General features: G+C 64.6%; 60 protein-coding genes, 1 tRNA gene and 2 other RNA genes (1 of these 63 cut by a window edge). 21 read left to right on the top strand and 42 right to left on the bottom strand.

What is annotated here, in order from left to right:
• The 7 genes from pspC to ACP7BY_RS15820 form a co-directional block, all read left to right on the top strand.
• Nucleotides 1–166, top strand: the 3' portion of a protein-coding gene (gene pspC, locus ACP7BY_RS15850) for an envelope stress response membrane protein PspC (protein WP_010402906.1). Its footprint begins 212 nt before the window's first position; 166 of the gene's 378 nt are visible here — the last part of the coding sequence; the start codon falls outside the window, past its left edge; it ends in the stop codon at nt 164–166.
• A 35-nt stretch (nt 167–201) separates the two neighbouring features.
• Complete coding sequence (locus ACP7BY_RS15845) at nt 202–498, top strand: hypothetical protein (protein WP_033963796.1); 297 nt, start codon at nt 202–204, stop codon at nt 496–498.
• A gap of 17 nt (nt 499–515) precedes the next feature.
• Nucleotides 516–791 carry a hypothetical protein gene (locus ACP7BY_RS15840; RefSeq protein WP_126846282.1) on the top strand — a complete coding sequence of 92 codons (276 nt, stop codon included), beginning with the start codon at nt 516–518 and terminating at the stop codon, nt 789–791.
• 28 nt (nt 792–819) lie between these two features.
• The gene (locus tag ACP7BY_RS15835; protein ID WP_137902282.1) at nt 820–1,092 is read left to right on the top strand and encodes a hypothetical protein; all 273 of its coding nucleotides are present in this window, start codon (nt 820–822) and stop codon (nt 1,090–1,092) included.
• A 193-nt stretch (nt 1,093–1,285) separates the two neighbouring features.
• Nucleotides 1,286–1,555: a hypothetical protein gene (locus ACP7BY_RS15830; protein WP_033963793.1), complete on the top strand. Its 270-nt coding sequence runs from the start codon at nt 1,286–1,288 to the stop codon at nt 1,553–1,555.
• Nucleotides 1,556–1,581: 26 nt separating this feature from the next.
• Nucleotides 1,582–1,824, top strand: a complete 243-nt coding sequence (locus ACP7BY_RS15825) for a hypothetical protein (RefSeq protein WP_033963863.1) — start codon at nt 1,582–1,584, stop codon at nt 1,822–1,824.
• 74 nt (nt 1,825–1,898) lie between these two features.
• A complete protein-coding gene (locus tag ACP7BY_RS15820) occupies nt 1,899–2,321 on the top strand; it encodes a SufE family protein (protein WP_081988609.1) in 423 nt (140 codons plus the stop codon).
• Between the two features lies 1 nt (nt 2,322).
• On the opposite strand, the gene ACP7BY_RS15815 is transcribed toward ACP7BY_RS15820, so the two are convergent.
• The 12 genes from ACP7BY_RS15815 to ACP7BY_RS15760 form a co-directional block, all read right to left on the bottom strand.
• Nucleotides 2,323–2,952 (bottom strand): LysE family translocator, encoded by a 630-nt coding sequence (locus tag ACP7BY_RS15815; protein WP_137902281.1) that lies wholly within the window; start codon nt 2,950–2,952, stop codon nt 2,323–2,325.
• Between the two features lies 1 nt (nt 2,953).
• Nucleotides 2,954–3,262: a hypothetical protein gene (locus tag ACP7BY_RS15810; RefSeq protein ID WP_033963859.1), complete on the bottom strand. Its 309-nt coding sequence runs from the start codon at nt 3,260–3,262 to the stop codon at nt 2,954–2,956.
• Nucleotides 3,259–3,804: a J domain-containing protein gene (locus tag ACP7BY_RS15805; protein ID WP_033963792.1), complete on the bottom strand. Its 546-nt coding sequence runs from the start codon at nt 3,802–3,804 to the stop codon at nt 3,259–3,261. Before ACP7BY_RS15805 ends, ACP7BY_RS15810 begins: the two co-directional genes overlap by 4 nt.
• 82 nt (nt 3,805–3,886) lie before the next feature.
• Nucleotides 3,887–4,262: RNase P RNA component class A (rnpB, locus tag ACP7BY_RS15800), an RNA gene on the bottom strand.
• Between the two features lie 41 nt (nt 4,263–4,303).
• Complete coding sequence (locus ACP7BY_RS15795; protein WP_033963791.1) at nt 4,304–4,993, bottom strand: N-acetylmuramoyl-L-alanine amidase; 690 nt, start codon at nt 4,991–4,993, stop codon at nt 4,304–4,306.
• Between the two features lie 68 nt (nt 4,994–5,061).
• Entirely contained in the window at nt 5,062–5,856 is a 795-nt protein-coding gene (locus tag ACP7BY_RS15790) for a CheR family methyltransferase (protein WP_033963857.1), read from the bottom strand.
• 65 nt (nt 5,857–5,921) lie between these two features.
• Nucleotides 5,922–6,962 (bottom strand): chemotaxis protein CheB, encoded by a 1,041-nt coding sequence (locus tag ACP7BY_RS15785; RefSeq protein WP_033963790.1) that lies wholly within the window; start codon nt 6,960–6,962, stop codon nt 5,922–5,924.
• A 52-nt stretch (nt 6,963–7,014) separates the two neighbouring features.
• Nucleotides 7,015–7,380: a response regulator gene (locus ACP7BY_RS15780; RefSeq protein WP_010402926.1), complete on the bottom strand. Its 366-nt coding sequence runs from the start codon at nt 7,378–7,380 to the stop codon at nt 7,015–7,017.
• 74 nt (nt 7,381–7,454) lie between these two features.
• A complete protein-coding gene (locus tag ACP7BY_RS15775) occupies nt 7,455–7,883 on the bottom strand; it encodes a chemotaxis protein CheW (protein ID WP_033963788.1) in 429 nt (142 codons plus the stop codon).
• Nucleotides 7,883–10,180, bottom strand: coding sequence for a chemotaxis protein CheA (locus tag ACP7BY_RS15770; protein WP_426288179.1), 2,298 nt, complete (start codon nt 10,178–10,180; stop codon nt 7,883–7,885). Before ACP7BY_RS15770 ends, ACP7BY_RS15775 begins: the two co-directional genes overlap by 1 nt.
• Nucleotides 10,181–10,233: 53 nt before the next feature.
• A complete protein-coding gene (locus ACP7BY_RS15765) occupies nt 10,234–10,878 on the bottom strand; it encodes a histidine phosphotransferase family protein (RefSeq protein WP_126846265.1) in 645 nt (214 codons plus the stop codon).
• Between the two features lie 86 nt (nt 10,879–10,964).
• Nucleotides 10,965–11,375, bottom strand: coding sequence for a M67 family metallopeptidase (locus ACP7BY_RS15760; protein WP_033963784.1), 411 nt, complete (start codon nt 11,373–11,375; stop codon nt 10,965–10,967).
• 16 nt (nt 11,376–11,391) lie between these two features.
• Between ACP7BY_RS15760 and ACP7BY_RS15755 the strand changes: the two genes are divergently transcribed.
• The 3 genes from ACP7BY_RS15755 (at nt 11,392) to mtgA (ending at nt 14,128) form a co-directional block, all read left to right on the top strand.
• Nucleotides 11,392–12,342 (top strand): RluA family pseudouridine synthase, encoded by a 951-nt coding sequence (locus ACP7BY_RS15755; protein WP_033963782.1) that lies wholly within the window; start codon nt 11,392–11,394, stop codon nt 12,340–12,342.
• Nucleotides 12,343–12,399: 57 nt separating this feature from the next.
• Nucleotides 12,400–13,305 carry an RNA polymerase sigma factor RpoH gene (gene rpoH, locus ACP7BY_RS15750; protein WP_033963781.1) on the top strand — a complete coding sequence of 302 codons (906 nt, stop codon included), beginning with the start codon at nt 12,400–12,402 and terminating at the stop codon, nt 13,303–13,305.
• A 61-nt stretch (nt 13,306–13,366) separates the two neighbouring features.
• Nucleotides 13,367–14,128 (top strand): monofunctional biosynthetic peptidoglycan transglycosylase, encoded by a 762-nt coding sequence (mtgA, locus tag ACP7BY_RS15745; protein ID WP_231564923.1) that lies wholly within the window; start codon nt 13,367–13,369, stop codon nt 14,126–14,128.
• A 3-nt stretch (nt 14,129–14,131) separates the two neighbouring features.
• Here the strand turns inward: mtgA and ACP7BY_RS15740 are convergent, their stop codons facing one another.
• From ACP7BY_RS15740 to ACP7BY_RS15730, 3 genes are all read right to left on the bottom strand, one after another.
• Nucleotides 14,132–14,380: a hypothetical protein gene (locus ACP7BY_RS15740; RefSeq protein WP_033963780.1), complete on the bottom strand. Its 249-nt coding sequence runs from the start codon at nt 14,378–14,380 to the stop codon at nt 14,132–14,134.
• 70 nt (nt 14,381–14,450) lie between these two features.
• Nucleotides 14,451–14,774: a YbaB/EbfC family nucleoid-associated protein gene (locus tag ACP7BY_RS15735; RefSeq protein ID WP_033963779.1), complete on the bottom strand. Its 324-nt coding sequence runs from the start codon at nt 14,772–14,774 to the stop codon at nt 14,451–14,453.
• Nucleotides 14,771–16,471, bottom strand: coding sequence for a DNA polymerase III subunit gamma/tau (locus ACP7BY_RS15730; protein ID WP_137902280.1), 1,701 nt, complete (start codon nt 16,469–16,471; stop codon nt 14,771–14,773). Before ACP7BY_RS15730 ends, ACP7BY_RS15735 begins: the two co-directional genes overlap by 4 nt.
• A 903-nt stretch (nt 16,472–17,374) precedes the next feature.
• Between ACP7BY_RS15730 and ACP7BY_RS15725 the strand changes: the two genes are divergently transcribed.
• Nucleotides 17,375–18,265, top strand: coding sequence for a hypothetical protein (locus tag ACP7BY_RS15725; RefSeq protein ID WP_033963778.1), 891 nt, complete (start codon nt 17,375–17,377; stop codon nt 18,263–18,265).
• Nucleotides 18,266–18,297: 32 nt separating this feature from the next.
• On the opposite strand, the gene ACP7BY_RS15720 is transcribed toward ACP7BY_RS15725, so the two are convergent.
• The 6 genes from ACP7BY_RS15720 to ACP7BY_RS15695 form a co-directional block, all read right to left on the bottom strand.
• Entirely contained in the window at nt 18,298–19,815 is a 1,518-nt protein-coding gene (locus ACP7BY_RS15720) for an ABC1 kinase family protein (protein ID WP_033963852.1), read from the bottom strand.
• Nucleotides 19,816–20,092: 277 nt separating this feature from the next.
• Nucleotides 20,093–20,190, bottom strand: an RNA gene (gene ffs, locus ACP7BY_RS15715) — signal recognition particle sRNA small type.
• 62 nt (nt 20,191–20,252) lie between these two features.
• Complete coding sequence (locus ACP7BY_RS15710) at nt 20,253–20,474, bottom strand: hypothetical protein (RefSeq protein WP_033963777.1); 222 nt, start codon at nt 20,472–20,474, stop codon at nt 20,253–20,255.
• Nucleotides 20,475–20,520: 46 nt separating this feature from the next.
• The gene (locus ACP7BY_RS15705; RefSeq protein WP_033963775.1) at nt 20,521–20,853 is read right to left on the bottom strand and encodes a 2Fe-2S iron-sulfur cluster-binding protein; all 333 of its coding nucleotides are present in this window, start codon (nt 20,851–20,853) and stop codon (nt 20,521–20,523) included.
• Nucleotides 20,850–21,941, bottom strand: a complete 1,092-nt coding sequence (locus tag ACP7BY_RS15700; RefSeq protein ID WP_137902279.1) for a cysteine desulfurase family protein — start codon at nt 21,939–21,941, stop codon at nt 20,850–20,852. Before ACP7BY_RS15700 ends, ACP7BY_RS15705 begins: the two co-directional genes overlap by 4 nt.
• A complete protein-coding gene (locus ACP7BY_RS15695; RefSeq protein ID WP_052192137.1) occupies nt 21,938–22,969 on the bottom strand; it encodes a cysteine desulfurase family protein in 1,032 nt (343 codons plus the stop codon). Before ACP7BY_RS15695 ends, ACP7BY_RS15700 begins: the two co-directional genes overlap by 4 nt.
• 174 nt (nt 22,970–23,143) lie before the next feature.
• Here ACP7BY_RS15695 and ACP7BY_RS15690 point away from each other — a divergent pair, with 174 nt between their 5' ends.
• A complete protein-coding gene (locus ACP7BY_RS15690) occupies nt 23,144–23,800 on the top strand; it encodes an alpha/beta hydrolase (protein ID WP_010402947.1) in 657 nt (218 codons plus the stop codon).
• A 43-nt stretch (nt 23,801–23,843) separates the two neighbouring features.
• On the opposite strand, the gene ACP7BY_RS15685 is transcribed toward ACP7BY_RS15690, so the two are convergent.
• The gene (locus ACP7BY_RS15685) at nt 23,844–24,011 is read right to left on the bottom strand and encodes a hypothetical protein (protein WP_033963774.1); all 168 of its coding nucleotides are present in this window, start codon (nt 24,009–24,011) and stop codon (nt 23,844–23,846) included.
• 105 nt (nt 24,012–24,116) lie between these two features.
• Nucleotides 24,117–25,085 (bottom strand): threonine ammonia-lyase, encoded by a 969-nt coding sequence (locus tag ACP7BY_RS15680; protein WP_249340781.1) that lies wholly within the window; start codon nt 25,083–25,085, stop codon nt 24,117–24,119.
• 138 nt (nt 25,086–25,223) lie between these two features.
• Here ACP7BY_RS15680 and ACP7BY_RS15675 point away from each other — a divergent pair, with 138 nt between their 5' ends.
• The 4 genes from ACP7BY_RS15675 to ACP7BY_RS15660 all read left to right on the top strand — a co-directional run bounded on the left by ACP7BY_RS15675 (nt 25,224) and on the right by ACP7BY_RS15660 (nt 29,158).
• Nucleotides 25,224–26,444, top strand: a complete 1,221-nt coding sequence (locus tag ACP7BY_RS15675) for a type III PLP-dependent enzyme (protein WP_137902278.1) — start codon at nt 25,224–25,226, stop codon at nt 26,442–26,444.
• Between the two features lie 140 nt (nt 26,445–26,584).
• The gene (locus ACP7BY_RS15670) at nt 26,585–27,634 is read left to right on the top strand and encodes a 1,9-bis(guanidino)-5-aza-nonane synthase (protein WP_033962969.1); all 1,050 of its coding nucleotides are present in this window, start codon (nt 26,585–26,587) and stop codon (nt 27,632–27,634) included.
• A 39-nt stretch (nt 27,635–27,673) separates the two neighbouring features.
• Nucleotides 27,674–28,657: an alpha/beta hydrolase gene (locus ACP7BY_RS15665; RefSeq protein ID WP_033962903.1), complete on the top strand. Its 984-nt coding sequence runs from the start codon at nt 27,674–27,676 to the stop codon at nt 28,655–28,657.
• Between the two features lie 75 nt (nt 28,658–28,732).
• Nucleotides 28,733–29,158, top strand: a complete 426-nt coding sequence (locus tag ACP7BY_RS15660; RefSeq protein WP_033962906.1) for an MAPEG family protein — start codon at nt 28,733–28,735, stop codon at nt 29,156–29,158.
• Between the two features lie 123 nt (nt 29,159–29,281).
• Here ACP7BY_RS15660 and ACP7BY_RS15655 read toward each other — a convergent pair whose 3' ends face one another.
• The 12 genes from ACP7BY_RS15655 to ACP7BY_RS15600 form a co-directional block, all read right to left on the bottom strand.
• Nucleotides 29,282–31,171: an XrtA/PEP-CTERM system amidotransferase gene (locus ACP7BY_RS15655; protein WP_033962907.1), complete on the bottom strand. Its 1,890-nt coding sequence runs from the start codon at nt 31,169–31,171 to the stop codon at nt 29,282–29,284.
• The gene (gene xrtA / locus ACP7BY_RS15650; RefSeq protein ID WP_249340780.1) at nt 31,171–32,733 is read right to left on the bottom strand and encodes an exosortase A; all 1,563 of its coding nucleotides are present in this window, start codon (nt 32,731–32,733) and stop codon (nt 31,171–31,173) included. Before xrtA ends, ACP7BY_RS15655 begins: the two co-directional genes overlap by 1 nt.
• A 4-nt stretch (nt 32,734–32,737) precedes the next feature.
• Nucleotides 32,738–33,949, bottom strand: coding sequence for a TIGR03087 family PEP-CTERM/XrtA system glycosyltransferase (locus ACP7BY_RS15645; RefSeq protein WP_033962911.1), 1,212 nt, complete (start codon nt 33,947–33,949; stop codon nt 32,738–32,740).
• Nucleotides 33,949–35,022 (bottom strand): FemAB family XrtA/PEP-CTERM system-associated protein, encoded by a 1,074-nt coding sequence (locus ACP7BY_RS15640; protein ID WP_033962913.1) that lies wholly within the window; start codon nt 35,020–35,022, stop codon nt 33,949–33,951. Before ACP7BY_RS15640 ends, ACP7BY_RS15645 begins: the two co-directional genes overlap by 1 nt.
• Nucleotides 35,019–35,873: an XrtA system polysaccharide deacetylase gene (locus ACP7BY_RS15635; protein ID WP_033962915.1), complete on the bottom strand. Its 855-nt coding sequence runs from the start codon at nt 35,871–35,873 to the stop codon at nt 35,019–35,021. Before ACP7BY_RS15635 ends, ACP7BY_RS15640 begins: the two co-directional genes overlap by 4 nt.
• Before the next feature lie 4 nt (nt 35,874–35,877).
• Nucleotides 35,878–37,164, bottom strand: a complete 1,287-nt coding sequence (locus ACP7BY_RS15630; protein WP_137902277.1) for an ExeA family protein — start codon at nt 37,162–37,164, stop codon at nt 35,878–35,880.
• 38 nt (nt 37,165–37,202) lie between these two features.
• Nucleotides 37,203–38,819 carry a hypothetical protein gene (locus tag ACP7BY_RS15625; RefSeq protein ID WP_033962917.1) on the bottom strand — a complete coding sequence of 539 codons (1,617 nt, stop codon included), beginning with the start codon at nt 38,817–38,819 and terminating at the stop codon, nt 37,203–37,205.
• Complete coding sequence (locus tag ACP7BY_RS15620; protein ID WP_137902276.1) at nt 38,816–39,769, bottom strand: AAA family ATPase; 954 nt, start codon at nt 39,767–39,769, stop codon at nt 38,816–38,818. Before ACP7BY_RS15620 ends, ACP7BY_RS15625 begins: the two co-directional genes overlap by 4 nt.
• Nucleotides 39,766–41,280 (bottom strand): XrtA system polysaccharide chain length determinant, encoded by a 1,515-nt coding sequence (locus ACP7BY_RS15615; RefSeq protein ID WP_033962920.1) that lies wholly within the window; start codon nt 41,278–41,280, stop codon nt 39,766–39,768. The genes ACP7BY_RS15620 and ACP7BY_RS15615 overlap by 4 nt, the downstream gene beginning before the upstream one ends.
• A 10-nt stretch (nt 41,281–41,290) precedes the next feature.
• Nucleotides 41,291–41,935, bottom strand: coding sequence for an XrtA/PEP-CTERM system exopolysaccharide export protein (locus ACP7BY_RS15610; protein ID WP_126846222.1), 645 nt, complete (start codon nt 41,933–41,935; stop codon nt 41,291–41,293).
• Between the two features lie 105 nt (nt 41,936–42,040).
• On the bottom strand, nt 42,041–43,273 hold the full coding sequence (locus ACP7BY_RS15605) for a pyridoxal-dependent decarboxylase, exosortase A system-associated (protein WP_033962923.1): 1,233 nt from the start codon (nt 43,271–43,273) through the stop codon (nt 42,041–42,043).
• Nucleotides 43,270–44,769: an acyl-CoA ligase (AMP-forming), exosortase A system-associated gene (locus tag ACP7BY_RS15600; RefSeq protein ID WP_171010430.1), complete on the bottom strand. Its 1,500-nt coding sequence runs from the start codon at nt 44,767–44,769 to the stop codon at nt 43,270–43,272. Before ACP7BY_RS15600 ends, ACP7BY_RS15605 begins: the two co-directional genes overlap by 4 nt.
• Nucleotides 44,770–44,884: 115 nt before the next feature.
• Here ACP7BY_RS15600 and ACP7BY_RS15595 point away from each other — a divergent pair, with 115 nt between their 5' ends.
• From ACP7BY_RS15595 to ACP7BY_RS15585, 3 genes are read left to right on the top strand one after another with little or no spacing between them, the layout of a single operon-like run.
• Nucleotides 44,885–45,157 (top strand): acyl carrier protein, encoded by a 273-nt coding sequence (locus tag ACP7BY_RS15595; RefSeq protein ID WP_033962926.1) that lies wholly within the window; start codon nt 44,885–44,887, stop codon nt 45,155–45,157.
• A 57-nt stretch (nt 45,158–45,214) separates the two neighbouring features.
• The gene (locus ACP7BY_RS15590) at nt 45,215–45,910 is read left to right on the top strand and encodes a hypothetical protein (RefSeq protein ID WP_171010449.1); all 696 of its coding nucleotides are present in this window, start codon (nt 45,215–45,217) and stop codon (nt 45,908–45,910) included.
• Complete coding sequence (locus ACP7BY_RS15585) at nt 45,898–46,692, top strand: hydrolase 1, exosortase A system-associated (protein ID WP_033962929.1); 795 nt, start codon at nt 45,898–45,900, stop codon at nt 46,690–46,692. Before ACP7BY_RS15590 ends, ACP7BY_RS15585 begins: the two co-directional genes overlap by 13 nt.
• Nucleotides 46,693–46,702: 10 nt before the next feature.
• Here ACP7BY_RS15585 and trxB read toward each other — a convergent pair whose 3' ends face one another.
• The 6 genes from trxB to ACP7BY_RS15555 all read right to left on the bottom strand — a co-directional run bounded on the left by trxB (nt 46,703) and on the right by ACP7BY_RS15555 (nt 51,415).
• Nucleotides 46,703–47,671: a thioredoxin-disulfide reductase gene (trxB, locus tag ACP7BY_RS15580; protein WP_126846216.1), complete on the bottom strand. Its 969-nt coding sequence runs from the start codon at nt 47,669–47,671 to the stop codon at nt 46,703–46,705.
• Between the two features lie 103 nt (nt 47,672–47,774).
• Nucleotides 47,775–48,155, bottom strand: a complete 381-nt coding sequence (locus ACP7BY_RS15575) for a VOC family protein (RefSeq protein WP_126846214.1) — start codon at nt 48,153–48,155, stop codon at nt 47,775–47,777.
• A 110-nt stretch (nt 48,156–48,265) separates the two neighbouring features.
• Nucleotides 48,266–48,342 (bottom strand) — tRNA-Met (locus ACP7BY_RS15570).
• 57 nt (nt 48,343–48,399) lie between these two features.
• The gene (locus tag ACP7BY_RS15565; RefSeq protein ID WP_033962932.1) at nt 48,400–48,909 is read right to left on the bottom strand and encodes a 2'-5' RNA ligase family protein; all 510 of its coding nucleotides are present in this window, start codon (nt 48,907–48,909) and stop codon (nt 48,400–48,402) included.
• The gene (locus ACP7BY_RS15560) at nt 48,906–50,840 is read right to left on the bottom strand and encodes a potassium transporter Kup (RefSeq protein ID WP_033962934.1); all 1,935 of its coding nucleotides are present in this window, start codon (nt 50,838–50,840) and stop codon (nt 48,906–48,908) included. The genes ACP7BY_RS15565 and ACP7BY_RS15560 overlap by 4 nt, the downstream gene beginning before the upstream one ends.
• 134 nt (nt 50,841–50,974) lie before the next feature.
• Nucleotides 50,975–51,415: an Lrp/AsnC family transcriptional regulator gene (locus tag ACP7BY_RS15555; RefSeq protein WP_033962939.1), complete on the bottom strand. Its 441-nt coding sequence runs from the start codon at nt 51,413–51,415 to the stop codon at nt 50,975–50,977.
• Between the two features lie 127 nt (nt 51,416–51,542).
• Here ACP7BY_RS15555 and ald point away from each other — a divergent pair, with 127 nt between their 5' ends.
• Together ald and ACP7BY_RS15545 are read left to right on the top strand one after the other, a co-directional pair.
• Nucleotides 51,543–52,649, top strand: a complete 1,107-nt coding sequence (gene ald / locus ACP7BY_RS15550) for an alanine dehydrogenase (protein WP_033962942.1) — start codon at nt 51,543–51,545, stop codon at nt 52,647–52,649.
• A 41-nt stretch (nt 52,650–52,690) separates the two neighbouring features.
• A complete protein-coding gene (locus tag ACP7BY_RS15545) occupies nt 52,691–54,064 on the top strand; it encodes a S1 family peptidase (protein ID WP_052191949.1) in 1,374 nt (457 codons plus the stop codon).
• Between the two features lie 35 nt (nt 54,065–54,099).
• On the opposite strand, the gene ACP7BY_RS15540 is transcribed toward ACP7BY_RS15545, so the two are convergent.
• The gene (locus ACP7BY_RS15540; protein WP_426288174.1) at nt 54,100–54,315 is read right to left on the bottom strand and encodes a hypothetical protein; all 216 of its coding nucleotides are present in this window, start codon (nt 54,313–54,315) and stop codon (nt 54,100–54,102) included.
• Nucleotides 54,316–54,466: the final 151 nt, after the last annotated feature.

Here is a 54,466-nt window from a genome sequence, read left to right as displayed (position 1 = left end):
CGCCGAAGATGCGAAGTTCTGGCAGGGCGTGCGCACCAACCCGACCCGCTCGACCGCCGAAGTCCGCAGCAAATTCCGCGACATCGACCGTCGCCTGGCCGACATCGAAATGATGTACACCAGCCGCAACAGCCGCCTCGCCGACGAGATCGACAGCCTGCGCTGATCTGATCCGGGCGTCGTCAAACAGGGGTAATGACAATGAGCAATTCTCTAGGAATTCTGGTTCCGATCGCGGCGATCACCATCGGCCCGATCGCCTGGGCCTTCAACAACTGGGTCCGCGCCAAGCACGGCTATCCGATCGAAACCAAGAAGGGCCGACTCATCGGTCGTGAAGGCGAACTCAGCACCACCCGGCAGACCGAGTTGCTGGTCGCGGAAAACGAGAAGCTGCACGGCCAGATCAGCCGCCTGGAGGAACGCCTTGCCGTCCTCGAACGCATCGCCACCGATCCCGCCGAGCGCGTCTCGCGCGAAATCGACGCGCTGCGCTGAACCGAGGAGAACAGGCCATGCCATCCGTACCCGCTTTCTTCTTCGGCCTGATCCTAGGCGTGACCGGCATCCTCGCCATCCAGGCCTTCGCCCGCAGCAAGGTCCGGCAAGCCCTCTCGGCAGCCGATCCGGATATCGCGCGGAACAAGACGCTCCAGCGCGAAGAGGACGACCGCCGCATGCTAGAACTCGACGCCCTACGGCAGCGTCTCGCGGTGCTCGAACGGATCACGATTGATCCCGCCGTCCGCACCGCACGCGAAATCGAACAATTGCGGATCGAAACCAACTGATCCCGCTGCTCCAACGGAGGATACCGCTATGGGCTTCCAGTTTGTCTTTCTTATCCCGATCCTGGGGATCTGCGTTGCCCTCGTCGCTGTGATCGGTGGCACCATCGTCCGCCCCTTGCTCGCCCACAAAGAACGCCGGATGCAGCTCGAAGCGACGATGGTCGCAGAAAAAGCCGCGCAATATGCCGCGCAGAGCGAACGGCTCGAACAGCGCGTCCGCGTGCTGGAACGCATCATCACCGATCGCGGTGTCGATCTCTCGCACGAGATCGAACAACTCCGCGACACACCGCTCAACTGAACAGCAACCCTTTCCTCCCCGATCTGACCAGAGGCTATCATGATCATCTTTTTCACCGTGCTCGCCGTCATCACGGCGGGATGTTGCTGGGCGACCGAAAGCATCGACCGCCCGCGCCGCCGCCGCCTTCGTGAAACCGCCGCAGACGCGGGCTGAGGCTTCCGCCCACCACGAGAAACAGGGAGTTTCCACCATGAACCCGTTTGAAATGGTCGTCGCGATCATTGTCGTCATTACCATCGGCCGCGTGCTTCAGGCACGCTACGGCGTGGTCCGCACCAAGCATGGCGAGGATGTCCACTTCCGCGACGATGCCGCAAGCCAGGCCGAGAACCAGCGCCTGCGCGATGAACTGAGGGCGATGAAGGACCGCCTTGCCGTCCTCGAACGCCTCGCCACCGACAACAATGACAGCGGTGCCCGCCTCGATCGCGAGATCGAGAAGCTCCGCGACCGCCCATAATGTCCGTCTTTCCAGGAGTAGGGATGATGACCGACCCGACCTTCTACATCACCATGGCCACCGCCGGGCTCGTCGGCATCGCCATCCTGAGCGGCACGGCGCTGACCGGCTGGCGCGGGTGGCTCGCCTTCAAGCACCAGCAGCTCCACGCCTTTGCCGAGCCCAATGCCGGACCGACGCTCCCCAACGCCAGCGCGCGGATCGAGATCGCCGATCTGAAGGAGCGCATCCGCAAGCTGGAAGCAATTGCTGCGGGCGTGGATCTTTGACCTCAGCCCCCCGGGCCCGTCCCGGGGGGAAGGAAGAGGTGACGAACCCGATTGCGCGAGACTATAGCCCAATTATGCAAAGCCTCGCCGATCTCGAATCCGAATACAGCTTCCTCGAAGCGGATGACCGTTACCGTCTGCTGATCGACCTTGGCCGGGAGTTGGAAGCGATGCCGGATCCGCTCAAGACCGACGCCACCCTGGTGCGTGGCTGTTCGGCTTCGGTTTGGGTCTATCCGACGGTGCAGGGCGACGGCACGCTGCATTTCCTGGCGGATTCGAACGCGGCAATCACCAAGGGCATCATCGCGCTCGTCCTGCTGACGGTGCAGGACCAGCCGCCCGCCAGAATCCTGGCAACGAACATTGCGCAAGCGCTCGCCCCATTCGACCTGAGCAAGCAACTCAGCTCCAACCGCACCCAGGGTATTCCCAACATGATCGCCCTGATCCAGGAGACAGCGGCGCGTTATGCAACCGAGCAGCAAGCCGAGTAGATCAGGACGGCTTCGTTTTCAGCAACGCCAGCCCAAAACCGACGAAGATCACGCCGGTCAGGCGATTGAAGGCGCGCTTGATCGCCGGGCGACCAAGATAGCGCGACAGGGACCGCCCGCCGAGCGCGTAAACGCCATACCAGAACGACTCCACGACCGCGAAAGTCGCCACCAGAATCGCGAATTGCGGAACCTGTGGCTGCGTCGGGGTTACGAACTGCGGCAGAAAGGCCGCCGCAAACAGGATCAGCTTGGGATTGCTGATGCCGATGGCAAAGCCGCCGCGAAATAGCCCTGCGAGCGAGACTATGGGCGGGAGCGTCCCATCCCCGACGTCCAGCGGAGCAACCTCGGTCCGCCACGCCTTGATGCCGAGATAGATGAGATAGGCGACGCCTGCATAACGCAGCACCTCGAACGCACCCGGCAGCGCGAGCAGCAGCGTGGTGAGGCCTGCCGCCGATGCCGAAAGCACCGCCACAACCGCCGTGAGGCATCCCGTCATCGCCGCTACGCTGCGCGCCATCCCCATTTCGACGCTGCGCGAAAGGATGTGGAGCATGTTCGGACCCGGTGTCCCCGACAGCAGAAACACCGCGCCTGCGAACAACCACCAAGTGTGCCAGGTCATATCATCCCCCGTCCGGCCTCAGCCCAAGTTCCTCCACCACGGTCGCGACCGGCACACCTGCGCGCACCAGCGCCCATTCGCCAGGGGCAGCGCCGTTGATTACCGTGACGCTGTCACGCGGGCATATGCCGAGGCACTTCACCTCGACGATGCCAAGCGTACCCTTGCGCCCTTTCCGCACGCCAAGTTCCGAACGCAAAGCCTTGGCCAGCGGCGTCTTCCCCTTGGGGCCGAACCCGCCGCCCAGCTTCTTCGAACATTTCTTGCACACCAGAAGGGTGTTGGCCCAGTCCGAACGGACCGTCTTCAAACGCCCGGCTTCCACGTCCGCGCATCCTCGGCGGCCTTCAGCACGTCATAGGCGGCCTGGATCGCGAGGAAGCGCGCGGCGGCTTCCTTGTCGCCGGGGCGGACATCGGGGTGGTTCGATTTCGCCAATCGCCGCCAAGCCACGCGCACCGTCTCGAAATCGGCATCGACATCGAGTTCCAGCACTTCCAGCGCGCGAATCTCGTCGCGCGAACGGCTGCCGTCGCCGGGCCCGGCCCATTGATGGTGGCGCGACGCGGTATAGCCCTCGGCGGTCTGCGTCTCGGCGCGCTCGCGCTCGGCCGCCTCCTCGGCGCTCAGCCCTTCGAAATAGTTCCAGCCACGATTATATTCGCCGGCATGTTCCTGGCAGAAATACCAGCGTTCGGGGCTGTTGGGGGATTTGGGAGCCGGGCAATCGCCCTTTTCGGTGCAGCCATGCCGGTCGCACAGCCGCACGGTCGCCGCTTCCATGCTGGCTTCGCCATAAGCGCGCCAGCGCGGAAAGCCCCAGTCGGCTGATCGGGAGGAGGAACGCGCCATAGCGGGCCATCTAAGCATCGAAGCGCGATAGCGCCATGACGCTTTTGTGAAACCACCATGAAAAAACGGCGACCCGTAAAAAAACGCCAGAGGGTCTGTAAGCCGGGTTCTGTCCCCCTCTTGCGAGGTTAGGCGACCATTCCTCTAGGACGACGTTTGCACGCCGCCTCAAGCAATCAACCCGGATGACGAGCCGGAACGAGGCCCATATGCCATCCCTATTCGATCTTGCTCCCGGTGGGGTTTGCCATGCCGCCCCTGTTACCAGGCGCGCGGTGCGCTCTTGCCGCACCCTTTCACCCTTGCCTGTTCCTTCTCGCGAAGGACATCGGCGGTCTGCTCTCTGTGGCACTGTCCCTGGGGTCGCCCCCGCCGGGCGTTACCCGGCACCGTCGTTCCGCGGAGCCCGGACTTTCCTCGCGGTGCTTAACGCACCCCGCGGCCGCCCGACCCTCTGGCTGGAGCTGCCCCTAGCGCGAATCTCGCGCGAAAGACAAACTCATTCGTCCCCGGTCGGCTTTGGCAACAGCAGCGCGAGGAGGATGCTGCGGCATTCGCCATCGATCACCCCGTCAAGCAATTCCGGGCGAAAACGGCGCTGAAAGGCAACCACCGCCGCCAATTTGTCGCTGACATCATAGCCGAAGCGTTCGAGTGCGATCAGGAAACCGGCATCGCTCCACAGAGGATCCATCAAATTCTTGGTCGGGCGTGGCAGCGCGAGGCGCAATTTGGCGAGCCGGTTCCAGGGGAACAGTTCGCCCGGATCCTGCTTGCGTGTCGGCGCAATGTCGGAATGGCCCACCACATTGCCGCGCGTGATGCCGTGGCGCTCGGTGATATCGGCCACCAACGGGAACAGAGCATCGATCTGCTCCTCCAGGAACGGACGATAGCCGAATTCATGGCCGGGATTGACGATCTCGATCCCGATGCTGGCCGAATTGACGTCCTCGATCCCGCGCCAGCGCGACTTGCCGGCGTGCCAAGCGCGCTTGCCCTCCGCCACCATCCGCAGGATCGTGCCGTCCTCGGCGATCAGATAGTGCGCCGATACCTTGGCCTCGGGGTCGCGCAACCGGTCAATCGCCGCCTGCGCCGTCTGCATGCCCGTGTAGTGCAACACAATCATCGAGACGGGCAACGTGCGCTCGTCGAAATTGGGCGACGGCGTATCGATGATGGTCATGGTCCCTCCCCGCGAGCCGAAATACCGCTTAAGCACGGACGCAGCGCGTAAGGAACCCCGACCGTCGATTAGCCTTCGCTCACCGCTGGTTCGTACAGGCCGCGATAGCGCGCGCTAGGCCGGAACGCTTCTGTCTGGCCGATCACAGTTTCGCCAGCTCCGAGCACCAGCAACCCGCCTGGTCGCATAACCGTTGCCAGCCGATCGAGAATTTTCCGCCGCAATTCGATCGTGAGATAGAGCAGAACATTGCGACATAGGATTACGTCAAAGCGGCCCACCGGCGGAGGATCACTGACCAGATTGAGGCGTCTGTAGTTGATTCGCCGAACCAGTTCGGTCTTGGCAACCCAGTCGACCCCATCGCCGTCGAACCAGCGCACCATGCGCCGGACTGGCAAGCCACGCTGGATTTCGAATTGCGAATAGCGACCGCAGCGCGCCCGCGACAATGCCGCCTCCGACACGTCGGATGCGATGATTTCCGGCAGCAAATGGTCTACGTCAAGTTCGCGTTCGGCAAACAACATCGCGAGCGATAGCGGCTCCTGCCCAAAGGAGCAGCCCGCCGACCATATCCGCGGGCGTCTGCTCGGCTTGGTCGCGCGGATACTATCGACCGCATCGGCAACCATATCGAACACGGCGGCATCGCGAAAAAAGGAGCTTTCCTGATTGAGCAGCGCATCGGCGACGCGGTCACCGATCGCGGGTGATTGTTGCGCCGCACTGGCGAGCGCGTCGAGCGTCTCCAGGCCGAGATCGCGCAGAACGGGCTTCAACACCGTCTCCACTCGCCATTCGCGATTGGCGGCGAGTTGCTGACCGGTGCGCGCTTCGAGAATCGCGGTCAGCACGCCCATCGCGCCTTTCGAGGAGGCGCGCGGCAGCAGCCCGCGCGGGGTGCCAAGATCGAGGTTGGGCAAGCTCATGCCGGACGCCGCCGCGCGGCAATCAGGCGACCGATTTCCACGGGCGGCAACACCGCGCTGGCACCCCCGGCATTGGCAATCGCCCCCGGCATCCCCCAGACCACCGAACTCTCGCGATCCTGCACCACGATGGTTCCGCCGCGGGTCCGAATGGTCCGTGCGCCATCGCTCCCATCGCGCCCCATACCGCTCAACACGACGCCCAGTACACGCGGACCATAGACCTCCCCCAGGCTTTCAAACATCGGATCGACCGAAGGCATACACCCGCTTTTGGCGGGATCGCTGGTCAAGCGGATTGCACCGCCGTCGCCAGTGCTGACCACCCTGATATGGGCGTTTCCAGGAGCGACGATGATCCGCCCGGGTCGAATCCGCATACAATCGGTCGCGACGTCACACGGGCGATTGGCCAGCACCGCGATCTGGGCTGCGAAATACGGCATGAACGATTCAGGCAAATGCTGCGTAATCAAAATTGGCAGGGTAAGGTCCTTCGGAACCTCGCGCAGCAACAGGCTGAGCGCATGAATGCCGCCGGTCGATGCCCCGATCGCGACAATGTCAAAACCCGGAGCAAGGCCCGCTTCTGCGGCTCCAGCGCCCGACCGAGCGGGCATAGCCTGCGCATCGTCGCTCGCTAACAAGCGGGTCAATTTCTCGTTGATCGCGACCGAGAAACGACCAGCGAACTCACCGATATCGGGCTTGACCAACGTGTCCGCCGCCCCAAGCGCCAGCGCCTCGATCGTCGCCGCAGCTCCTTCGCTGGCCGCAGACGAGACGATCAGCACCTTGGCCCCCTGACCGGCGGCGATCAGCCCCGGCAAGGCTGCCAAGCCGGAGACACCCGGCATTTCAAGATCGAGCACGATGCCGTCGACACGGGTCCGCTTGAGAAACTCCAACGCAACCGCGGCACTCGAAACCGCTCCCGCAACCAGAAAATGCCCGTCAGTCTCGACCGCGCGCGCAATCACCGCGCGGGCCACCGCCGAATCATCGACGATCAGGACCAGCGGGCGTGCGTCGCCCATCCTTGGAGGTTTCGGCTTTAGTTCGGGGCGGGTGCGCATGGGGACAGACCTGTCAGGCCATACCCACGATCTGAAGTTTGCTTTCCAGTGTCTCGCGGTCGAACGGTTTCATGACATACTCGTCCGCTCCGGCTTCGATCGCCGCGCGGATGTGGGCCATGCCGTTCTCGGTGGTGCAGAACACCACCTTGGGCCGCGTCGGGATGGCGCTGTCACGCAATGCGCGCAGGAAGTCCATGCCGCTCATGACGGGCATGTTCCAATCGAGCAGGACCACATCGGGTGCCGACACCAGGCACGCGTCCAGCGCTTCGCGTCCGTCGCCCGCTTCGCTGACGCGAAAGTTGAGCGTTTCCAGGATATGGCGCGCGACCTTGCGGATCACTTTCGAATCGTCGACGACGAGGCACGTCTTCATGAATTCACCCTGTTAAAGTCCGCTTGGGACGCCCCTGCCCGAAATGCGTAAGCGTCGCGTTAATCTGAAGGTTTTCACGCTGCCAGCGCCAGCGCCCCCGGAATTAGCCCATCGAGCGCGATCGCCAGGATCGGCTCGCCCTCGCGTTCGACAATCCCGCGCCCGACCTTCAGCCATCCTTTGTCGAGCAGGATTCCGGCCGATAGCGGGGCGAGTTCGAACGGGGCGACATCATCGAGCGCATCGACGAGAATTGCGTAATAATGGCCTTCGACGATGGTGATGATCGCGCGGCCCGCATCGACCTCCGCAGCGTCCAACCCCAGCGCGGCGCGCGTGTCGATGACCGTCACGACGCGGCTGCGCAATGCGGCGAGGCCACGCACCTGACGCTCTGCGCGGGGGACCGGAATGACGGTGCCGATGTCGACGACCGACTCCACCTGGCTGGATTCGATCGCCACCGGCCGCCCCGCGATTTGTGCTATCAGGAACAACGCCATTATCGACCTCCCGTCGAGCGCGCGACCGCCGCCAGCAACGCCGGCCGATCATAGCGGAAAATGCTGTCGTCATCGCCGTCGGCGTCGCGGCGCAGACGGACCACGGGAACCGTCGCGGCACTGCCGGTCGGGTCGTCGCTCATGCGCACCACAACGCGCGGCGTCTCGCCCGGTCGCAATGCGGTCGCGACGCGATATCCCGCCCCTTCCAGCACGGGTTTCAGGAACGTCGTCATCCAGGCGGTTTCGGGGCCATCGAACAGGCACAGCGGCGCGTCGCTGACGGTGCCAGCATCGGCGTGGCTCGCAAACAGCCAGTGCAGATCGATCACTTCGATTTGATCGCCATCGATGGCCACGACGCCAGCGATTGGTCCGGCATTATGCGCCGGTACAACGGTTTCGGGCAGTTCGACGATGTCGAGCGCCTCGCCAATGGCATAGCCGATCTCGGCCGATCCATCCCGCAGCCGCACCACCGACACCGTGGGGCGTGCCGCCCATTCGCCCAGTGCAACGAGCGGGATGATTGCCCCCTCCACCGACAACCGCAAACGCCCCGCCGAAAAACGGATCGCCGCCGCCGGAACGGGTTCGACCCGGTCGATCACCGACAGCGGCAGCGCCCGGCGCACCCCGTCAAGGTCGTCGAACAACAGCGCCTGCACGCCGGGCACTACGGCTTCGGCCTCGACCTCCTCGACCATCGCCTCACGCCCGAAGACCAGGCCCGCAACATGCGCGATACCAGCGCAATCCAGCATCAGCATCGGCAGGCCGCTGTCGGGCAGAGTCTGCCCCGCATAGACGCCCGTCGCCATGATCGCCGGTGCTGCGGGCTTGATGACGAGTTCCTCATGATCGAGCACCGAGTCAACGGCGAGGGCGTAGCTGCCGCCCGATGCGCTGACGATCACCAACATCAGCGGGGGCCGCGGCCCGAACCCGAGCAGATCGCCAAGATCGATCAGGGGCATGCGCCGGTCGCGAACGGTCGCGCTCAACGTGTCGCCGATGCGGTCGATGCGGATCATATCGCCGCCCACCCGCACGATTTCCTCGATCACCTGGCGCGAAATGGCGAAGCGCTGGTCGCGCACGCCCACACCGATGGTGGACATGATCGACAGCGTGAGCGGCACGTGGATGGCGATTCGCAAGCCCCTGCCGGGGGTGTTGCGCAGTTCGATACGACCACCAATCTGTTCGACATTGGCGCGCACCACGTCCATCCCGACGCCGCGCCCGGATATGGCGGTCGCCATATCCTTGGTCGAAAGACCGGGTTCGAAAATCAAATCGAGCTTTGCCTGCTCGCTCATCGCCCGCAATTGCGCGTCGCTTCGCAACCCCGCGCTCGCGACCTTCGCGACGAGCCGATCGGTGTCGACGCCCTGGCCATCGTCGGCGATCTCGATGACAATCTGATTGCCCGACTGCCGCGCGGCCACGTTCAGCCAGCCATTTTCGCGCTTGCCCAGGGCGCGGCGCAGCGCCGGCGCTTCGATGCCGTGGTCGATCGAATTGCGGACGATGTGGACGAGCGGATCGCGCATCATCTCGATCATCTCGCGGTCGAGTTCGACGTCACTGCCTTCGATATGCAGCGCCACCGATTTACCAAGTTCGGTCGCGGTGTCGCGCACCATCCGCGGCAACGCAGAGAACAACGCGTCGATCTTCTGCATCCGCGTACGCGTCACCGTGTCGCGCATTTCGGCGACAGTCAGCGAAAGCCGCTCGAGCGCAGCCTCGACGACAGGATTGGCACCTCCGTCGCGCACGCGCCGGGCCAGCTCATTGCGCGCCAGCACCATGTCGGACATGCCGCTCATCATCCGGTCGAGCAAATCGACGTTGAGGCGGACGCTGCGGCTGGGGGACCGGGGTGTCACGGCCGACTGCGGCACTGCCATTTCGGCACCCGTATCGAGCGCAGCGATCAGCAGGTCTTCGCCCGAATCGTCCAGCGCATGCCCGGCGTCGATCGCCTCCACGATCTCGCCAATCCGGTCGACGATCGCGAGCACAGCGTTGACGAGGCGGGTGTCCGGCGTGCGCTCGCCCGAACGCACCGCCGCCAGCACATCCTCGGCCGCGTGGCTAAGCCGCGCGAGCCGGGGCAAATCGAGAAAACCGCAACTGCCCTTGACCGTGTGGACGAACCGAAAAATCGCATCCAGCCGGTCGCGATCGTCCGGCGCGGATTCCCATGCGACGATCTCGCCCGAGAGCGCTTCAAGCGTCTCGCGCGTCTCGCGCGTCTCGGCGATGAATTCCTGTAAGAGATCGTCCATGGGCCCCCGCGTAGCGCTACAGCGGTCATGGCCGAACAGTGGTTAAGGCAGAGTTATCCTGCCTTGAAGACCGCGCCGAACAGCAGCACCGAATCCTCAGGATCGGAAACCTGCACGATCCCGCCGCCCTCGGCGACCAAAGCCTGGACAAGATACGCGGCCGCCGCACGCGGGGTGATGACGGCTTCGCCCTGCGTCCCGGTCAAGGCTGCGCGCATTTCGGCGTCGAGCACGATGCGCGGGCCATCGGCTCGCACCACGATCTCGACCTGGCCGTCATTGCTCTCCGCGCCCACATCGAGCTGCCCGCCGCGCACCAGCGCATCGCCGGCGATGAGCGCCAGGTTGAGCAACACCTTGATCGCCGGCTTGGGGAGCGTCGCATCCTCGACCATCCAGCCGAGCTTGACCTTGTGGCCCTCGCCAAACAGCCCCTCAATCGCCGCGCGCGCTTCGCGCGAATCGACCGACTCGCCGAAACCACCCGCTGCGCCGAAGGCGAGACGAAAAAATTTCAGCTTGTTGGCCGACGCCTTGGCGCTGTCGCTCAACAACTCCAGACAGCGTGCCCGCATTTCCGGATCATGCTCATCGGCGAGCAGTTCCAGTCCGTTATTGAGAGCACCCACCGGGCTCAGCAAATCGTGGCAGAGGCGCGAGCACAGCAAGCTTGCGAAATCGGCGGCGCTGATCGTCATTGGTTATTTGGCTTTCGGATCATGACTTGATCGCTCTTCTGGCGATGCACGGCGGAGGAAGCAAGCCACTGTGTCCTTAGTTGGCGTCAGGCTGTCTCGATCCGATAGGGCACGGGGTCGAACCGTCCGACATACGCACCATCGCAAACCGCACGGTAACACGCCACCTGCGGATCCGCGATGATGATCCACAGCGCACCATCGGGCGCGGCGGCCGCCGCGTCGCGGGCGGAGGGAGTTGCGGCCCCATTGGGGTGCGAATGGTAGCATCCGATAATCGCCGGCCCACCGTCGCGCGTGGCCCGATGCGCCGCGATCAACGCCGCAGGATCGATCTCGAAAGCCCGGTCCGGCTCCGCTGCAACATTGCGGCACGGTCGCACCGCATCAAGCCGTTCCGCCGTGCCGAAGAGCAGGCCGCACACCTCCTGTTCGGGCGCATTTGCGGCCTCGTTTAGCAATCGGGCCAGCAGAGTGCTTGAAATCTCCAACGTCATGCCCAGATTCTAGTCCATGAACCGGGGGGTTGCCACTCTTGAAGCACGGGTTTCCGCGACTGCGCAGGGTTTGCGCCTCGACCGCGCGCTGGCCGACGCGCTGCCCGATGTTTCGCGCGAGCGGCTGAAGGCATTGATCGCAAGCGGTGCCGTCACCGACCCGCGCGGTCATGTCGCCAACGATCCATCGGGCAAGGCGATTGCCGGTGGCCTGTATCTGGTCGCAGTCCCCGCCCCCACGCCATCGCATAACGAAGCGCAGGACATCGCGCTTAACGTCGTCTTTGAAGACGACGAGCTGATCGTGATCGACAAACAGGCCGGGCTGGTCGTCCATCCGGCGGCGGGGAATGCCGACGGCACCTTGGTCAACGCGCTGCTCCACCATTGCGCGGGCAATCTCTCCGGGATTGGCGGCGTCGCCCGGCCGGGCATCGTCCACCGCATCGACAAGGACACGTCGGGCCTGATGGTCGCCGCCAAGACCGATCGCGCGCATGAGGGCTTGGCGAAGCAATTTCACGACCATAGCATCGACCGGCGTTACAAGGCGATCGTGTCGGGGCAGCCTGCTCCGCCCGCGGGCACGGTCGACGCCCCGCTCGCGCGATCGCCCTCCAACCGCAAGAAAATCGCGATCGTCCCCGGCGGCAAGCGCGCGGTGACGCATTTCACCACGATCGAACGCTTAAGGGACGCCGCACTGGTCGAATGCCGACTGGAGACGGGTCGCACGCACCAGGTCCGGGTGCATATGGCCTCGCTCGGGCACCCCTTGCTCGGCGACCCGGTTTACGGTAGAACAAAGCAGGCCCACAAAGCCACTTTGGAAACCTTGGGTTTCCGCCGCCAGGCGTTGCACGCCGCCCGTTTGGGGTTCATTCATCCGGTGACAAGTAACGCTTTGGCGTTCGATAGCGAAATGCCTGCCGACATGCAGGAACTGTTCTATAGAATGTTTGTATAGCTTTCGGCTGGCGTGTGCCTTGGGCATGTTCCAGCTTCGATAAAGGGAGACACGATCATGGCAGCCCGCAGCAACGTCCCCGCGACGATCCCCGCCCTTGGCGGCGAGGCGAGCCTCAATCGCTACCTGTCGGAGATCAAGAAATTTCCGATCCTCGCGCCCGAGCAGGAATATATGCTCGCCAAGCGCTTTGAGGAACATGGCGACACCGACGCCGCCGCGCAGTTGGTCACCTCGCACCTTCGCCTCGTGGCGAAGATCGCGATGGGCTATCGCGGCTATGGCCTGCCCGTGTCCGAGTTGATCTCGGAGGGCAATATCGGCCTGATGCAAGGCGTTAAGAAGTTCGAGGCCGATCGCGGCTTCCGCCTTGCCACGTATGCGATGTGGTGGATCCGCGCCTCGATCCAGGAATTCATCCTGCGCTCGTGGAGCCTGGTAAAAATGGGCACCACCGCCGCGCAGAAGAAGCTGTTCTTCAACCTGCGCCGGATGAAGTCCAAGCTCGACGCGTTCGAGGATGGCGACCTTTCCCCCGAACATCTCGCCAAGATCGCCAAGGATCTCGGCGTGACCGAGGAGGAAGTCACCAGCATGAACCGCCGCATGGCAATGGGCGGCGACACCTCGCTCAACGTGCCGATGCGCGAGGATGGCGAAGGCCAGTGGCAGGATTGGCTTGCCGACGACTCGCCCTTGCAGGACTCCGTGGTCGCCGAGGCGCAGGAAGCCGACGTTCGCCACGAAATGCTGACCGCAGCGATGGACGATCTCAATGAGCGCGAGAAGTTCATCCTGACCGAGCGTCGCCTGACCGACGAGCCCAAGACGCTCGAGGAACTGAGCCAGGTCTATGGCGTCTCGCGCGAGCGGGTTCGCCAGATCGAGGTACGCGCCTTTGAAAAGCTGCAAAAGGCGATGATGCGCATCGCCGGCGACAATCGGATGCTGGTCGCCGCCTGAGCGCAGCGCGTTCCTTTCCTCGACAATGCTCCCGCGCTACGGAATGCTGCGGGAGCATGTCATGGAGCCGGGGAACGTCAATGTCGGAACGCATGTGCCGCAACCTCAGCTGAACCAGCGTGAGCGCCCTCGCCGGAAACGTGGTCTGGTCGGACGGGTGCTGGGCTGGGCCGTACGCGCCGTTGTCGCGTTCGTGATCCTGTCGATCTTCATGGTCGTATTGTATCGCTTCGTGCCGCCACCGATTACGCTGACGATGGTTGGCGATGCGCTGGGTGGCCACGGCATCGACAAATCCTGGCGTCCGCTGTCGCAGATCGATCCCAATATGGCGCGCGCCGCGATTGCGGGCGAAGATTCGCGCTTCTGTTTGCACAATGGGTTTGATCTGCAGGCGATCGAAACGGCCTATGCCCGCAATGCCCGCGGCGGGCGCATTCGCGGTGGATCGACGATCAGCCAGCAGACTGCCAAGAACGTCTTCCTGATCCAGGGCGGCGGCTATGCCCGCAAGGCGCTGGAGGCGTATTTCACCGTCCTGATCGAGAACATCTGGGGCAAGCGCCGCATCATGGAAGTGTATCTGAACGTAGCCGAGACCGGCATTGGCACCTATGGCGTCGACGCAGCGTCACGGCGGTATTTCGGCCATGACGCGTCGCATTTGACGCCTGACGAAGCGGGCCGCATCGCCGCCGTCCTGCCGCTGCCCAAGAAACGCGCCGCGATCGCGCCCCGTGGCTTTACCCGCCGCCACGGCAACGCCATCACCCGCCGGGTGGGCGTCGTCCGCAACGACGGACTGGATCGCTGCCTGCGCTAGGCCTTATTTGGTCGCGTCGTCGGCTGCCTTGGAGGCGCTGTCGCCGACCTTCTTCGCGCTGTCGCCGACGTCCTTGGCAGCGCCCGCAATCGCATCGGTACGGGCGTTGTCGTTCTGGCTCTTGTTGAAGAGATAGAAGGCACCGACCGCGACCGCGATCAACAGAACAATGCCGATGAAGATCGCGGCCCCGCCGCCGCTGCGACGTTCGATCACAGTGGTATGGGGCGTCTCGGTTACTTGCTCGCTCATGCTATCCTCCTGCTTTTATCTGCAGGGTTGAACGGGTTGCACGGGCGATCGTTCCGTTATCGCACCGCGATCAGAACGGCAGCTTGAACCCCGGCGGCAGCGGGATGCCGCTGGTCATCTTGGCCATTTCGGCACCCGACGCTGCATCGGCCTTGGCCTTGGCGTCGTTGAACGCGGCGACGACGAGATCCTCGACGATTTGCTTTTCGCTCGGTTGCAACAACGATTCGTCGATGTCGATGCCGATGATCCGCCCCTTGGCCGAGGCGCGCACCTTGACCAAACCACCGCCCGCGACGCCCTCGACCTCGATCTTGTCGAGCCCGTCCTGCGCCTTGGTCAGTTCGGCCTGGACGTTTTGCGCCATCGCCATGATGTCTTCGATGCTTTTCATGCGGTTACACTCCGTTTCGCCGCCAGCAGGCGGTCGATTTCGGTTTCGGGAACTTCGGCGTCGGGAAACGCCTCCAGCGCGGCGGCGATCACCGGCACCGCCAGAATTTCGGCCTTGAACGCCTCGCGCTGCGCCGCCTCGGCCTCGCGCACCGTCGGCGCGCCTGGCGTCGGTGCGGTCGTCACTTTCCAGCCGCGCCCGGTAACGCGCTTCAGCGTGACCGCCAATTCAGCGACCAGATCGGGGGAAATCGGTCGCGCCGAGCTCAACACAAGATCGCTGCCATCGAGGCTGACGATGCTGGCGTGGTGCACCACGCGCGACGCCAGAGCGAGCTCGCCCGCGCCCTCCAGCAAAGCAACGATCTGGCTGATCGAGCGGGGCATGTCCTGATCGGTCACCACCGCTTCGGGAGCAGCCGCCGGAAGCGCCGCCGGTGCTGCAGGGGCCGGAGACGGGGTGCCAAGCGGCACGCCATTGCTGATCATGCGCGCCAGGTCGCCCGGATCGGGCAAGGTCGAGGCATGGACCAGCCGCAGCAGCGCCATTTCGCACGCCTCGATCGGCATCGCCGCGCGTGCGACTTCGTCATGGCCCTTGAGCAGCAACTGCCACAGCCGGTGCAATGCGGCGAAGGACAGCGACGACGCCCAGCCCAGCAACGCCTCGCGCTCCTCGGTCGCTTGCCCGGCTTCCTGTGCCGCGCCGAGCTTGACCAAGGTGGTGGCGTGGACGGTCTCCAGCAGCCCGCGCAGCACGCCAAGCGGATCGACCCCAAGGTCATATTGCCGCCGCAGCGCCGCCAGCGCGCCGATCCCGTCGCCCGAAAGCAACAGCGTCATCAAATCGCGGATCGCGCCACGATCGGAGAGCCCCAGCATATCGCGCACCGCGCCCGCGCTCACCGCGCCGCCATCCATATCGGCATGGGCGATCGCCTGGTCGAGGATCGACAGCCCGTCGCGCGCAGACCCTTCCGCCGCGCGCGCGATCAGCCCCAGCGCCTCGGGCTCGGCCTCGACACCCTCGGCCGCGACCACGCGCGCGAAATGTTCGGCCAGCAAATCCGCCGGAATGCGCCGCAAGTCGAAGCGCTGGCAGCGCGACAGCACCGTCACCGGCACCTTGTTCACCTCGGTCGTCGCCAGCACGAACTTCACGCCCTCGGCCGGTTCCTCCAGCGTCTTCAGCAGCGCGTTGAACGCGTTCTTCGACAGCATATGAACTTCGTCGATGATGTAGATTTTGTAGCGCGCGACGAACGCCGTCATCCGCGAGGCATCGATCACGGCGCGCATATCGTCGACGCCGGTATGGCTGGCGGCGTCCATCTCGATCACGTCGATATGCCGCCCCTCGGCGATGCCGACGCACGGCTCGCACACGCCGCACGGGTTGATCGTCGGACCACCCTGCCCGTCCGGCCCGATGCAATTGAGCGCCTTGGCGAGCAGACGCGCGGTCGAGGTCTTGCCGACCCCGCGCACGCCGGTCAGCAAAAACGCATGCGCCAGCCGCCCACGCCGGATGGCATTGCCCAGCGTGGTGACCATCGCATCCTGGCCGATCAACTCGGCAAAGGTCTGCGGCCGATATTTGCGCGCGAGCACGCGGTACGCATCGCTCTTCGCCGGAGCAGGCGGTTCGCCCAGGTCGAAGCCAGGGGTCTCGTCAGCGGGATACAGGGAGTCGGACATTGCTGCCCTATCTAGGGGCAGCGGGGGGAATTGTCGAAGGGTTGGTTGGGCGATGGGTGCGGGCTGGAGATGCGGGTTTTGTGTCAGGTGCCCCAAGGGCTGCCCCCAAGCCGGGCCTCCGCGCGCCCGCGATGCGCGGAAGATTAGGCTAAGGTTAGGGGCAACCGCGATTGAGACGCTGTTTTATGACCGGCGGAACGGAACACGGCCTCGACATTCGGCGCATCCGGCGGGGGACGGCGACGGCGCTGTGAGACGACCGCTGTTAGTCTGCAAGATCTCGACGCTGTAGGACAGCTACGTCGCTTCGTGTGGGGGGGGGGGGACTGAACTGGCAAACCGCGCCTGCTGACTACCAACAAGGCTATTGCCTGGTGCAATGTCGTCGAGCATCGCGACGTGCGCAAGAGGTTGGCCGAGCTGTGAGATGGCCGAAGGCAAAGTTAGCCAGGGCGGTTGGGACGCTGACGCAAATGGTGAAATCGAGACGCGCGTGCTTAATCGCTTCTGCGAGGGGAGCCGGTGAAAATTAAACGACAGAAGGCATTACCCAAAATGCACCCTTTTTCGCACCGTTATCGGCGACATTCTGTTCTTAAAGAGGGATATTGGTAATCATCGCGCATCTTCTGTGAAAATGCCGAATCGGCAGGCAATGCGGGGCGGACAGTTATGACATCGCGATTTCGTCGAGAACTGACTGTTATTCCACCGGTTCGCATATCGGTTCGACGAACCGGGGTTCGCACTACAATCGATTGGAATTCCCGGGAAGCCGATCGCGCACTCTCAGCCAATGGCTTTAAGGTTTTCGGCGATCGGGCTCGTGCTGGGCCCCTGCCGACGGAGCGTTTTCTCATTCCCGGGACTCGAGTAGATTTCGGAGGAGGCGACGTCGCCACTATGACCTCGAGCGGATTAAATCAGTTCAAAGACCTTTTGGTCGCAACGTATATGCGAGAGCGCGAAATTCGCGCGGACATCAAGAAGGCCCGGTTACAGCATGCCTTCTCCTGGACGGCCCGAGCACTCAGTTGGGGCATGCTGGTTTCTGTCGTCTCCAAATCCGTCCGCGCCAGAACAGACAGAGCGGTCGCCCTTCGCAAGGTGGAAATTTCCACGCTCAGCAGCAATTTAGCTGCATCGCGAATATCAATCAGTTTCGACATGGACACCGCCGTTGCTGATCCGCACCGGCGTATGCTGGAAGCGTTCGACCAAATCGCCAATTCTGAGGGCTGTTGGGCCCTAAAGACATCGCAGGGGATTGACCGGGTGAAAGCTCGGAGTATGGCAAGTACGGTCGTAGACCGCAATGTGACCTATCTGGCGCGTCGAACAGATTCTCTTGTTGATACTGCCGACCTGCCGCTGGCCCTTCCTGTCCAGAACGGTCGCTCAACTGCGTATTTTTATCCGGGCTTCGTGCTAATCGTGGACATTGCCCGCTCCGATTTTGCAATCATTGATCTTAAAGAGCTTAATATAAACTATTCGTCTGTTAGTTTCACGGAAAGCGAGCGGATGCCGCGAGACGCAAAATTAGTCGGTAAGGTTTGGGCAAAGTCGAACAAGGACGGTTCGCGGGACCGACGGTTTAAGGACAACCGAGAACTCCCGGTCATGCTTTATGGTGAACTTGGGTTGAAAACCTCGGGAGGTCTCAATGAGGCATTCATGTTTAGCCGCAGCAACCCATGCGAGGCGTTCGTTCGCGCGGTTACAGAGCTAAAGCGGGTTCTTACCACTGGTTCTTCACCCCTTTCAGCTGGAACGAAAGTCCTGCCAGGGTAGCTGCCGACGACCACGTCCGCCCGATGCCCCCCTCAGCCCAGCACCATCGCCACCGCAAGCACCACCGCCGCCGCCAGGATCGCCCCCGCAATCCAGCGCGCGCCGATCACGATCGCGCGAGACGGATCGGCATGCGGCGCGTCCACCGGCTTCTGCTCCAGCCGCCGGATCACCGCGCGCACCAGGCGCGGCGCGTCCCCGCCGATCTTGCTCAGCTCCCAGGCCAGCGCTTGCAGCACCGGTGCCCAATGGTCGGGCGAAAGCCGCGCCCGCGCCATGCGCAGCGAGGCGCGCTGCATCGCGCTCGCCAAATCGAAATCGGGTTCGATCGCCTGCAGCACCCCGTCGATCGTCATCAGCGCCTTGAACATCAGCAACAGGTCGGGCGGCATCGTCATGCCTTCATCGCGCAGCAACGGCAGCAAATCCGCCACAATCGCGCTCAGCTTGATCGGCCCGCCGCCATGCCGCGCGATCAGCCGCTCGGCCGCTGCCTGTATGCGATCCTGCGCGACGCCGCTGCCCGCGCTCCACGCGCCGAACACGTCCGCCAATTGCTCGGGATCAGCCGAGGACAAGGACTGCACGAACGCGATCACTTCCTCGCGCCGCCTTGGCGACACATGCCCGATCATCCCCAAATCGAGCAACGCGATGCGGTTGCCCGGCAGGCACAGCAAATTGCCGGGATGCGGGTCACCGTGAAAGCGCCCGTTGATCATCACCATATCGAGCACGACATCAGCCCCCAGCGCAGCGATCACCGCAGGTTCTAGCCCGGCCGCCCGCAAGGTCGCCGCGTCGCGCGGCGGCACGCCCTCGATGAAATCCATCACCAGCAGCGTTTCGGAGGTCCATTGCCAATGGATTTCGGGGATCACGACGCGCGGATCCTGCGCGAAATCGGCGCGCAGGCGGTCAGCATTGCGCCCCTCGCTGGTAAAATCGAGTTCCTCCAGCACCGCTTGCGCCAATTGCAGCACCAGGTCGCGCGGACGAAACCGCCGCGCCTCGGCGCTGCTCGTTTCGGCCAGCGCCGCCAGTTCGGCGATCAACCGCAAATCCGCCTCCATGCGGGGGCGGATGTCGGGTCGGCGGATCTTGAGCACCACCTGCGTCCCGTCGCTCAGTGTCGCCCGGTGGACTTGCGCCATCGAGGCAGCGGCGAGCGGCATCGGGTCGAAGCCGGCGAACGCGGTTTCCGGCGCTTGCCCCAGCGCGGCTTCGACGGCGGGCCGGAGCGTCTCGAACGGCAGGGTCGGCGCGCTGCTGTGGAGGTGTTCGAGCTCGGCCACCCATTCGGGCGTCAACAAATCCCCGCGCGTCGCCAGGATTTGCCCGAGCTTGACGAAGGTCGGCCCCAATTCTTCCAGCGCCTGGCGGGTGCGTCGCGGCAGCGTTTGCGGTTCGTCCGTCAACGCCTCAGCGGCCGTGGCCCGCTCCAGGCCGAAGCGCGCGAGCAGGATGCCAAGGCCGAAGCGCGATGCGATCTGGACGATTTCACTCAGCCGCTGGCGGTCGCGTCCTGCAACCAGCAAGGTTTTGATCATCATGGCCATGCCAATACCTCATACCGACAGCTCAAAGATCCTCCCCGGCACGGAGTTTTGGGTCGAATCGTCCCCCGGACGACCCTTGACCATGCGGGGCATGGTCAACCCAAAACTGGGGACCCTGAGCATTTAGCGAAGGATGGAGGGGGCGCGTCACACGCGCACCGCTCATAAAAGGAAAGAGCCGACCCGGCAAAGCCGTGTCGTCGGACGGGCCTTGCCCGCCGGCCGCGCTGGTCAGCGTGGCGAGGCGCAGCCTCGCTCTCGCTGGCTGCGCGGTGGGAGCCGGAACGACCCGCAGCGAAATCGTTGTGGCTGCTTCCTTCCGGATCTGACCAGGTTGGCGACGACCACGTCCGCCCGACTCCCGCGCTGCCTATGGCGGGGTCGGGCGAAAGGATCAAGCCTGTCTCGACCGAAGTCGAAACCGGCGCTTAGCGGCGCACCGTCCGGCAGGTACGTACGCGCTGGTGATGACGATAGACCGTGCGGCACACTTTGCGGGTGTGCGGACGCCAGCCACGGTTGCGCTCGGTATGGACAACGGTGCGTTCGACGCGGCGATCATGATGGCGCTCGACCTGCGCGCTCGCGCTGGCGGGGGCCATGGCGGCAGCGGCAATCAGGCCCGCCGAGATCAGGGCTGCGAATTTCATGGGATCATCTCCTGTACCGTGCCGAGGTGGCACCACAGGCAAATGATCAACGGCCCTGCATGTTCCGTACTTCGCCGGGAATGCGCACCGTCAACCCGTCGAGATCCGCCCTGAGTACAATCTGGCACGCGAGCCGACTGGTGCGCGTCGCACCCGCGGCGAGATCGAGCATATCCTCCTCGTCCTCGGTCGGCGCTGGCAATTTGTCGAAATCGCCGACGTCGACGATCACATGGCAGGTCGAGCAGGCCATCTGCCCCTCGCACGTGCCTTCCAGCGGCTGGCCATCGGCTTGCGCGACTTCGAGCAGGCGCGCGCCTGGCGCGGCAACTACCTCGCGAATGGTGCCGTCGGTGCCGATGAAGCGGACATGAGTCATGCGGCGATCCTTTGGGCATTGGCGGCAAGCATGAGGCGGTCGATCGCCTCGGTCAATTCGGCTTCCGTGGTATAGCGCCCGAAGCCCAGGCGAACGCTCGAACGAGCCTGCGTCTCGGTGAGGCCGATCGCACGAAGAACATGGCTTGCCCCGCCCGATCCACTGGCGCAGGCCGAGCCGGCCGAGAAAGCGACGTCGCGTAAGGCGGACATCAGCCGTGCCACGTCGAGCCCATCGCGCCGGACGTTGAGGTTGCCGCGATAGCGCTGGTCGCTCGAACCGTTGATGGACCAGCCGGGACCGAAGCGTTCTATGGCGAGCGTCCAAAGTCGCTCGACCTGCGCCGCATCCGCGTCGCGCCGCACTGCCATCAGCGCCGCCGCCGTCCCGAACCCGGCGCATAAAGCGGGCGACAGCGTGCCGGACCGACCGAGGGCCTCCTGCCCGCCACCATGCAATAACGGCGCGGGCGCAACCCCGTCGCGCACCCACAAGGCCCCGATGCCCTTGGGCCCGTAAATCTTGTGCCCCGACACCGCGACCAGATCGCATGTCGCCGGTATGTCGACCCGCCCATAGCCCTGCACTGCGTCGCACAGCAGCAATGCGCCTGCGGCATGGGCGATCTCGGCCAGCGCGGCGATTGGCTGGATCACGCCGATTTCGTTATTGACCAGCATCGCCGCGACCAGTTTCGTGCCCGGCACGATCGCCGCGCGCGCCTGATCGAGATCGACCAGCCCGTCCGCCCCGACCGGCAGCACCGTCACCTCCTGTCCGCCCGAGCGCAGCGCCGCCACCGTATCGAGCACGGCGGCATGTTCGCTCGCCAGCGTCACCACCGAGCCGCCCAGCCCTTTGATCGCCCAGTTAAGCGCCTCGGTCGCGCCGCTGGTGAAAGCGAGCGTCCCGCCCGGCGGCAGCAGCGCGGCCACCTGATCGCGCGCCAGCTCCACCACCGCCTTGGCCTTGCGCCCGGCGGCATGCGCCGAATGCGGGTTGGCATGCTGGTCGCGCAGCCATGGCAACATCGCCTCGAGCGCTTCGGGCGCGAGCGGCGTGGTCGCCTGATAATCGAGGTAGATCATGCCGCAAACGCGCGGGCAGAGCGCGCGACATTGCGCCATTCGGTGATGAACCGCTCGACATCCTCCGCGCCGGTATCGCGCCCGAAACTCACGCGAACCACCTCGCGCGACGCTTCCACGCTCCACCCCATCGCCCCCAGCACATGGCTCGGCTTCATGCTGCCCGACGAACACGCGCTGCCCGCCGACACCGCAATCCCCGCCATGTCGAAGCGGATAAGCTGTGTCGCGGCGGCGAGCCCCGGCATCCGGTACGACCCGATCGCGGGATGACGCGGCGCGGCTGTGGCGACCACCTCGCCACCCGAGCGCGCAATCGCATCGTCGAGCCGCGCGCGCAGCGGCACCTGCCGTACCACATCCTCGGGCTCGGCCAGTGCGGCTGCGAAGCCGAGCGCTCCTGGCAGATTCTCGGTCCCCGCGCGATACCCGCGTTCCTGCCCGCCCGTCGGCGTCAGCGTCGCCAACTCGCGCACCAACAACGCGCCAATCCCCACCGGCCCGCCGCGCTTATGCCCCGAAATGGCAATGAAATCGGCGCGTTCGATCACCTCTGGATCGGCCCCGGCGGGCATTTGCGCCGCATCGACCAGCAGCAATCCGCCCGCCGCATGGGTAAGCTCGGCAATCGCCGCGATCGGCTGCCGCACGCCCGTTTCGCTATTGCACCACTGCACCGCCACGATCGGGCGCGGCCCCGCCAGCAGCGCCACCAGCGCATCAAGATCCAGCAACCCCTGCGCATCCACCGGCACCACGCCCGCATCACCCCCGGCGCGAATCACCGCGTCATGCTCGACCGCCGAGATCAGCCGCCGCTCCGCCCCACTGCGCAACAAGGCGATCGCCAACGACTCGCTCGCGCCGCTGGTCAGGATCGTCTCGCCGCGCCAGCCATAAGCGGCAGCAATCGCCGCGCGCGCCTGTTCCAGCTTTGCCCGCGCCGCGCGCCCCTCGGCATGCGGCGACGACGGATTGGCCCAGGCCCGCATTCCCGCCTCCACCGCCGCAATGGCGGCGGGCCGCATCGACGTGGTCGCGGCATGGTCGAGATATAGTCGCTGGCGGATCCGGGATTCGGGCAAAATGATGTCAACCTTCGGCAATGATTGCGCGTTGGGGGTGCGAGCCTATATAGCGCGCAATCCATCCTGCCCAAGCCTTGGGCACGGAGCCCTATTCCTTTGCCGTCAGCAGGTCCGATGCCAGAAGTCATTTTTCCCGGCCCCGATGGTCGTCTCGAAGGTCGTTTCGCGCCAGCTCCTCGCCCGCGCGCGCCCGTCGCGATGATCCTCCATCCGCATCCGCAAGCCGGCGGCACGATGAACAACCATATCGTGATGGAACTCTACAAGACCTTCCAGCGCCGCGGTTTCGCGACCCTGCGCTTCAATTTCCGTGGCGTCGGCAAGAGCCAGGGCACCTTCGACAATGGCGTCGGCGAGCTGTCCGATGCCGCCAGCGCGCTCGACTGGGTGCAGAGCTTCCACCCCGAAGCCTCCACCACCTGGATCGCCGGCGTCAGCTTCGGCGCGTGGATCGGCATGCAATTGCTGATGCGCCGCCCGGAAATCCGCGGCTTCATCTCGGTCGCGCCGCCCGCCAACATGTACGACTTCACCTTCCTCGCGCCCTGCCCAGCTTCGGGCATCATCATCCAGGCCGAGAATGACGAAGTCTCCCCCCCGCTCGCGACGCAGAAGCTGGTCGACAAGCTGCGCACGCAGAAGCACATCACCATCCACCACGACACCATCCCCAAGGCGAACCATTTCTTCGAGCATGAAATGCCGCAGCTGATGGGCAGCGTGGACAAATATCTCGATATGCGTCTCGACCCCAACTCGCCGATCAAGTGATCCGCCCCCCCGCGCTGCCGTGTCAGGCGGCGCGGGGTCGGCCTTACAGCGTCCAGATCACGACATTGCCCACCAGCACCGCCGCCATTACCAGCATCAGCACGCCTTTTTGCCGGTTCTGGCCTTTGACGATCAGCGCCACGCCCCCGATGAGGCAGGCGAACGCGGCGAGCATGGCGAGCGCGGGTGCGAGGTTTTCTAGAGCGGTCACAGTGCCTCTCTTTCCGTTCGTGCTGAGCTTGTCGAAGCACTGACATCCACCAGCGCTGCGTGTTTGGCCAGGCCCCTTCGACAGGCTCAGGGCGAACGGATGCTCTCAGTCCTTGCCCGCCAGCACCGCGCCATAAGCCGCCAGATCCACATTCCCGCCCGACAGGATCACCAAAAGTCCCGGCTCAACCGGCACCTTGCCCGCCAGGATCGCCGCCAGGCCGACCGCGCCGCCCGGCTCCACCACCAGCCGCAGCTTCTCCGCCGCCCAGCGCTGCGCTGTGCGGATCTCGGCCTCGCTGACCGCCACCCCGGTCGCCCCCCGGCGGGATAGGACGTCAAAGGTCAGCATAGAGACCCGTAACGTTTGCAACGCATCGCACGCGGTCGGCGGTGGTGACTCGCCGACGGGCTCGATCCAGCCCGCCTCCAGCGAGCGGCGCATGTCGTCCCACCCTTCCGGTTCCACGACCGTGATCGTCGCCTCGGGCAAGGCCAGCGTAAGCCCCGCCGCCAACCCGCCACCACCGCATGGCACGAGCACGCGACTCGGCGTTCCCAAACCGCGTACCGCCATTTGCGCCGCCGCCTCGATCCCAGCGCTGCCTTGCCCCTCGATCACCCAGGGATCGTCGAAGCTCGGTACCAGCACCGCGCCGCGCGCCTCGGCCAGGCGTGCGGCGATCTTCTCGCGGCTCTCGGTCGCGCGGTCATAGCTTACCACCTCCGCTCCGAGCGCGAGCGTTCCCTCGCGCTTGGCCTTGGGTGCATCGGCCGGCATCACGATCGTGGCGGGCATTTCCAGTCGCCGTGCCGCCCATGCGACTCCCTGCGCGTGATTCCCAGAGGAGAAAGCCACCACGCCTTTTCCCCGCTGTGCGGGTTCGATCGCAGTCAATCGGTGCCATGCCCCGCGCAGTTTGAATGCGCCGATCGGCTGCAGGCACTCGGCCTTGAAAGCGACGCTAACACCATGAATTTCCACTACGAAAAGCGGTGTCGGCGGCACCACTGCAGCTACTTTTGCGGCGGCATCGCGCACCCCTGCCCGCGTCGGCTGTCTTAAAATTGTCACCAATTATCTCCGTGGACGCAAAACCGCTTTACAATGCAAAAACGCGACCCTATCTCGCCCATCCGCTGCCCCATGGGACTTCCAACCGCAAGGCAGCTTTTTTCACCGTAGGCGCAAGCCACTTGGAGGTCCCTTGAGTTGCACAAGCATCATCGCGCGCTGGGGTTAGCGACCACCCCTTCGATTACCAACACTGGTATCGACATCGCTAAGCAGCGGCCGGTTCAGCCGGTCACGCTGGTTCGTCCGCATGCGGCATCGCGTGCGGCCCGGTTCTTCGCAGAGAAGTTCCCGGGTCGTTCGATGTATGCCGTGAAGGCGAATCCGTCTCCCGCTCTCCTGCAGATTCTGTGGGATTCGGGCATCACCCATTTCGACGTCGCGTCGATCGCGGAAGTGCGTCTGGTTGCGGAAACGCTGCCGGAAGCGACCTTGTGCTTCATGCACCCGGTCAAGGCCTCCGAAGCGATCCGTTCGGCGTATTTCGACTATGGCGTGAAGACGTTTTCTCTCGACAGCGTGGAAGAGCTGGAGAAGATCGTCGACGCGACCGATCACGCCGAAGACCTGACGCTGTGCGTCCGCCTTCGCGTGTCGTCGGAGCATAGCAAGCTGAGCCTCGCGTCGAAATTCGGCGCGGCCCCCGGCGAGACCAAGGAACTGCTGTTCCGCGCGCGTCAGGCAGCGGATGCCCTTGGCATCTGCTTCCATGTCGGCAGCCAGGCGATGACGCCCGAAGCCTATGCCAATGCGATGGAGCGCGTTCGCGCCGCCATCGTCGATGCAGCGGTGACGGTCGACGTGATCGATGTCGGCGGCGGGTTCCCCTCGTCCTATCCGGGCATGGAGCCGCCCCCGCTCGAGCGCTATTTCGAGACGATCCACCGTGCGTTCGAATCGCTGCCGGTCAGCTATTCGTCCGAGCTATGGTGTGAGCCGGGCCGTGCCTTGTGCGCCGAATATAGCTCGATCGTGGTGCGCGTCGAAAAACGCCGCGGCGATGAGCTGTACATCAACGACGGTGCTTATGGCGCGTTGTTCGATGCCGCGCACATCGGCTGGCGTTTCCCGGTCGAATTGCTGCGCGAGCCGGAAAGCCGCTCGAAGGACATGGCGTTCAGCTTCTATGGCCCGACCTGCGACGACATGGACCATATGGCTGGCCCCTTCTATCTGCCGGCCGACGTGAAGGCAGGCGACTATCTCGAAATCGGGATGCTCGGTGCCTATGGCTCGGCCATGCGCACGGCCTTCAATGGCTTCGGATCGGACGAGACGGTGATCGTCGCCGACGAACCGATGGTCTCGCTCTACGGCGAGGACATGCCAGAGGTCGCCTCGAACGTCGTCACGCTGTAACATTCCTCTTTCATTGCTGCCTTCTTCCACCCCTCCCGCTTGCGGGAGGGGCTGGGGGAGGGAATTCTATTTCGAGGCGCGCAGCACCGCTGCCCTCCCCTAACCCCTCCCGCAAGCGGGAGGGGAATTTGGAGACTATGATGAACGACATCGTGAACACCAACCGCAAGGCCGAGCTGCTCTCGACCACCGTCGAGCATATCGACATCACCAAGTTCGACGCGCGCCCGATCGTCGACGCGATGAAGAAGATGAGCTTCACCAGCCGCGACCTCGGCCGCGCGACCGACATCTACAACCAGATGCTCGCCGATCCCGATTGCTCGATCTTCCTCGTGATCGCCGGGTCGACTTCGGCGGGCGGCTGCATGGATCTCTATGCCGAACTGCTGCGCAACAACATGATCGACGGCGTCGTCGCCACCGGCGCATCGATCGTCGACATGGATTTCTTCGAGGGCCTTGGCCACAAGCATTATCAGGCGCTCGAAGTGCCGGATGACGACACGCTGCGCTCGCTGCTGATCGACCGCATCTACGACACGTATATCGACGAAGAGCAGCTCCAGGATTGCGACCACACGATCTACGAGATCGCGAACTCGCTCGAAGCGCGCCCCTATTCGAGCCGCGAGTTCATCCGCGAGATGGGCAAGTATCTCGTCGCGAACGGCAAGAAGGAAAACAGCCTGGTCAAGCTCGCTTATGAGCATGACGTGCCGATCTTCTGCCCGGCCTTCGTCGATTCGTCGGCGGGCTTCGGTCTGGTCAAGCACCAGGTCGACCGCGCGAAGGAGGGCAAGCCGTACATGGTGCTCGACGCGATCGCCGATTTCCGCGAATTGACCGACATCAAGATCAAGGCTGGCACCACCGGCTTGCTGATGATCGGCGGCGGCGTGCCGAAGAACTTCATACAGGACACCGTCGTTTGCGCCGAAATCCTCGGCCATGACGATGTTCAGGTGCATAAGTATGCGGTGCAGATCACCGTCGCCGACGTGCGCGACGGTGCTTGCTCGTCCTCGACGCTGCAGGAAGCGGCCTCGTGGGGCAAGGTCAACACCGGCATCGAACAGATGGTGTTCGCCGAAGCCGGTTCGGTCATGCCGCTGCTGGCGTCGGACGCCTATCATCGCGGCCTGTGGAAGACCCGCACCAAGCGTCGCTGGGGTGCCAGCTTCGACTAAAAGCCGCTAACCTCACCGCGAATCCATAGGAGAGCGGCGATGTTGGACAGACGGTTGGTATTGGCAGGTGCAATTGGGGCGACGCTGGGGATGCCCACCGTCGCCCTTGCGCAATCAGCGGAACCCGCGGTCGCCCCGTCATGGCCACCGGCGGAGGTCTTTCCGCTGTGGCCCGGCAAAGCGCCGGGCTCTCCCGCAACCCTGCCCGTCCCGGCCCCGAGCTTTGATGGTTATCAGGGCAAGGAATTGTGGCTGCGCGGCGTTGCTGTGCCCACGGTCGGCGTGTTCCGCCCGGAGCGGCCGGACGGGCGCGCGGTGCTGTCGATCCCCGGCGGCGGCTATGGCTTCGTATCGGTCAGCAATGAGGGCATCGACGTTGCGCGCGTGCTGAATGCGCGCGGCATTACCGTGTTCGTGCTCGCGTATCGCTTGCCCGGAGAAGGTTGGGCGAAGCGTGAGGATGTGCCGCTGCAGGATGCGCAGCGCGCCATGCGCCTGATCCGCGCCAATGCGACACGCTATGGCATCGACCCGGCGCGGCTTGGCACGATCGGCTTCTCCGCCGGGGGGCACCTCGCCGGAATGCTCGCGGTCGGCCATGCCGACCCGGTCTATACGCCCGTCGACCACGCCGACCGCTTGTCGGCCCGGCCGGATTTCGCCGGACTGGTGTATGCCGTGACCTCGTTCCAGACCGCCGGTTTCAATCCGGCAGACCCGGTAAACGATTTGATCGGGCCCAAGCCATCTGCCGCTATGCTCGATCGCTACGATCCGGCGCACCGCCTTGATTCCAGCGCACCACCGCTGTTCCTCGCCCATGCGATGGATGACGGTGTCGTCCCGATCGCGCAATCGCTGCTGATGCTCGACCGCGCCCGGGTCGAACGGGTCCCCGTGGAGGCCCATCTGTTCCAGCATGGCGGACATGGCTTCGGTGCGCTGCATCTGGCCGCAGGATCGCCGGGGCTCGAGTGGCCCGAACTGTTCTCGCGCTGGAGCGCGGCGCTGCCCCGACTTTAAGGGCGCTCCGCATCGCTATCATTGCGAGACCGGACTCTTTCGGGCACGCTCCCAGAAAATAGGGGGAGATGACCGATGCATAGCGAGATCCTGAAGCCGGTGGTCGTGCTCATCGCGTGGACGCTGGTGATGCTGGTATGGATGCTGTCGACGCGTTTGCCAGCGATGCGGGCATCAGGGGTCGACATCACCAAACTTGTCGGCACAAAGGCGGCCGACGCCGACGGTCGCCTGCCACCCAAGATCCAGTGGGTCGCACACAACCACAACCATCTGATGGAGCAGCCGACGCTGTTTTACGCCGTCTGCGGGGTGATTGCGCTGACGGGTACCGGCAACGGGGTCAATGCGTGGATCGCCTGGGCCTATGTGGCGCTGCGCATTACCCACAGCGTGTGGCAGGCAACCGTCAACAAGGTCTCGGTGCGCTTCCTGCTCTTCCTCGGTGCGTCCTTGGCGCTGATCGCGTTGACACTCCACGCGGCGATGGCGGTGTTCTGACCCTATGGCCGGGGCAGAGAAAATATCTACCCTCCTCCGTTCGCTTCGAGCGAAGTCGAGAAGCAGAAACGATCGCTATGGCCGGTTTCTCGACGACGCTCGAAACGAACGGGTGGAAGTTGCCTAAAACAGCCGCGCCATCGCGCGGTCCAACATCACCAATTGCCAGAGCGTGCGGCCATGCTCTGCTTTCCCGGCACGATGGTCAGCCGCCAGCCTCGCGATCACGCCGGGATCGAACCAGCCCGAGCCCACCAGCACACGCGATGACGCCAGCGCCGCCGCCTCGTCGGCCAAGGCCCCGCGAAACCAGGCGCTGATCGGCGTGACGAAGCCCATTTTCGGGCGATACAGAATATCGCGCGGCAGATAGCGCTCCATCGCTTTTTTGAGCAGCCACTTCCCCTGCCCGCCGCGCAACCGCATGTCGGCGGGTAGCCTGGCGGCGAACTCGACCAGGCGGTAATCGAGCAGCGGCTCGCGCGCCTCCAGCCCCACCGCCATGCTGGTGCGGTCGGCCTTGGTCAGGATGTCGCCGGGCAACCAATGCTGGAAATCGGCATATTGCGCGCGATCGAGCGCATCGCGTGCCGGTGCGTCGCGCATCGAGCGGACATAACGATCCTCGGCGCGATGCCCGCCGAGCGCGGCGCGGGCGTGCTCGGTGAACAGCGCCGCCCGCAAGGCTGGCGTGGTCACCCCGACCGAACGGGCATAGCCCTCCGCGCCATCCTCGGCGAGCGCAAGCAGCGTCGTCTTGGCGCGGAGCGGGCGCGGTGCCCAATCCGCCTTGGGATACCAGCGGCCCAGCGTGCCGAACAGATTCGAGCGGATCGACGCCGGCACCATCGCACGCACGCGCTCCTCCGCTGCCTGGAACTTGTAGCGGCGGTATCCGGCAAAGGCCTCGTCCGCCCCATCGCCGGACAGCGCCACCGTCACATCCTCGCGCGCCAGCTCGCACACCCGGTACGTCGCCAGCGCCGACGCATCAGCAAAGGGCTCGTCAAAGGCATGGACCAGCGTATCGATCAGCGAGAAATCGTCCGCTGCGACCACGCGCTCGCGATGCCGCGTGGCAAAACGCTCGGCGATCACATCGGCATAGCGGCGCTCGTCGAGGCTGTTCTGGTCAAACCCGATCGTGCAAGTGCGCACCGCGCCGCGCGACGCCTCCGCCATCAACGCGACCACCGCCGAGCTATCGACCCCGCCCGACAGGAACGCGCCCAGCGGCACATCCGACACCATCCGCGAGGTCACCGCATCGCGCAGCAGCGCGACCAACTCCTCCTCCAGCGCCTTGGCGGACCCCGTCGCGCGGCGCGAAAAATCGACGTCCCACCAGCGCGACGGCGCCGGCACTGGCTTGCCGCGCTCGATCAGCAGGCTGTGACCGGCGGGCAGCTTCTTCACCCCCGCAACGAGACAGGTGTCGTCGGGCACATAGCCAAACGCCATATAATCCTCGACCGCGCGAATATCGGGCGAGCGCCGCAGCAGCGGATGCGCGAGCAGCCCCTTCAACTCCGAGGCGAAAGCCACCGCGCCATCGGACAGCTCGACATAATGGAGCGGTTTCACGCCCAGGCGGTCGCGCGCGAGAAACAGACATTGCCGCCGCGCATCGTGCAGCGCGAAGGCGAACATCCCATTCAGCCGGTCGAGCAACGCCGGGCCCCACGCCGCCCAGCCGTGCAGCAGCACCTCGGTATCGCCCGCAGTCGTGAACACCGCACCCCGCCCCTGCAGCTCCGCGCGCAGGGCGGCGAAGTTATAGATCTCGCCATTATAGGTTACGGTCAGCGTACCGTCGGCGCTCGCCATCGGCTGCGGCGATCCGGCAACGTCGATGATCGACAACCTTCGGTGCCCCAGCCCCACCCCAGGCGCGGTCCACACGCCCGATCCATCCGGCCCACGATGCGCTTGTGCATCCGCCATCGCGGCAATCCGCGCGGGATCAACGGGCTTTGGCGTCGCGGGATAATAGAGACCGGCAATCCCGCACATCAGTTGGTCATTCCCGCACTGCGATCGGCCAGCCGTTCGATCGGCCCCAGCGCCGCGACGAACGCCGCCATCGCCGCGCGCGGATCATGGCCGGGGACCGCCTCGGCCGAGACATGCACTGCGACCGCGCGCTGCGGGCCGCCAAGCAGCTTGGCCTTCAGCGTTTCCAGCTTCACGACTGGCCCCTTGTAGGTCAGCGTGTCCCCGACGCGATACCAGGTCACCACTTGCCGCTCGACCGGCCCAGGCGCAGTGATGCGCATCGCCGATCCGCCCGCCAGATCGGGAAGATCGGCAACGCGCAGCCACACATCATCTTCCCGCAATGCCCCGACGCCGAACGCCACCAACTCCTTGCCTTCATGCTGGCTACCATAAACGGCGACGGCCAGATCGACCTGATCGCCCTTCGCATTGCCGTAGCGACCGAGCAGAAAATGGTCTGCGCCAGGATAATTGGGTGACCAAGGCGAACGGGTAGAAAGCTCGACGCGATGCCAGCCCGCCACGTCCGGCAGCGCAATCCGCTCGGGCAGCGTCTGCGCGCGCCCGGCAATCGCCGCCGACCAGGCTGGGAACAGCGCGGCAAGCGCCAGCACCAGCACCGCCGCCAACGGCGCATCGAGCCGATAGCGCGGCACCGTTTGCAGCGTTGCCGGATCGAACAGCGGCGCATCGGGCGCACGGTCGAACCAGCGCCAGCCGAGCGCCAACACCGCTGCCATCACCACCGCGAAGAACAACCAGCCATAGACGATATGATCAAACCCGGTCGCGCGCTCGACCGAGGTGAGATAGGCCGCATAGATTGTACCGAAGGCGCGTACGCCGTTGGCCAGCACGGGCACCACCAGCGCCACCACCAGGAACACCGCGCGCCTGCGCCAGGACACGAAACAGACATTGGCGACGAGGACGCCATACGCGATCATCGCAATCACAAACTTCGCGCCCGAGCACGCCTCGGCCACTTCGAAATAGCCATTGGGGATGGTGATCAGCACCCCATCGACGTGTGCCGGCACGCCGAACAGATGCAGCAACGGCATCGTGATGGCGACCGTCGCGGTTTGAAGCGGCCCCTCCAGCCCTTCGCCAAACGGCACCAGGAACAGCGCATAAGCCAGCGGAAACAGCAGCGCGCGCGCGACATTGGGCCCGAGCAGAGTCACCACTGCCCCCTGCAGCATCAGCACAATGCCAAGATGCCGAGCAAGCGCCACGCCGCCGGCATCGCCCAGCAGCCACCCAACGCCGCCCAGCGCGACCAGCGCCAAGCCCGGTGCCCAGGCGATGGGTGTGATCTCGGCCAGCCCGGCGCGGCGCTGCCAAACAAGCCATGCCACCACGGGCGCAATGAACAGGCAATGCCCAAAGGTCGTGCTGGTCCACCACAGCGTCGCGAGCGCGCGCACATCGGTGGCGAACAGTAAGAGGATCGCGACACTGACGACGCCGAGCGCCGCCGTCTGACGTCGCCAAGCCTGCCCCGACCCCGGCCCCGCATGACCATCAACGGCCAACACTCCAGGATGGACGCGCATCCGAAGGGGCATCGTCATGCGTTCAGGCCGCGCTGCGGCGTGGGGGCGCTTTCACGCGGATCCCGAGGATCGCATCCAGCGGCGCGAGCCGCGCTTCCCAGCTATAGCGCGCCTGCACCTGCGCCCGCGCGTCGCGACCGATCTCCGCACCCCGCACAGGATCGTTCAAGATGGCGATGACTTCCTCGGCAATCTCGCCGACGGTTTCGCCAATGTGGATCGTTCCGGCATGGTCGATCCCTTCCGCTGCCGCTCTGGAGGCGACGACCGGACGTGCCATCGCCATCGCTTCCAGCACTTTGTTCTGGATGCCGCGCGCGAGCTTCAGCGGCGCGACGACGACCGAGGCGGCGGCGATCCAACCGCGCACGTCGGCCACTTCCCCGGTCACGATCACCCCCGGCTGCTTGGCCAACGCCTTGACCGCATCGGTCGGTGCGCGCCCGACAATGGCAAAGCGGGCATGCGGAAACCGCACGCGAATGTGCGGCAGGATCGTCTCGACAAACCAGGTGACGGCTTCGATGTTGGGGCGATAGTCCATTTGCCCGGTAAACACGATCAGTGCATCGGTCGTGTCGATCCGCTTGAACTGCGCGGTCGGATCGAAAAATTCGGTGTCGATGCCGTTCTCCACGACATGGACGCGCTCGGCTCCCGTCCGCTCGCGGAACAGTTGCGCTTCGGCCTCGCTGACGAACAGACTGGCATCCGCACGCTGCGCGACCGCACGCTCATGCTGGAATAGCAGCCGCGCTTCGCGCTTCATGAACCAGCGCGTGATCCCGCCCGAACCCTTGGCATAGGCACCGAACTTCGCCGAATCCATGTCGACAAAATCCATGACCACCTTCTGCCGCGGCCGTGCTGGAAGATACTGCGCCATTTGGCTCGAAAAAACGTAGATCGTGTCAATCGAATGCCGCGACAGCAGATTGTCGACCGCGGTGCGCAACGAGGCGTTGTCAAACGCGGTCAGCGAAACCGGCTTGCGCGCCAACAACGCCTGGAATGCGGACGTTAGCCGCGATTTCGAGCGCCAGATGATCGAGCGATTGCCCGTCAGCTTCGACAGGCCGCTCTTGCGCTTCATGTCCCGCGTGTCGTCGGCAAAGGCGATCAAATGCACGCGCTTGCGCGCCGCCAGATGCTTCAGGATGTGAAAGCCACGGATCTTGTCCCCCCGGTCGGGCGGATACGGCACGCGATGCCCGAGGAAGAGAATGTCACCCATTAACCAAGGCCTTTGGAGATGTGCGGTCCAAGCAGGTTAGCGACCACCAATGGCAGCTTTTTCCACATCGCGACCTTTTGGGCGTAGCGTGGGTTCAAAGGATTGATGTCGCGCGATGGCTCCCCGGTCACCGCGCGTTTACCATACAGCAATGGGACGCCGTCGAAACCCCAGTTCTTTTTATACGCGGCCGGGCCGGTCCCGACCTTGGAGCGCCCAAAGTCGAAATGCGTGCACCCGCGCGCGCGGGCATGGGCCATAAGCGCGAAATACATTCGGTCGTTCGCGCGCAAACCCCGCGCCGCGTGGGTGCCACCGCCCCAATAGGGATAGACCGTTCCATTGAAATAGAGGCTGAGGACGCTTGCCACCGCGCGCCCTTCGGATCGGATTGTAACGATGTCGGCGGCATCTCCGAACTGGTCCAGCACTGAGCGGAACAGCCGCGCCGGGAAAACCGGCGTTCCCAGATTGCGGACCGATTCCGCATAGACCGCGTAGTGCGCGCGCAGGTCGCCCGCCTCGCGCCCGACCGCGACGTCAAGGTCGTTCTCAAGCGCCTTGCGCACCTCGGCGCGTTGCTTGCGCGGAATGGCGGCGAGTTCGGCCGCGTCGCTCTCCGCCAGCGGTCGCACGAAACCGAGATAGCTGTGATCGTCGAAATCCCATGCCCCCTCGGGCATCGCACCGCCGCGGAGCTCCAGCGTCGGACACCCCAATCGCTGCGCGAGCGCCCATCCGGCATCGGCCAACGACGCGACCGCCGCCGGGCCATCCGCCAGAATACCGCCGCCAACCGCGAAGCCATTCGAGACCAGCGCCTTGCCGAACAACCGCGAGCGCACCTCGGTCAACGGCAGCACGCCGACGATCGTCCCGTCGCCGCGCTCGGCGATCAGGGTATGGCTGATCTGGCTGCACCCCTGCGCGACCGCCATGCTCCAGGCTGGCAGGTGAAAGGGCGTCCCCTGCTTGTGGCCACGCACGTAACTTTCCACCCGCTGACGATCGCCGACATCGCGCAAATCGATGGATCGTAGCGCGAGCAAGGGGGACAGAGGCTGGATCGTCATGCCGCGACCCCAAGCGTTTGCACCGGGGGCAAATCGCGCACGATGGCATCCATCCGCCCCCAGTCGTGCCGACCGATCAGCCCGCGCATCTTTCCCGCCATCGCGCCAAGGCGGCTGTAATGGCGCAGTTTTGACTTTAGGGGAGCATTGGCGACGCGCGGCTGGCCGGGGTCGATTTCCCACGGGTGAAAGTAGAAGATCGCCGGCTGCCCGTCCGCCGATACCTGGCGCACTGCATAATCGGTGAGCGCTGCCGGCAGCAGGCGGAAAAAGCCACCGCCGGTCGCCATCCGCCGCGCGCCGAATTGGGCGACGGTCACCGGCACTTCGACCAGATCCGCATCGGCGAGCGGACGAAAAGCATAGCGCGGCGCTTCCGGCCAGCCATAATGATCGTGCCGCAGCGGTGCCACGCTGGAGGAATAAGCATAGGCCTCCTCCGCCAGAATCCGGTGCGCCCACGGTGTACGCAGATCGATGGAGAAACTCGGCGCGCGATAGCCGGTGACGGCAACGCCGCCCGCATCTTCCAGCGTGGCCCGGGCGCGGGCGAGATCGGCGCGGAAGGTTGCGGGTTCCATCGTGAAGACGCGGTCATGCGCCCAACCGTGGCTCGCCAGTTCATGCCCTGCATCGACGATCCGCCGGATGAGGCGAGGATAGCGCGCGGCGACCCAGCCCAGCGTGAAAAAGGTCGCCTTAACGCCACTCTCGGCGAACAGGGCCAGGACGGCGTCGGTATTGGCCTCCACGCGCGGCAGGAGCAAATCCCAATCGCCCCGGTCGATTACCGATTCAAAAGCGCCGACCTGGAACCAGTCCTCAACATCGACCGAAAGGACATGACGCATCGGTTCAATCCCGCGCGATGGGGAGTGGCGGCGCGGCACTGTGCTCGCCCTCGGCCCAGTCAACGAGCAGCTTCAGAACGCGGCGAAGCGCGACATCCTGCTCATCAACCCGTGCCTCAAGCGCGGCGATACGGGTAGCGACATCCGCAGCGGCGTCTGGCGCAGGCACGGGTTCCTCTACCGCCATCACTATCGGTTCAGGTTCAGGCTCCGGCTTCGGTTCAGGCTCCGGGGGGGCAACCGTCGGGTGCGCTTCAACAACCGCCGCCGCTTCCTCGTGCAGCGCACGGATCGGGCGCGGCGGTGCCGTAGGGGGCAGAATCGAAATCGGCAGCGGGCCGGGCTCCGGTTCCGGCGCAGGCGGTGGTGGCGAACTCGCTACGGGTTCGTCCGGCGCGGCCACCTCAGAAATCGGCTGCTCAACCGCAGGTGCCGCAGCCACAGCGGCTTCCGGCACGACGATCGGCTTCACGCCCGGCATGTCGCCCGCGATATCTGCCACCACTGCGGCCACGGCCCGCGCATCAATCGTATCGATCCGCTCGATCGCGCCGTACAGCATCACGCGCCCCGCCAATTGGTTCAGGCGGCGCGGTACGCCATCGGACCCGCTATAGAGCGCGGCGAATGCATCGGGCGTGAAATGCGGGCGCTCCTGCCAACCGACCACCGACAGGCGATGCCGCATATAGGGCTCGACCTCTTCGGGCTCCATCGGATCGAGGTGATGCATCGCGATCACGCGCTGGCGCAATTGCTCAAGCCGGTCAGACCCGTGCAGCCGCTCGCGAAATTCGGGTTGGCCGAGCAGGAAGATCTGCAGCAGCGCATGGCCGCCGGTCTGGAAGTTCGAGAGCATGCGCAACTCTTCCAGACTCGACACCGGCAGCGCCTGCGCTTCATCGACGATCAGCAGCGTGCGTCGTCCAGCGCGTGCGGTCGCATGCAGCCCGCGTTCGATCGCCACCAGCAATTGTGCCTTGGTCAGCCCCGCGCTGTCGACGTCCAACCCGGTTGCAACCATACGCAACAGATCATCGGCTTCGATCTGCGTCGAAACGATCTTGATGACATGCAGCCGCGTTGGATCGATCGTATCCATCAAATGGCCGACAAGCGTGGTCTTGCCCGCGCCGACGTCGCCCGTGATGACGATGAAACCCTCGCCCTGCGCAAGACCATAGCCCAGATAGGCCATCGCCTTGCGATGCGTCGCCGTATCGAACCAGAAACGCGGGTCAGGCGTCAACTGAAACGGGCGGCCGGTCAAACCATAATGATCGTCGTACATAATGTCGTCCTCGCAATCGGCATAGCCGCCGATGCGTTTCAGAATTGATACCGCACCCCAACTTGTCCCTGCGCCGACAACTGGTCCTCCGTACCTTTTTGGGTGAAGGAATACAGGCCCGCCGAGGCGGTCGTCGCGATACGGCCAAAGTTATGGTAATACAGAGCGGTGGCTCCCGTACTGAAGACACCGGGGGCAGCCGAAATGCCGCTTTCGTAATAATTGGCAAAGACGTTGCCACTCACGCCCGAATTGCGATCGATCGGGGCACTGACATAGGCCTGCGCGTAATAGCTGTCGTCGGTCACGCCGTCGATGCTGAAGCCGGTACCGCTGGGGGCGTAAAAGCGCCGCTGGGCATAACCTCCGCCAATCCCGAAGCTGAGCGCGCCGCGCTTGGCAGCAATGACCGCATCGACACCGCGCGCGCGATACGCCGAGGTCGAGATCGACTGGAACACACCATTCAGGCACCCGCCCGCCGCCGCGCTGCTGGTGCCAAAGGTGCAACCGCTGAATTGCTGCGCAAAGGCATCGCGTTGATCGATGAAGCTGGTCGGCAAGTTCGAGATGCCCTCGCGCAATTGCCGTCCGAACGTGTCGACGCTGTCGTACACGCCAATCTGGATGCCGATCGATTTGGACGCGGCGTAGCTGAACGAACCGGTATAGGTCATCCCGCCATAACGCCGCCCTGCCCGCGCCTGCAGCGCGGTGCGCGGGCTTGGCCGCCAGATGACGCCAGCATCATAGATCAGCCCGTCGGTCTGATAGGCGATGCGCGTCGGCGATGCGGGATCGGTCTGGAAGCGGCCGCGGCTGTCGGTAACCGGCACCCCATTGGCGTCCTTCAACGGATCCTTCTGGCTGACGGTGATTTTTTCATAGCCTGCACCGCCCGTTACAGCGAGCGTCGGCAGAATGGGCAGGACAAGATCGCCCCGCGCCACCTTGCTTTCGTATTTCTGGTCGAGCTGCCCCGCCGTATCGCGCTCGTAGCCCGCTGAAACGTTGACGCCGACCGGTAGCACCGCCCCCGCCTTCACGCCGGCGCTCGCGTTAAAGACATGGCTCTGCGAGGTGTCGAACACGTCGAGCTTCGGGCTGCCCGGGGCAACGCCGGTCGCCCCTGGCGCTTCCGCCTTGGTGAAACCGAAGCGATAGCTTGCCGCTACACCGACCGGGCCGACATGGCTGGCGACGGTCGGGCCGACATAGGCCGAATAGACCTGGCTGATATTGTCGACATTCCCGGCCAGATTGCCGGGAGCCGCGCCGCGAATGTCGGAGCGGACTCGTGTGGCGATCGCGCCCCCTTCCAGCGTCACCCCCGGAGCGACGCGCACGCTCGCCCGCGCCAGCCCGCTATGCACATCGTCGTCGCCAACCTTCTTGCTGTAAGAGAAACGACGCTCGTACCGATAGCTCACCTGGAGCTGGGTGCGCTTGGTCTGCACCGAAGCGTCGACCCCTGCGGCGACCGTCGAATAGGTCAGCACATCGTCATTCTTGAGGTCGGCGGTGACGACTTGCCCGATTTCGATATAGGGTGTGATCGAGCTTTTGCGCTCGTCAGCGTGCGCGGGCGCGGTCGCCAGTGCGGCGATTGCCGCCAGGCCGAGCGCGGGCGACAAAGATGAGATCGGGCGCGTCATATGGCGTCCTCCTGTTGGCCATATCCATAATAGTCGCCAAAGCGGCGTCCGCCGGGCACCAGCGACACGGCGTTGAGCACGAGCTGGATATGCTCGCATGAATCGAGCAGCGTGATGGCTTCGCGCAGATCGCTCTCGCCGGTGCGGTCGGCGCGGACGACGAGCATGATCTGCCCGACCTGAGCCGCCAGCACGCTGGCCGGCGACGCGGCGAGAACCGGGGGCGAATCGAAGATCAGGATGCGCTTGGGATCGGCAGTGAGCAGCCGCGTGATGAGTTCACCCGTCCGCGCGCTGGCGACGAGTTCGGTATCGGCAGGCGTGCGCGTACCACAGGGCAGCAAGCTCAGATGGGCGATGTCCGTCCGAACGACACAGGCTTCGACATCGATGCTCGGATCGGCAAGCGCATCCAGCAAACCCGCCTGCTCGCCGAGGCCGAATTGCGCCATCACGTCGGGCTTGGCGAAGTCCGCGTCGATCAGCAGCACTTCAAGATCGCGCTCCGCCGCCAGCGAAAGCGCGAGATTGACCGCGCAATAGGTTTTGCCGTCATTCGGCCTGGCCGAACTGACCAGCATCAGGCGCGAAAGCTCGGCATCGCTTTTGCTCACGGTTCGCGCGGTCGCCAGCAATTGCCGCTTCACCAGGCGAAACTCCTCCGCCAGAGCCCCGATTGCCGCCCCAGGCACGAGCAAGCCGCGTTCCGCCAGCAGAGCACGGTCGATCGCGGCAACGCCAGCAAGGCGACGCGGTGCCGCGACCGCTTGCATCGGCTTTGGTTGCACAGGAGGCAGATCGGAGAGCGGCTCCGCAGCGACGATGGGTGCCGATGGAGGATCGATCCCGCGCAAGGGATAGGGCGCGCGTGCGTCCGTTCCGAAATCATAGGTCGCAGCGGCCCGCTCCAACAGCGACGGGCGGGTCTTGCGGGGGGTCAGGTCGCTCATGCCGCCAACCCGCGCTGAAGCATTTCCACGCCCAGCAGCGCGATATAGGCCACGCCAAGCCCGCCAACACCGCCCCCATAATATAGCAGCATCCGGCGACGAGCGGCGGTCTGTGTGGCGGTGACCATTTCGCCGATCGAGCCGAGCACCGGCATTCCGGTTGCTTTTTCGAGCCGCGCGGCAGTGGCAAAGGTGGCCTTCAATTGCGCCAGCACGAACGCCACAGCGACGCCGCCACCGAGCGCGACGATCAACACGCCGGTCAGCAACAAGGGGCGGTTCGGCGCAGTCGGCACACGCGGTGCCGTTGGCGGATCGATGACGCTGAACTTGATCGAATCGGTCTGGCTTTGCGCTTGCCCGCGCAGCTTGATCGCTTCGCGATCGGCCAGCAACTTGGCGTAGCCGTCCTTCAGAACCTGATAATCGTTGTCGATCTTGGATTGCTGCGCGGCCACGCCGGGGTCGCCCGCAAGCTTCGCGGTGATCGCATCCAGATCCCCCTGAAGCTGCGCCTTGCGCGCGAGCAGGGCCGCCACCTGCGCCTGCTTGTCCGCCTGGATCGAGCGCAAAGAAAGATAGGCGGGGTTGGTAGCGGAAGCAGCACCGGCCGCGACCGGTTCGCCGCGCGCGGCCGCCTGGGCTGCGGCCAATTGGTTACGCAACGCGATCACGTCGGGGTGATTCTCGGTATAGCCCCGCGCGCGCGCATCCGCGAGTTGGCCCTGGATCGCATTGAGGCGGGCCCGCGCCGGGCCCACGCCCGCCGCGCTTGCGGCACCCGCGACGCTGGCGGGAACGCCCGCCATCTGGCCGTTCACCGCCGCCAGACTCGATTGCGCAGCGGCGAGATCGCTCTCGACTTGCGCCATCGCTGTCCGTGCGGCCCCCATACGGTCGGTGAGCGACCCGCTACCCGGCAAGCTGCCGAGATAGTGATTTTGAAAATCGGCGCGCTTCGCGTCGGCATCGGCGAGCTGCTTCTGGCGCTGCTCGAGCTGCGCATCGAGAAATTTCAGGCTCGTACTCGTCTCATCGCGATCGCCCGACAGGTTCTGCTCGACAAACAGGTCGATCAGCTTCTGCACGACTTGCCGGGTAACCTTGGGGCTGGCCCCGGTCGCCACGATCTCGAACAGATTGTCCTGCTGTGCGGTGATCTTGATCGCCTTGGACAGGCCCGCGACCCGGTCGGCCACGTCGCGATCGGTCTTCACTGTGTTCGCCAGATCGGTGCCGCGCACGACCTTCTCCAGACTGACTGCGCTGGTCAGCGTCTGGCGGATCGTGTCCATGTCCTTCTGCTGGTCGGCAGGGGTAATGCCGACGGCATTGGGCAGGATCGTGTTCATCTGCACCGACACTCGCGCCCGAGATTCGTAGCTGTTCGGGATTTGCGCCACCATCGCCCAACCCAGCACGGCAATGCCCCACGCGACCGCCAGTGCGATCCAGCGGCGCATCCAGATCGCGTGAAGCGCGACCCGCAGTTCATCGAGCAAGCCGTTCATCCGTCCGTGCTCAGAACATGCTCTGCGGGATGATGATCACATCCCCCGGCTCGAGCCGGACATTGGCGCGACTGTCGCCATCCTTGAGCAAGCTCGACAGCTTGATGTTATATTCGACCTGCTTGCCCGTTTCGCGATTGTAGCGGACCAGCTTCGCGCGGTTACCCGCCGCATATTCGCTGAGACCGCCGACCGAGATCATCGCGTCGAGCAGCGTCATGTTGGCGCGGTACGGGATCGAGGCGGGCTTCGCGGTCGCGCCGACGATGCGCACTTGCTGGCTGAACGTACCCGAGAAATTCTCGACGATGACCGAGACGATCGGATCCTTGATATATTCGCCCAGCGCAATCTTCATATCGTCGGCGAGCATCCGCGGCGTCTTGCCGACCGCCGGCATGTCGCTGATCAGGGGCGTAGTGATCCGGCCATCGGGCCGCACCTGGACCTTTGCCGACAGTTCGGGGTTGCGCCATACGAAGATGCTGAGCTGGTCGAGCGGGCCGATGACATATTCTTCCCCCGGCTGCTCCTGCGTGGCGACGAACGACGCCTGGGGCAGTTCGGGACGCCCCCCGCTGGCACACGAGCCGAGCGTCAACGCAGCAACGCCGACACCGAGCAAACCTCGAAAAGACCTGTAAAACCGCGCCATGCAAACCTCCCGCCGCGAGGTGCTGCCGATAACGTCACGTCTGACGTCGCGGTGGCAGGTTCACGGCTATCGTGCCGCTATGAGACGAAAGAGGTGAAAATTGCGTTAGGAATGCTCGCTTTGGCCCACCAGCAGCTCGTGCGGCGGGGTGTGCCCAAGAAACGCAAACGGGCTGGCCGACAGTCCATAAGCGCCCGCCATGAACACTGCGACCAGATCGCCGACATCGGCGACCGGCAGCGTGACGCGGTCCGCCAACCGGTCAAGCGGGGTGCATAGCGGGCCGACGACACTGACGGTTTCGGTCGGCGCATTTGGCACGGCGGTGGCGATGGTGACGGGATAATTGCGCTTTACCACCGTCCCGAGATTGCCGGAGGCCGCCAATTGATGGTTCATGCCGCCATCCGTGACGAGGAACGTCTCGCCTCGGCTCTCCTTACGGTCGACAACGCGTGTCAGATACACGCCCGCTTCGCCAACCAGCCAGCGGCCCAGTTCGATCGCAAAACGGGTGTCTTTCAGGCCTGGCGCACGGTTTTCCAGCCCCTCGGCAAGGGCGTTTCCGATGATCCCAACCTCCAGCGGCACTTCGCCCGGGAAATAGGGAATGCCAAAGCCGCCGCCGAGATTGACCAGCGGTGGCATCACGCCCACCGCGTCGGCCAGTCTACCCGCCAGCGCCAGCGTTTCGGCCTGCGTTTCGATGATCGCCTGCGGATCGAGCGCCTGCGATCCGGCGAAGATGTGGAAACCCCGCCAGTCCGCCCCGGCATCGATCACGTGCCTAGCCACGGCGGCGGCGCGGTCGGCGTCGATACCGAAAGGCGAGGCGCGCCCGCCCATCCGCATTCCCGACCCCCGCAATTCGAGCTCCGGGTTCACCCGGATCGCGAGTCGCGGCGTAAGCCCGTGCCGTTCGCCAATCGCCAGCGCGCGCGCCGCTTCGCCCGCAGATTCGAGATTGATCGTCACGCCGGAGCGGATCGCGAATACCAGTTCGTCATCACGCTTGCCCGGTCCTGCGAAGCTGATGCGTGCGCCCGGCTTCACCGCCAGCGCCAGCGCCAACTCCCCTCCCGAGGCGACATCGAGGCCATCGACCAGCGGTGCCATGGCGGCAAGCAGCGGGGCGAAGGGATTGGCCTTGATCGCATAATGCAGGTCGACCGAGGAAAAGGCCGCGCGAAACCGCGCAATGCGGTCCCGCACCACCGCCATGTCGTACACGAACAGCGGCGTGTCTCCGGCGACAGCAGCCCAATGCGCCGCATCCCGTCCGCCAATCTGCAGCGGATTGACCTGGAAATCCCGCGGAATCGTGCCCATCGGCTTCATGACGTCATCTCCGCTTTCAGCGCCGCGCGGTCGAGTTTGCCATTCGCATTGCGTGGCAGCTCGGCGCGCCATTCATAGCGTGTCGGCTGCTGGAAACTCGGCAAATCGCGCCTCAGCCGCGCGCGCAAGGCGGCCTCGTGCGTGCCGTCTCCACGCGCGACTACGACGATCGCCTGCCCAAGCCGTGCATCCGGCACGCCCAGCGCCACCGCCTCCGCCGTTTCGCCGCCCGCCACCACCGCTTCCTCGATTTCGGTCGGGCTGATGCGGTTGCCCGCGCTTTTGATCATCTCGTCCTCGCGTCCGACGAAGCGAAGCAGGCCGTCTTCATCGCGCACCACCGTATCGCCCGACCAGACCGCCAGCCCGCCCGATTGCGCCCATGCGGGTGCGGGACGGAAGCGCTCGGCGGTCCGCTGGGCATCGTGCCAATACCCTTGCGCGACGAGTGGCCCGGCATGGACGAGCTCGCCCGGCTCCCCCGCGGCTGCCGGGCTGCCATCAGGCCGCACGACCATGATCTCGGCAAAAGGGATCGCCCGCCCGATCGAATCGGGATGCACGTCCACCAATTCGGGCGATAAATAGGTCGAGCGAAACGCCTCGGTCAGCCCGTACATCGGATACAGGTCCGCCTGCGGAAAGCGCGCGCGCAACCCGTGGACGAGCGGAGCGGTCAACGCGCCGCCAGAATTTGTCAAACGTTTTAAATTATTTGCCGTGCTTTGTGGCCACTCAATCTCCAGCAATTGCACCCACAAAGGCGGAACCCCTGCCAGTGTCGTAGGTGCAAAGCGATCGACTGCCTTTACGACGTCTTTGGCGACCAGATAGTCGAGCGGCACGTAGCTCGCACCCGCCGCCCAGGTCGAAAAGAGCTGATTCTGTCCATAATCGAAACTGAGCGGCAGCACGCCGAGCACGCGGTCGGCAGGGGCCAGCTTCAGATACTGCGCCACGCTGATCGCGCCCAACCACAGATTGGCGTGGCTAAGCATCACGCCCTTCGGCCGCCCGGTCGATCCCGAGGTATAAAGGATCGCCGCCAGTGTGTCCGGATCGGCGTTGCTGGCCGATAGTACCGCATCGAGACTTACATTTTCTTCGAGAATAACCTCGCAATTCTCTGAAATATCATCCTGTTCCAGTGTCGCGCTCCGCCCCGCCTGGGTCACCAGCGCGACCGCGCCGCTATCCGCCAGAATATGCGCGACCTGCGCGCGCTTGAGCATCGGGTTGATCGGCACATGCACCAGCCCCGCGCGCGGGGCCGCCATCGGCAGCACGCAGGCAAACCGCGTCTTGGGCAACCAGCTCGCCACGCGCGCTCCCGGCGCATATCCCTGACCCGCCAGCCACGCCGCGACTTGACCGACAAGCCGCTCCAGCCCGGCGAAATCCAGAGTTCCCTGTCGGTCGACAAGCGCTGGGTCGCCCGCGCTGCCCCGCAACGGCAACGTATCGATTGGATATGGGAAGGGGTCGAGCGCGATCATGCCCCTTGATAGCCGCCACCGCCGGGCTGTGAAGAGGCTGGCGGCGGGGCACACTTGGCATCTTGCCCCCCAGTCACTATCGCAACGCACCATAACCCACAAATTGGGGCGCGCAGTGATTTCTGAAGACTATGATCGTATCGACGCCACGCTCCGCGCAACCTTGCGCGACGTGCTGGGCCTGAGCGAGGCTCGCACGGCAACGCTGAACGCCGACACGCCCCTGTTCGGCGCAATGCCCGAGCTGGATTCGATGGCGGTCGCCGGGCTGTTGACCGAAATCGAGGAGCGGCTCGGGATCCTGATCGAGGATGACGAAGTCGACGGCGAAATGCTGGAGAGTTTCGGCGCACTGGTCCGGTTCGTCGCCGCCAAGATCCGGCGATAGCCAGGCGATGAGCGCCGCTTGATCGATTCGTATCAGGCAAGCGGCGGCCGCGAGGCCATGCTGCGCTTCGGGCCTGACAACGGGCCAATCGTCGCGATTGCCTTGCCGCTGTTCGAGGAAGCCAATCGGCTGCGCGCCTTTGCGGTCGCTATCTGCCGCGCATTGGCGGCGCGCGGGTTGGCGGCGATGCTCCCCGATCTTCCCGGCCAGGGGGAGAGCCTGCTGCCGCTGGAACGCTGCAGCATTCTCGACATTGCCGACGGATTCGATTGCGCGATCAAAGACGCGTGGAATGCCGATCGTCGATGTTATGGCGTGGCACTGCGCAGTGGTGCGCTGCTCGACAAGCTGGCCTTGCTCGACGGACGCTGGCATTTCGCGCCGCAGAACGGCCCCAGCCTGATGCGCGACCTGAAGCGGATCAAGCAGGCGTCGCAGCCGCATATCAAGCTGGCGGAGACGGACTGGTATTTCGACCCGAAAGCACCCGACGACCAGCCGGCCCCTCCGGTCGAAATCGCCGGCAACCTGATCTCCACCGCACTGCTGACCGACCTTTCGCGCTCTACTCCGTGGACATCCGAAGACGGCGGCATAGTACGCACGGTCCGGCTCGACACCGATCCTGCGGCTGCCGACCGCCATGTTCCCGGCACACCGCTGTGGCGACGCGCGGAGCCAGGTAACGATTTGCCCCTCGCCCAGTTGCTTGCCGACGACATCGCCGACTGGATCGCCGCATGCGAACGGTAACGGCCTTCGCATGCGCGGGCGAAACGCTGGTTGGCACGCTCGACACCGCGACGGGCGAGACCGGGCTGCTCATTGTATCGGGTGGCAATGAAATCCGCATCGGCGCGCATCGTGGCATGGCGTTGCTCGCGCAGCGACTCGCCGCGCGCGGGGTGCCGGTGTTCCGCTTCGACCGGCGCGGCATTGGCGACTCGACCGGCGACAATAACGGATTCCGCACCTCGGGCCTCGACATCGCCAGCGCCGCCACCGCCTTCCGCGCGGCAACCGGAGTCGAACGGTTGGTGGCCTTCGGCAATTGCGATGCGGCCACCGCGCTCGCGCTATTCGGGGCGTCAGCGGGGATCGATGCGCTGATCCTCGCCAATCCGTGGCTGATCGAACAGAACGACGCCCTTCCTCCTGCCGCGGCGATCCGCGCGCACTATGCGACCAAGCTCAAAAATCCGCGGGAGTGGGTCCGACTGGCTCGCGGAGGCGTAAATCTTCGATACTTATTCAATGGCTTGAGGAAAATTGCTCGCAATCAAACCAAGGTTGCCAACCCACTCGCAATGGAGCTGTTCGGCGCGCTTGCCGCATGGCGTGGTTGCACCACGATCCTCCTCGCGCGCCACGACAACACCGCGCTTGCCTTTGCCGAAGCCGCCCGCGCCAGCAAACTGCCGCTGTCGATCCACGTCTGTGAGACCGCCAGCCACAGCTTCGCCCACCCCCACGACGCGGAGTGGCTGGAGCAGCAGATCGTCGCGGCGCTGTCCCGCCCGGCCAAAACGGCCTGAGCGGAGAGCCTTACTCCGCCGCCTCGGCCACCATTTCGAACTCGGCCTCGGCAAGGAAGCGCTCGGCGTCCAGCGCCGCCATGCAGCCCGTGCCAGCCGCCGTGACCGCCTGCCGGTACACTTTGTCCATAACGTCGCCGCAGGCGAACACCCCGGGCACGCTGGTGCGTGTCGAGCCCGTCTCGACCCAGATGTAATGATCGGCATCCAGCTTCAAATGCCCGCGGAACAATTCGGTCGCCGGATGATGGCCGATCGCGACGAACCCGCCCTCGGTCTCCAGACGCGACCGCTCGCCCGTCACGGTGTCGATCAGTTCCAGCGCGACGAGCCCGGCAGTGCCGCCACCGTCGACGAATTCGGCGACTTCCTTGTTCCACAGGACCGTGATGCCCTTGTGCGCGAACAGCCGCTCCTGAAGAATCTTCTCGGCGCGGAATGAATCGCGACGATGGATTAGCGTCACGTCGGGCGAATGGTTGGTGAGGTACAGCGCTTCCTCGACCGCAGTGTTTCCACCGCCGATCACCGCAACCTTCTTGCCGCGATAGAAGAAGCCGTCGCACGTCGCGCACGCGCTGACGCCCTTGCCTTTCAGCGCGTCTTCGCTGTCGAGCCCAAGCCACTTGGCCTGTGCGCCCGTCGCGATAATGAGCACATCGCCTTCGTAAATGTCACCGCTATCGCCGACCAGGCGGAACGGACGCTGGCTGAAATCGACCTCCACCACGGTGTCGTACATCAGGGTCGTCCCGACATGCTCGGCCTGCTTCTGCATCTGCTCCATCAGCCAGGGCCCCTGGATGACGTCGGCGAAGCCGGGGTAATTTTCCACATCGGTGGTGGTCATCAACTGGCCGCCGGGCTGGATGCCCTGCACGAGAATCGGCTTCATGCCGGCCCGCGCGCCATAAATGGCAGCGGAAAGGCCGGCCGGGCCGGAGCCCAGAATCAACATGCGCGTCTTGTGGGTGGTCATGGTCGCTTTCGTCCTGTCGGCCCGCCGCCTCTAGGGCAGCGACGGGCCGACTGGCAACATGGTGGATCGATAACGGTGCGCAAGAGGCCCGTCACCGCCAACATCAGGCAGCGTAGCGATACATCGCGCAGACCTTGTTGCCTGCGGGATCCCGCAGATATGCGAGATAGAGCTTCATCCCACCGTTTTCGCGGATACCCGGATCGTCCTCGATCGGCGTACCACCGGCGGCGACGCCCGCCGCATGCCACGCGTCGGCCTGCTCCGGCGAGGATGCCGCGAACCCGATCGTGCCGCCATTGGCGTGGCATGCAGGTTCGCCGTTGATCGGCTTGGTGACCAGCAAAATCCCGCCATTGTGCATATAGAAAATACGACCGTGATTGTCGGAACCCGCCCGCGCACCCAGTGCGCCGAGCGTGGCATCGTAGAATTTACGCGATGCCTCGAGATCATTCGATCCGATCATGATGTGGCTAAACATAGCTGCTCCCTTTCCCAGGCTGCGCCGCGCTTGATCGGCGGCGTCACGGCTGCAGCTAGCGCATTCGTTCCGGTTGGGAAATCATCGATCGAGGCGGAATAGGTCGCGAGTGGTAGCGAAGGAGGGACTTGAACCCCCGACCCCAGGATTATGATTCCCGTGCTCTAACCAACTGAGCTACTTCGCCATGCGCAGGCGCTGATCACTCGCGAGGCGCGGGCTATAGGAATGCACAGCGAAGCGGTCAAGCGAACATATGGCGCGACAGCATTTCCCACGGGCCACCACGATACCACCATGCCGCCAACCCCGCGATTCGAACGGGCCGCGGACGGAAATCGCGCGACAATTCGGCCTGCAAGGCCTTGGCGACGGGCGGGTCGACCTTGTTCTGCACGGTCACATGCGGACGCCACGGCGCGCGGTCCTGCGGCGTCAGCACCGGAGCAAAGGCATCGGCCAGGCGATCGCGGATATCCTCCAGCGACGGACAGTCGATTCGGAAGGCCACCCCACCGCCGAGCGACATCACGCCGGCGATTCGCGCATCCGGGGCCGCCACCTGCCGCGTTTCTCCTGCCAAACGCTGCTTCAGCTCGCGCTCTAGGCTTGGCGCAAGATGATGGAACATCGTCAGATGCGCCGACAGCTGATTGCGTTCGGGCGGAAAATGGCGCGTCCGCAAATCGTCGAACCACGCCGCATCGCTGCGCCCGAACAGCGCGGTTACGATAATGGGCGCGACCTGGCTCAAATCTCGAGCTGGCTGCCCAGCTCGACTACGCGATTGGTCGGCAAGCGGAAGAACTCCATCGCGCTCTCGGCATTGCGGAGCATCCATGCGAACAGCTTTTCGCGCCAGATCATCATCCCCGGATGCGACGACGGCAAGAGGCTCTGCCGCGCCAGGAAGAAGCTGGTGTCGATCATCCGGAAATCAGCGCCGCAACGATGCACATTGGCGAGCGCCAGCGGCACGTCGGGCTCATCGATAAAACCATAGCGCAGGATCATGCGATGAAAGCCCGCGCCCAGATCCTCCAGCGAGCAGCGCTCGCCCTCGGCGATATAGGGCACGTCCGCGATCTTGACGGTGAGCAGGATGATCCGCTCGTGCAGCACCTTGTTGTGTTTGAGGTTGTGCAGCAACGCGTGCGGCACGCCCTCGGGCGAGGCGGTCATAAACACCGCCGTGCCCGGCACGCGCGTGGCCGAGGTGGCGGCGGACTGGATGAAAATCTTGATCGGCATTGCCGATTCGCGCATCCGGTCGATCATCAATTGCCGCCCCTTCGACCAGGTCGTCAGGATGGTGAAAATGATGAAGCCGACCAGCAGCGGGAACCAGCCGCCCGACGGCACCTTGGTCAGGTTGGCGGTAAAATAGGCACCGTCGACGATGAAGAACAGCGAAAGCAGTGGAACCGAATAATAAACCGGCCAATTCCACAGGCGGAACAGCACCACCGTCAGTAGGCAGGTGTCGATCAACATCGCGCCCGTAACCGCGATGCCATAAGCCGAGGTGAGGTTGGACGAGGTGCGGAAGAAAATGACGAGCAGCAGGACCATCACGCCCAGCAGCCAGTTGACCAGCGGAATGTAGATCTGCCCCGCGGTCGCGGCGCTGGTATGCTCGATCCGCAAGCGCGGCACAAAGCCGAGCTGGATTGCTTGCTGCGTCACCGAAAACGCGCCCGAAATCACCGCTTGCGACGCAATCACCGCCGCCGCCGTCGCCAGCGCCACCAGCGGCAGCCGCAAATGCTCGGACGCGAGCAGATAGAACGGACTTTCCAACGCCGCCGTCCCCATGCGCGACAGCAACGCACCCTGGCCCATATAATTCAACATCAGCGCCGGCAGCACGACAAACAGCCACGACACCCGGATCGGGTTGCGGCCGAAATGCCCCATATCGGCGTAGAGCGCTTCCGCGCCCGTCACCGCCAGCACCACCGAGCCCAGCGCCAAAAAGGCGCGCGCCGGATCGAGCGCGAAGAATTCCAGCGCGTAATGCGGCGAGAACGCCCACAGGATTTGCGGGGTATGCGCGATGCTGATGAGACCAAGCGTCGCGATCACCGCGAAATATAGCAGCATGATGGGCCCGAAAAACAGCCCAACGCGCGCGGTTCCGCTGCGCTGGATCGAGAACAGACCGATGATGATCGCCATTGCCAGCGGCAGCACCAACTTGCCGAGCCCAGGCGACGCGATCGCGACGCCCTCGATCGCCGACAACACCGACACGGCCGGGGTAATCATCGAATCGCCGTAGAACAGCGCCGTGGCGAACACACCAAGCAGCACGATCCCGCGCGACCAGCGCTTGTTCTTGGTGCGGCCGTTGACCAGCGCCAGCAGGGCCAGGCTGCCGCCCTCCCCTTTATTGTCGGCACGCATGATGACGGTGACATATTTGAAGGTCACCACGATCATCATCGACCAGAAGATCAGGCTGACCACCCCCATGATGTGGACAGTATCGAGCGCGAGCTTGTGATGGCCGGAAAACGTCTCGCGGAAGGCGTAGATCGGGCTGGTGCCGATATCGCCGAACACGATGCCGATCGCACCAAGCGCAAGCTTGGCGACGCCGTCTCTGCCGTGTGGGTGAAGCCCGACGTCAACCGAGTCGGGTGCAGCAGGCAAATTGCCCGCGCTGGCCTGATCAGTGCTCACGCGAAGGCTGTTCTTGCCCGGATGTCATATCGAGAAATCATGGATGACGGCACTTGTTCAAACGCCCCAATGGTGCGGCGCAATAGCACGCGTCCCCGCCCCCCGCAACGGCACGCGCCACGGCCAAACGTACATCATTCCTCGCTCGCCAATGTACGAATGGTGAACTGTGTCACCAGCCGATGCACGCCGGGCAGGGTCGAGAGCACTTCGCGGTGGATTCGCTCGTAGCTGTCGTCTTCACGCACCAGCACCTTGAGCAAATAGTCCGATTCGCCGCTCATCAGATGGGCTTCGCCGACTTGGGTGGTCTGCGCGAGCGCCTGTTCGAACGCCAGCATCGTCGCCTGCCGCTGATCGGTGAGCGTAACCGACACAAACACCGTCGAGGGGTTGCCCCGCGCCGCGCGCGACAGCCGCGCGCGATAGCCAAGAATCATCCCGTGCTGCTCCAGCGCCTTCACCCGGCGGTGCGCGGCTGATGGCGACAGGCCGACTCTTGCGCCTAGCTCCTCACTGGTGAGGCCCGATTCCAGGCCGAGCTGCGCGACGATGTTGCGGTCAATACTGTCCATATGGGATCATATTGTGTACAAATGCGCTACTTCGCAACAGCATTGCATTTCCGCAGCCGAACGCGCGATCTTTGCAAGCACATTACGCCACGCCTCCTGTACACTGCCCCCAACAAGGAGAAGATAGATGCGGATCGGCGTACCCAAGGAAATCAAGAATCATGAGTATCGTGTCGGCCTGACCCCACCATCGGTGGCCGAGCTTGTTGCCGCGGGCCACAGCGTAGCGGTGCAGACCGGCGCGGGCCTCGGCATCGATTTCAGCGATGCCGACTATGTCGCGGCGGGCGCGACGATCCTGCCCGACGCCGCCAGCGTTTTCGCGCAGTCGGACATGATCGTGAAGGTCAAGGAACCGCAGCCGAGCGAAATCGCGTTGCTGGAGCCGCGCCATTTGCTGTTCACCTACCTCCATCTCGCCGCCGACAAGCCGCAGGCCGAAGGGCTGATGCGCTCGGGTGCGACCTGCATCGCCTATGAGACGGTCACCGCCAACGATCGGTCGCTCCCGCTGCTCAAGCCGATGTCCGAAGTGGCCGGGCGCATGGCGGTGCAAGTCGGCGCGCATTATCTCGAAAAGGAACAAGGCGGTCGCGGCATCCTGCTCGGCGGCGTGCCGGGTGTGGCCCCGGCCAAGGTAGCGATTCTCGGCGGCGGTGTGTCGGGCGTCAACGCCGCGCAAATGGCGGTCGGCATGCGCGCCGACGTCACCATCTACGACATATCGAACGCACGCTTGGCCGAGCTCGATATGTTCTTCGGCAGCCAGATCAAGACCGCTTACGCCAGCAAGGCCGCGATCGCGGCAGCGGTGAAGAACGCACATCTGGTGATCGGCGCGGTGCTGGTGCCCGGGGCTGCAGCGCCCAAGCTGGTGACGCGCGACATGGTCAAGACGATGAAGCGCGGCGCGGTGATGGTCGACATCGCGATCGACCAAGGCGGTTGCTTCGAAACCAGCCATGCCACCACGCATGAAAACCCGGTGTTCGAAGTCGACGGCGTCATCCATTATTGCGTCGCCAACATGCCGGGCGCGGTCGCACGCACCTCGGCCTTCGCGCTCAACAATGCCACGCTGCCGTTCGTGCTGAAGCTCGCCGCGCACGGAGCGGAAGCGGCGATGGCGGCCGACCCGCACCTCGCCAATGGTCTGAACGTGTCCGGCGGCAAAATCCGCCATCAGGCGGTCGCCGAAGCGCTCGCCTTGCCGTTCGAAGCCTGGACACACTGAGACCGCTCGCGGCGGCCGGGCAAAGCTGGTATCGCGCTTTGGTGCGTATCCTTTTCCTTGCCGCCGCGCTGATCCTGTCACCGATCGAGGCCCGCGCGCAAGCCGTTCCCCCCGCCCCCGGTCCTGCCGATCGGGCCGTGCAGCCCGTCGCGGTGCCGACTGTCGCGGCCCCGCCAGCACCGCTCGCCGTCACGGCGCGGCTCGAGACCGAGGCGGAGGCGATGGCCGAGGATGCTGCCGAATATGCGCGGCAGTTCGGCGTATCCCAACCCGAAGCGATCGCACGTCTCACCGCGCAAAATGCAAGCATCCCCGTAACCGACGCGATCGCCGAGCACTATCGCGACCGATTGGCCGGCATCGCGATCGAACACCGCCCGGCGTATCGCATCCTGGTCTCGCTGACCGGCGCGACACCGGTTCCCGCGCAGAGCATCATTGCGGGCGGCATCACGGTGCCGATCGTCTTTCGCACCGGCGCACGCGTCACCCGCGAGCAGGTCATCTGGGCGATGACCAACCATCAAGCGGCGTTGCGCGCCGCGCTGCGGACGCCGCCGGGCATGGGACTCGATCCGCGCACGGGCGAACTCGCGATCCTGATCGGCAGCGCCGACGCACCTGCAGGCACCGCCGCGCTCAAGACCCGACTGGAAGCGATTGCGGGGGTGCCGGTTCAGGTCCGCGTGCTCAACCATGTCGATGTAAATCTCGCGCCCGAAGGCGGCTCGCGAGTCGAGGGCGTCAGCCCGGCCGATGGGCGGCGGTATCTCTGTACGACGGGTTTCACGGTTACCGACGGCATCCGCTACGGTGTCACCACCGCCGCGCACTGCGTCGACGACCTGGTCTATCGCGATCCGCAGGCGGGTTCGACACCTCTGCCCTTTGTCGGCCAATGGGGCTGGGGCTATCGCGACGTGCAGATCAATGCCGCCGACGCGCCGCTACCCCCGACCTTCTATGCCGATACGGCGCGCACCCGTCTTCGTCCCGTTACCGGCGAGCGCGGGCGCGCCAGCACGCGCGCGGGCGATTTCGTCTGCCACCGCGGGGAACGCACGGGCTATAGCTGCGCGTTGGTGCAACTGACCGACTTCGCCCCGGCGGGGGATCTGTGCGGCGGGGCGTGCCTTCCAACTTGGGTCACCGTCGCCGGCCCGACCTGCAAGGGCGGCGATAGCGGATCGCCCGTATTCAGCGGCACCACCGCGCTCGGCGTGCTGAAGGGCGCGAGCTATCGCGGCGACGGCTCTTGCGTCTTCTATTTCTATATGTCGGTCGACTATCTACCGCCGGGCTGGCAATTGCTGAAGGTGCCACCCCTGATCCAACCGCTACCGGCTCCCGACGTCCCCGTCAGCAGCCCCGCTGGCACAATGCCTGGCGGCTACGACCCGGCGGGCGAGCGATAACGCCGTTTCACGAACCGGCCGGGCGGCCCCAATCGTCACCAGATGGTCTGCGGTGCGGGACCGGCCCAATCCAGACCGAACTGAAACGCTACCCCCTCGAACACAAATCCCGGGACCGCGATCTTGCACCACAGCGCGAAATCATAGCCATCGCGACCGCCGCCGAGGTACATGGTGATCTCGACCTGCTGATCGAGAGGGTCGCAGGTCGCGATGTCGAGCGGCAGAAAATAGCTGTTCCCATGGAACATATCGATCGGCAGGCGACGAGGCGCGACCAGGAGGGAGTGTCAGGAATTTCGTGTGCGGGCGGGCGGCTGAACATTACGCCGCCATGGCCCTGATGAAGCGTTCGCCGAAGATGACGGCGAACTGTGCCTTGGCCATGGTCCACTCACGTGG

This window comes from Sphingomonas sp. PSPC2-2, from assembly GCF_049897725.1.
GTDB lineage: Bacteria > Pseudomonadota > Alphaproteobacteria > Sphingomonadales > Sphingomonadaceae > Sphingomonas.
This window is presented reverse-complemented; position numbering and strand designations above follow the sequence as displayed.

Bases quoted from the DNA above. Each gene is read 5' to 3' on its own strand.
- ACP7BY_RS15845 (WP_033963796.1), top strand. From the start codon at position 202: ATGAGCAATTCTCTAGGAATTCTGGTTCCGATCGCGGCGATCACCATC.
- ACP7BY_RS15840 (WP_126846282.1), top strand. From the start codon at position 516: ATGCCATCCGTACCCGCTTTCTTCTTCGGCCTGATCCTAGGCGTGACC.
- ACP7BY_RS15835 (WP_137902282.1), top strand. From the start codon at position 820: ATGGGCTTCCAGTTTGTCTTTCTTATCCCGATCCTGGGGATCTGCGTT.
- ACP7BY_RS15830 (WP_033963793.1), top strand. From the start codon at position 1,286: ATGAACCCGTTTGAAATGGTCGTCGCGATCATTGTCGTCATTACCATC.
- ACP7BY_RS15825 (WP_033963863.1), top strand. From the start codon at position 1,582: ATGACCGACCCGACCTTCTACATCACCATGGCCACCGCCGGGCTCGTC.
- ACP7BY_RS15820 (WP_081988609.1), top strand. From the start codon at position 1,899: ATGCAAAGCCTCGCCGATCTCGAATCCGAATACAGCTTCCTCGAAGCG.
- ACP7BY_RS15815 (WP_137902281.1), bottom strand. From the start codon at position 2,952: ATGACCTGGCACACTTGGTGGTTGTTCGCAGGCGCGGTGTTTCTGCTG.
- ACP7BY_RS15805 (WP_033963792.1), bottom strand. From the start codon at position 3,804: ATGGCGCGTTCCTCCTCCCGATCAGCCGACTGGGGCTTTCCGCGCTGG.
- ACP7BY_RS15795 (WP_033963791.1), bottom strand. From the start codon at position 4,993: ATGACCATCATCGATACGCCGTCGCCCAATTTCGACGAGCGCACGTTG.
- ACP7BY_RS15790 (WP_033963857.1), bottom strand. From the start codon at position 5,856: ATGGGCGTGCTGACCGCGATTCTCGAAGCGCGCACCGGTCAGCAACTC.
- ACP7BY_RS15785 (WP_033963790.1), bottom strand. From the start codon at position 6,962: ATGGGCGACGCACGCCCGCTGGTCCTGATCGTCGATGATTCGGCGGTG.
- ACP7BY_RS15780 (WP_010402926.1), bottom strand. From the start codon at position 7,380: ATGAAGACGTGCCTCGTCGTCGACGATTCGAAAGTGATCCGCAAGGTC.
- ACP7BY_RS15775 (WP_033963788.1), bottom strand. From the start codon at position 7,883: ATGGCGTTGTTCCTGATAGCACAAATCGCGGGGCGGCCGGTGGCGATC.
- ACP7BY_RS15770 (WP_426288179.1), bottom strand. From the start codon at position 10,180: ATGGACGATCTCTTACAGGAATTCATCGCCGAGACGCGCGAGACGCGC.
- ACP7BY_RS15765 (WP_126846265.1), bottom strand. From the start codon at position 10,878: ATGACGATCAGCGCCGCCGATTTCGCAAGCTTGCTGTGCTCGCGCCTC.
- ACP7BY_RS15760 (WP_033963784.1), bottom strand. From the start codon at position 11,375: ATGACGTTGGAGATTTCAAGCACTCTGCTGGCCCGATTGCTAAACGAG.
- ACP7BY_RS15755 (WP_033963782.1), top strand. From the start codon at position 11,392: ATGAACCGGGGGGTTGCCACTCTTGAAGCACGGGTTTCCGCGACTGCG.
- rpoH (WP_033963781.1), top strand. From the start codon at position 12,400: ATGGCAGCCCGCAGCAACGTCCCCGCGACGATCCCCGCCCTTGGCGGC.
- mtgA (WP_231564923.1), top strand. From the start codon at position 13,367: ATGGAGCCGGGGAACGTCAATGTCGGAACGCATGTGCCGCAACCTCAG.
- ACP7BY_RS15740 (WP_033963780.1), bottom strand. From the start codon at position 14,380: ATGAGCGAGCAAGTAACCGAGACGCCCCATACCACTGTGATCGAACGT.
- ACP7BY_RS15735 (WP_033963779.1), bottom strand. From the start codon at position 14,774: ATGAAAAGCATCGAAGACATCATGGCGATGGCGCAAAACGTCCAGGCC.
- ACP7BY_RS15730 (WP_137902280.1), bottom strand. From the start codon at position 16,471: ATGTCCGACTCCCTGTATCCCGCTGACGAGACCCCTGGCTTCGACCTG.
- ACP7BY_RS15725 (WP_033963778.1), top strand. From the start codon at position 17,375: ATGACCTCGAGCGGATTAAATCAGTTCAAAGACCTTTTGGTCGCAACG.
- ACP7BY_RS15720 (WP_033963852.1), bottom strand. From the start codon at position 19,815: ATGATCAAAACCTTGCTGGTTGCAGGACGCGACCGCCAGCGGCTGAGT.
- ACP7BY_RS15710 (WP_033963777.1), bottom strand. From the start codon at position 20,474: ATGAAATTCGCAGCCCTGATCTCGGCGGGCCTGATTGCCGCTGCCGCC.
- ACP7BY_RS15705 (WP_033963775.1), bottom strand. From the start codon at position 20,853: ATGACTCATGTCCGCTTCATCGGCACCGACGGCACCATTCGCGAGGTA.
- ACP7BY_RS15700 (WP_137902279.1), bottom strand. From the start codon at position 21,941: ATGATCTACCTCGATTATCAGGCGACCACGCCGCTCGCGCCCGAAGCG.
- ACP7BY_RS15695 (WP_052192137.1), bottom strand. From the start codon at position 22,969: ATGCGGCCCGCCGCCATTGCGGCGGTGGAGGCGGGAATGCGGGCCTGG.
- ACP7BY_RS15690 (WP_010402947.1), top strand. From the start codon at position 23,144: ATGCCAGAAGTCATTTTTCCCGGCCCCGATGGTCGTCTCGAAGGTCGT.
- ACP7BY_RS15670 (WP_033962969.1), top strand. From the start codon at position 26,585: ATGAACGACATCGTGAACACCAACCGCAAGGCCGAGCTGCTCTCGACC.
- ACP7BY_RS15665 (WP_033962903.1), top strand. From the start codon at position 27,674: ATGTTGGACAGACGGTTGGTATTGGCAGGTGCAATTGGGGCGACGCTG.
- ACP7BY_RS15660 (WP_033962906.1), top strand. From the start codon at position 28,733: ATGCATAGCGAGATCCTGAAGCCGGTGGTCGTGCTCATCGCGTGGACG.
- ACP7BY_RS15655 (WP_033962907.1), bottom strand. From the start codon at position 31,171: ATGTGCGGGATTGCCGGTCTCTATTATCCCGCGACGCCAAAGCCCGTT.
- xrtA (WP_249340780.1), bottom strand. From the start codon at position 32,733: ATGACGATGCCCCTTCGGATGCGCGTCCATCCTGGAGTGTTGGCCGTT.
- ACP7BY_RS15645 (WP_033962911.1), bottom strand. From the start codon at position 33,949: ATGGGTGACATTCTCTTCCTCGGGCATCGCGTGCCGTATCCGCCCGAC.
- ACP7BY_RS15640 (WP_033962913.1), bottom strand. From the start codon at position 35,022: ATGACGATCCAGCCTCTGTCCCCCTTGCTCGCGCTACGATCCATCGAT.
- ACP7BY_RS15635 (WP_033962915.1), bottom strand. From the start codon at position 35,873: ATGCGTCATGTCCTTTCGGTCGATGTTGAGGACTGGTTCCAGGTCGGC.
- ACP7BY_RS15630 (WP_137902277.1), bottom strand. From the start codon at position 37,164: ATGTACGACGATCATTATGGTTTGACCGGCCGCCCGTTTCAGTTGACG.
- ACP7BY_RS15625 (WP_033962917.1), bottom strand. From the start codon at position 38,819: ATGACGCGCCCGATCTCATCTTTGTCGCCCGCGCTCGGCCTGGCGGCA.
- ACP7BY_RS15620 (WP_137902276.1), bottom strand. From the start codon at position 39,769: ATGAGCGACCTGACCCCCCGCAAGACCCGCCCGTCGCTGTTGGAGCGG.
- ACP7BY_RS15615 (WP_033962920.1), bottom strand. From the start codon at position 41,280: ATGAACGGCTTGCTCGATGAACTGCGGGTCGCGCTTCACGCGATCTGG.
- ACP7BY_RS15610 (WP_126846222.1), bottom strand. From the start codon at position 41,935: ATGGCGCGGTTTTACAGGTCTTTTCGAGGTTTGCTCGGTGTCGGCGTT.
- ACP7BY_RS15605 (WP_033962923.1), bottom strand. From the start codon at position 43,273: ATGAAGCCGATGGGCACGATTCCGCGGGATTTCCAGGTCAATCCGCTG.
- ACP7BY_RS15600 (WP_171010430.1), bottom strand. From the start codon at position 44,769: ATGATCGCGCTCGACCCCTTCCCATATCCAATCGATACGTTGCCGTTG.
- ACP7BY_RS15590 (WP_171010449.1), top strand. From the start codon at position 45,215: ATGCTGCGCTTCGGGCCTGACAACGGGCCAATCGTCGCGATTGCCTTG.
- ACP7BY_RS15585 (WP_033962929.1), top strand. From the start codon at position 45,898: ATGCGAACGGTAACGGCCTTCGCATGCGCGGGCGAAACGCTGGTTGGC.
- trxB (WP_126846216.1), bottom strand. From the start codon at position 47,671: ATGACCACCCACAAGACGCGCATGTTGATTCTGGGCTCCGGCCCGGCC.
- ACP7BY_RS15575 (WP_126846214.1), bottom strand. From the start codon at position 48,155: ATGTTTAGCCACATCATGATCGGATCGAATGATCTCGAGGCATCGCGT.
- ACP7BY_RS15555 (WP_033962939.1), bottom strand. From the start codon at position 51,415: ATGGACAGTATTGACCGCAACATCGTCGCGCAGCTCGGCCTGGAATCG.
- ald (WP_033962942.1), top strand. From the start codon at position 51,543: ATGCGGATCGGCGTACCCAAGGAAATCAAGAATCATGAGTATCGTGTC.
- ACP7BY_RS15540 (WP_426288174.1), bottom strand. From the start codon at position 54,315: ATGTTCCATGGGAACAGCTATTTTCTGCCGCTCGACATCGCGACCTGC.